Genomic DNA, 57,671 nt, shown 5'->3' on the forward strand with positions numbered 1-57,671 from the left:
ATTTATATTATAATATACCATAAAAAGAAAATAATTCCTTTTTGTACCTAAAAGCAACAATCTATACGAAAAGAGCCTTTATTTAAAATACCCGGATCTAAAAAAGTTTGTAAATTAGTATTGGAGAAATTAACTTTCCAGAGCATGGACATTTCATCGGGAAGTAAGGGAAGATTAAATTGCATAATTTATGAATATTATCAAAAAAACCGCCCACAATAATGGGCGGTTTTTTTGATAATAGACCACAAATTAAAAATGTTTTTTTCCTGTTAAATCCTGTTCAGTTCTGTACCAAATCCATAAATCATTTATGATTGAGGCATGTTCAGCAATTTCGTAATTTAGAGTACATGAAACCTCAAAATCATCTTCATCATTTAACTGATTTAATTTATGATTAATAATCCGTTCAATATCCTGTATACGCTCTGGGATCTCCCCTCTAATTTGTTCCCAACGGTTTAGGATGGCTTTTTGTACAATAGGAGGGTAGACAGCAAAGTCCAATTTCAGGTGAGGAATCGGTATACCCAGACGTTCATCGTATATGAAAAAATCCTCCATTTTAATTCACTCCCAATGTTCATTCATACAAATAGTTTACACAATCTGGCTAATATATACGAATTTCTTTTGTAATTTATAATAGCGGAAAGTTACAATGATTCGGCATAAAATAAATTTTCAGGAAATACTTGAAAAAGTCACATAATGTTGGTAAAGTGAATAACATATTCTAATTGCATAAAAACATTTTTATTTGAATAAATATACATCGGAGGGGAACGTTCATGAATAAAAATAAAGTAGTACTTGCCTACTCAGGAGGATTAGATACATCAGTTGCTATTTCCTGGTTAAAACAAAAGGGGTATGACGTGGTAGCATGCTGCCTGGATGTAGGCGAAGGCAAAGATTTAGATTTTATAAAAGAGAAGGCTATTAAGGTTGGTGCCTGTTCTTCCTATGTTATAGATGCCAGAGAAGAATTTGCTAATGATTATGCGTTAGTAGCTCTTCAGGCGCATGCAATGTATGAGGGGAAATATCCATTGATTTCTGCTTTATCCCGACCATTGATTGCAAAAAAACTTGTTGAAGTAGCGGAAAAAGAAAATGCTGTTGCTGTGGCACATGGCTGTACAGGAAAAGGGAATGATCAAGTACGTTTTGAAGTATCAATTCAAGCTTTGAACCCTAACTTGAAGGTACTTGCACCGGTTAGAGACTGGAGCTGGTCTCGCGAGGAAGAGATTGAATATGCAAAACAAAATAATATTCCTGTACCGATTAATTTAGATAGCCCATACTCAATTGACCAAAATTTATGGGGACGCAGTAATGAATGCGGAGTTCTTGAGGATCCCTGGGCAGCCCCTCCGGAGGGAGCGTATGATTTAACAACAGCTCTTGAACATACTCCTGATACACCAGATATTATTGAGATTACGTTTAAAGAAGGAGTACCTGTTGCATTAAATGGAGTTGAATCTCCTTTAGCCGCATTAATCCAGAATCTTAATAATCTTGCTGGTAAACATGGTGTTGGCAGAATTGATCATGTGGAGAACCGTTTGGTTGGAATTAAGTCAAGGGAAGTATACGAGTGTCCTGGTGCATTAACTTTAATTAAAGCGCACAAAGAACTGGAAGACCTAACAATGGTTAAAGAATTGGCACATTTTAAGCCTGTAATTGAGAAGAAATTAACTGAACTCATTTATGAGGGCCTATGGTTTTCACCGCTGAAAGATGCTTTGATTGCCTTTTTGAAACAATCTCAAAGCTTCGTGACTGGCGTAGTACGTGTGAAATTATTTAAAGGTCATGCTATTGTGGAAGGTAGAAAGTCTGAATACTCTCTTTATAATGAAAACCTGGCAACCTATACTTCAGCTGACGAATTTGACCATGCGAGTGCGGTTGGATTTATCAATCTATGGGGACTGCCTACAAAAGTAAACAGTCAGGTTCACAATCAAAAGAAGGTGACAGTGTGAAAAAACTGTGGGGAGGCAGATTTACGAAAACTGCCGAAGAATGGATTGATTCCTTTGGCGCCTCCATCGCGTTTGATCAAGAATTAGTGATGGAAGACCTCGAAGGAAGCCTTGCTCATGTGACAATGCTTGGAGCCTGTGAGATTCTCTCGAAAGAGGAAGTCGAGTTAATTAAGAATGGATTGTACTCTTTAAAAGAAAAGGCGGAAAAAGGAGAGCTCTCTTTTTCTGTAGATTTTGAAGATATCCATTTAAATTTGGAAAAATTACTTATTGATGAAATTGGGCCGGTTGGAGGTAAATTGCATACTGCCAGAAGCCGTAATGACCAGGTGGCAACGGACATGCATTTATATTTACGTTCCCAGGTCAATGAAATCATCGGCGGAATTACAGAATTCCAAAACACGCTGATTCAGGTGGCCGAAAGGCATATCGAGACAGTTGTTCCGGGATATACTCATTTACAAAGAGCCCAGCCTATTTCATTAGGGCATCACTTTATGGCCTATTTTTGGATGCTTCAGCGAGATAAAGAACGTTTACAGGACAGCCTGAAAAGGATTAATCTCTCGCCTCTTGGAGCAGGCGCGTTGGCTGGTACAACATTCCCAATTAATCGGGAATTGACTGCTCAGCTGATGGGGTTTGATGGAATCTATGAAAATAGCTTAGATGCTGTAAGTGATCGTGACTTCATCGCAGAGTTTTTGAATAATGCATCATTGATCATGATGCATCTATCCAGATTCAGTGAAGAAATTATTTTGTGGTCCAGCCAAGAGTATCGGTTTATCGAATTGGATGATACGTTTTCAACAGGATCAAGTATTATGCCACAAAAGAAAAATCCGGATATGGCAGAGTTGATTCGCGGTAAAACCGGACGTGTGTATGGAAATGCCTTTGGGTTATTAACTCTCTTAAAGGGCTTGCCACTGGCTTACAATAAAGACATGCAAGAGGACAAAGAAGGCATGTTTGACACGGTTATCACACTAAAAGGATCTTTGAAAATTTTTAATGGAATGATAGAGACTATGAAGGTTCATACAAATGTGATGAAGGAAGCAGTTTATAACGATTTTTCAAATGCGACCGAGTTGGCTGATTACTTGGCAGCTAAGGGAATCCCTTTTCGTGAAGCGCATGAAATTGTCGGTAAATTAGTTCTATATTGTATACAAAAGGGGTACTATCTACTCGATCTTCCATTAGAAAAATTAAAAGAAGCATCCAATCTAATTGAGGAAGATATCTATGAAGCTTTGAAACCGGAAGAGGCTGTGAGAAGAAGAAACAGCTCTGGTGGTACTGGCTTTAATCAGGTAAGACTGGCTATTGATAAAGCAAAGAGTTTAGTGGAATAAGAGCCTCATACAATAAAAATCCCATGCGCGGCGCATGGGATTTTTATTGTTAATTACGTGTATACTTACTTTGCTGCAGCTTGATCCACAGGTTTATCATCGGAACGAATAACCATTACGTCGCATTTTGCATAACGAATAATATGTTCAGATACGCTTCCGATAAAGAAACGCTCAACAGCATTTAAACCGGTTGCGCCACAAATAATTAAGTCAACATTAAAAGATTTAGCGATATCTTTAGGAATTTTTACTTTTGGAGATCCAAACTCAATAGATAGAGCTACATCTCTAACACCAGCATCAAGAGCAATTTGTTTATATTCCTCTAAAAGGTCTTTTGCATATTGCTCAGCGCTCTCAGAAATAGAAATGCTGTATGCCTCAACTGCAGCAAATGTACGGTTGTCGACAACATGAGCTAAAACTAACCTAGCGTCATTTCTTTTTGCTACGTCAATAGCTTTTTTGAAAGCCCATTCTGCCTCCTGTGAACCGTCAACTGCCACAAGGATATTATTATAGGTTAATGCCATATTAATCTCCTCCTTTAAGTATATTTATATTATACTATAAATTACACGAAAAGTCGGAATATTATATGAACATATTTTGAAATGAATTATAAATATTATAAATAATACAATAACGAATATCTTAATTTATTGAATATTATTTTGAAATACTTAATGATTCAAGAAAGATAATGTCTCTCAATCCGATTAGTATTCTTTTTTAATACATAAAAAACACCCCTTAAAAGTTAGATTGGTGTCTAACTTTTAAGGGGCAGTTCATCCCCGCTGTCTGTTGGTTTATTATATAGTGCTCTTAAATAGTTACTAGTTCTTTCGGGAATTTAGTAAGAATTTCTACCCCGTTTTCAGTCACATATAGATCATCCTCTATGCGAACGCCGGCTTTGCCAGGAACATAAATACCCGGCTCAATCGTAAAGACCATTCCTTCCTGAAGAGACAGTGTATTGATTTCGGTCAAGGAAGGATATTCGTGAACGCTAATTCCAAGGCCATGACCAAGACGATGAGGGAAATAGTCACCATATCCCTTATTTCTAATAATATTACGTGCTGTTAAATCTATTTCGGCACAAGTTTTTCCAGGTCGGCATGCTTCAACTGCAGCAATTTGAGCCTCAAGAACAGTGTTGTAAATTTCCCTTTGTTCTTCATTAATTTGTCCGAAAGCAACTGTACGTGTAATATCAGAACAATATCCATCTACCACAACACCTAAGTCGAATAGAACCAGGTCACCTTTTTTGACTTTCGTTTGTCCAGGAACTCCATGAGGGGAAGCGGCGTTTTCACCAGTTAGCACCATTGTTGCAAAGGACATTTCGGATACGCCTTCTCTTTTCAATTGATACTCCAAAGCAGCCAGGATTTCCATTTCTGTTTTACCCTCTGCAATTTCTTCAGTTCCGATTTTTATGGCATAGTCAGCAAGACGGCAAGCTTCTTTAATGATTTTTAATTCAGATGGACTTTTAATCATACGCAGTTGACGCATTTTTTCTTCCGCCGATATATATGTCGGCTGGTTTAAAATTGAATTAAGTCCTTCAAGTCGTTCCATAGTTAAATGTTCTTTTTCCACTGCCAGAGTTTGAATAGAAATGTTTCTTTTTTTCAGTGTTTCTTTAATAACTTCCCATGGATTTTGGGTATCAGAAATGCCAAGCACTTCATACCCCCAGCCAGCCTGTTTTGCGTCTGAAACCTCCATTTGCGGGCAAATTAAAATAGGTTCTTCAGTAGGGAAAGTAATTACTGCCAATAAGCGTTCATGAGGATCGCTATAGAACCCACTTAGGTAAAAAACATTTTCTGTAGACGTGATAAAAGCAGCATCAGCCTGTTTTTCGGTAAGCCAATTTGCCAAGTGATTTAAGTTACTCATATTGGACCTCCATAATATTTTATGTAAATGTTACTATGAAAGTAGAGTATCAATTATGCAGGATAATGTAAATTGTTAGAAAACTTAATTTAACGGGTATTTATTGAAAAAACAATGAAAGGACTGAAGGAGATGAAAGTATCTTTTCATGGCCATTCCGTAGTGAAAATCGAAACAGAGGGGAAACAATTGCTGATTGATCCATTTATTACGGGAAATGAATTGACAGATTTAACAGTGGAGGATGTAAATCCGGATTATATTTTAATTACACATGGACATGATGATCATTTGGGTGATACGGTTCAGTTGGCCAAAAAACATGATGCGTTGGTAATCTGTAATTTTGAATTAAGTACATACTTGGGATGGAAAGGTGTAAAAACACATGGCATGTCCATCGGTGGAGCTTATGAGTTTGATTTTGGAAAAGTGAAATTAACCCAAGCTTTTCACGGAACGGGGTTTGAGGATAATGGCCAATTAATATATGGAGGGATGCCTGCAGGGTTGTTGATTACAGCGGAAGGTAAAACGATTTACCATGCCGGAGATACAGGCTTATTCTCAGATATGAAGTTGATTGGTGACCGTCATCCGATTGATTTAGCATTCCTGCCGATTGGAGATAATTTCACGATGGGGCCAGAAGATGCTGCGCTGGCTGCAGAATTCCTGCACCCTAAACAAGTTGTTCCAATTCACTATAATACGTTCCCACCGATTAAGCAGGATCCATATTATTTTGCTTCCTTATGTGATTCAGAACTCGTTCGGGTTCTGAATCCGGGAGAATCTATTGAATTATAAAAATAGAGTTTTATGTGAACGGATTGTTTTTTAAGTAGAAAATGCTAAATATCAGAATAATTAATACTAGAATTAGCATTAAAATCTAACCATTTTTCATAGTGTAACCAAGAAAAGCATCGGTACTATGCCGATGCTTTTTAACTTGATTTATTTTAACTAGCGGATTTCTATTACAAAAGCATAACTTGAGTCGCCCTTTTCCCATCTTGCCGATACATCGTAACCATATACGCCTTTTTCTTTTGGCAATACGATCTTATTATCCCTAATATGTACATTCGCTGTTTTTTCATTGGTAAGCCATTGATTTACATTTAATGTATTTTCTTGCGGTGTGTTTTTGAATTCTATGTTCAATTCAGATTCAGGTGATGCAACCACAGGTTTAAATTCGTGATCTTTAATAATTTCTGGAGGAGAAGTCATATCAACACAACCAGCATTTATGAGTCCATTCCAGCAATACGAGCCTTGTGCGACCTCTACATTTTTATCTTCAACAGTTATGGTTGGTGAAGGTGGTGTTACGTTTAATAGTCCAATAACAAAATAGCCACCCATACTTAAAGTAATCAATACAATCAATGTAACCAAGTACTTTTTCATACGCTTCCCTCTTAATGGAATAATTTACTAATCAATCACTAAAATAGTTTAACATAAATTTCTAAAACACTTAGAATTCAACTGAAAAAATCCTTTATTGCACGCAAAAATGAGCAAATTCAATGTGAATTGAATTAACTTCTGCATGTATCCATAATTAATTTTGTTCTTAAAACCGAACCTGTTAGTTTTATGTGTACTTCTTTTTTTTTCGTTTATTCATATATTTATCTTATAGGAGGGATAAATCTATGAAAATTCGTTGTGGTATCAGTTTGGTAATTGGCCTGGCGATGTTATTATGGGCACTTCCATATCTATCATTTGAAGGTAATATGGAAGAAACCATTTTTTCATTCGCATGGCTTGCGCTCGCATTTAGTGTTTTGGGAGGGAACCTTTCAGCTATTTTGTACAGTGTGGGTAATAAACGAACAATTGCGCAGTCAAAAGGTACAAAAAATCCCCATATTTCCAGACAATATAAAAGGTCACATTGATTGATTGGAACGTTTCCCATTATAATAGTAATAATGGATAACGAAAAAGGGTGAATAGTTTGGCTACTAAGCATGAACAAATATTGGCATATATTGATGAACTACCGATTGGCCAAAAAATCTCTGTACGGCAAATTGCAAAAGCACTGACCGTCAGTGAGGGAACCGCCTATCGAGCAATTAAAGAAGCTGAAAATAAAGGGTATGTCAGTACGATTGAAAGAGTTGGAACCATTCGTATTGAACGGAAGAAAAAAGAAAACATAGAAAAACTGACATTTGCTGAGGTTGTTAATATCGTTGATGGACAGGTCCTCGGTGGTAGATCAGGGCTTCATAAAACTCTGAATAAATTTGTCATAGGGGCTATGGAGCTTGAGGCGATGATGCGTTACACAGAGGCAGGCAATCTTTTGATTGTCGGGAACCGTGTGAAAGCACATGAACTTGCATTAACCACAGGGGCAGCTGTGCTCATCACCGGTGGATTTGATACAGCGGATTCAGTTAAAAAACTTGCGGATGAATTGCAAATGCCTGTGATCTCTACGTCTTACGATACCTTTACTGTTGCAACAATGATTAATAGAGCAATCTATGATCAGCTGATTAAAAAAGAGATTTTACTTGTCGAAGATATTCTTATTCCAATTGAGAAAACAGAAGTACTGAAAGCAGGAAATACAGTTGAACGTTGGACTGAACTGAATAAAGCGACAAAGCATAGCCGTTTTCCGGTGGTAGATGATAATTTGCGCCTGCAGGGAATGGTTACATCTAGGGATATTCTTGGGGTTGATGCTTCCGTACAGATTGATAAAGTTATGACTAAAAATCCTATCTTTGTAGGTGAAAAGACGAGTGTAGCATCTGCCGCTCATATGATGGTTTGGGAGGGTATTGAGCTCTTGCCAGTCATTGATAACCGCAATCTTTTAATCGGAATTATAAGCAGACAAGATGTTTTAAAGGCATTGCAAATGAGCCAGCGGCAACCACAGGTCGGTGAGACGATTGATGATGTCATCGCCAATCAAATGACGGCTGTTCAGGGTAATGATAGTTATCAGTGTGAGGTGACACCTCAGATGACTAATTACTTGGGAACGATCTCGTATGGTGTATTTACAGCTATGGTAATTGAAGCAACGAATAGAGTGCTGCGAGGATATAAACGCGGTGATTTAGTTGTAGAGAATATGACGATCTATTTCTTAAAGCCTGTTCAGCTTGAGAGCAAACTCGAAATTGTACCAAAGGTACTGGAAATTGGACGGAAGTTTGGAAAAGTAGATATAGAAGTCTTCAATGAAGGAAAATTGGTCGGTAAGGCCATGATGACCTGCCAGTTATTGGAGCGTAGTTAACGATAAAAAATTGCCTTTATAGGAGCTATAAAGGCAATTTTGCATATTCACGTAATGATTATGATACGATTATTTTAGTGCCGCCTGATATTCTTCCTCAGCAAGGGGAGCATAATATTTATACATTCTTACACCGCCATATATACTCCATCCGCCAACTATGATAAAAATAGCAGCGACGATATAGGTGACAGTTGTATGAAAAAGGAATAGCTGATTAAGACCGAAAAGAGCAACAAATACACCTAAAGAGATGGATGATTTACCGGACAGATATGCTCTTTGCATAGGTAACTTGGTTCTGAAGTATTTTGTCTTATAGTAAATAAAAAACGAAAAAGACATTACAATTAAAAATACAAATATTATCATGCACTGTGCCTCCAATTGGGTTGTATGCCTATATTGTACAAGATATTGAAATATTGTACCAATTTGGAATTCGATTCCTTATCCTTGGTTGCGGGTATCATATGCATGACCATACATAAAAAATACAAAAGATAAAGGGAGAAAAGTGATGAAGGAACAGATTATAGATGCAATCAAAAAATACAATACGATTATTCTGCACAGACATGTTCGGCCAGACCCTGATGCATATGGATCACAATGTGGATTGGGAGAAATCATTAAATATTCCTTTCCAGAAAAACAAGTATTCATGGTTGGTCAAGAAGAGGAATCTTTACATTTTCTAAAGCGACTTGATGTGATTCCGGATGAAGCATATGAAGGAGCATTAGTGATTGTTTGTGATACAGCCAATCAGGAAAGGGTCTGTGATCAACGGTATACGAGGGGGGATCTTTTGATTAAAATAGATCATCATCCAAATGAGGATCCTTACGGAGATTTTTTGTGGGTTGATACATCAGCAAGCTCTTGCAGTGAAATGATTTATGAATTATATGAGTACGGTAAGGATAAAGGATTACGAATGAATCAGGAGGCAGCGCGATTATTATATGCAGGAATCGTAGGTGATACGGGTAGATTTTTATATCCAAGTACTACCGATAAAACATTTCTGTATGCCGGCGAGCTTATTCAGTACGGATTTAATCGCACGGATATATACGATGGTATGTATGATGTTGATGAAGCGGTCGTTCGTTTGAATGGTTATGTTTTTGAAAACTTTAAAATAATTGATTCAGGAGTTGGGGTAGTCGTAATTACGAAGGAAGTCATGGAACGATTTGGTGTAAAATCCTCCGGAGCATCTTCACTTGTCAGTACTTTGGGATCTGTAAAGGGAATCAAGGCATGGGTATTTTTCATTGAAGAAAATGATGAAATTCGAGTTCGTCTCAGATCAAAAGGCCCTGTTATTAATGGTGTAGCTATGAAATATAATGGAGGCGGGCATCCCTTAGCATCTGGCGCAACCATTTACAATTGGGAGGACATGAATAATGTCCTTGCAGATCTCGTACAGGTTTGTTCCAACTATGGATCCAAATAATTAAGTGGAACAGCCAGGTACCCAGAGGAGTACCCGGCTGTTCTTAAATTTGTTTGAGCGACAATGAAATTTCGATATGCGTGTATAGAATTAATTCCTGGACTTCCAATTGATAGTGCCTGCCGTTTAATTTGATATTCTTATTAATAATTGCTCTTTTAAGGAGTTCTTTTCCATGACTCACACTTTCCAAATCCTTACCTAATAAGCTTTCGAAATCTTTCTTAATACTTTGCTCTACCTCAAAAATACTGAGTGGATCCAATCTGTATTTTTTATAGTTTGTAATATGAACGGTTACTTCCTGTACGAGTAATTTACTCTCATTTTTTTTATTTAAAATTTCGTATTCATTTTGCCATATTTCAAGCTCATCGTGTAAATCTTTAATAGCATCCTGCTGTGTTTCTATTAACTGAATTTGCTTTTCCTGCAGATCACCGAACATATACAAAAAAAGCCCCCAGCTTATGATCGCCCCTATAATAACTCCTGCGAAAAAGCGTTGCCATAAGGGATTTCGATAATATGGAGGGATTCTCATGGATTTAACTGCTCCTGTGTCAGCCATTGGATAATGAGAGCACCGGCTTGAGCTCCTCCAAGGGCTGAAATAATAATCAGGATTTGTTTGAATAAATCTTTTGTCGCACCATGAAAGATTCCTCGTTCAAATGAATAGACCGCATCGAAAGTTCCGCCAATAGCTGCCACAATAGCCCAAATTCTTAAACCCTCGGATAGGCGAAACACTTGAGTTAATGGGGGTTGACCTGTTATGAAAGCAGCCAGTCCACCGATCAAAGATCCGCCAAGCAGTACGCCAAATGAAATGAAGAAACTGTTTATAAATGCTGGTAAGAAAGCCTGGTTCATTTACCTCGTCCTTTTTGTTTTTTACATATATATGAGGGAGGGATGAGTAATATGTAATTAGGCTAAAAAGTTTTTCAACTTGCATCGAACATATTTTCTTTTTGAGCATTGGACTTCTATAATAGAGAATAAGAGAGAATTTCTCCTAAATACAAAAATGATAACAAGGATGTGACGAAAGAATGTCATTAATCCATCTTCATGTATATAGCGCGTATAGTCTTCTGGAGAGTACGTTATCAATCAGGGATATCGTTACCTCGGCAAAGAATAATGGTTTCAGCAGTATCGCATTAACAGATCGAAATGTTATGTATGGGGCTGTGTCTTTTTACAAGGAATGCATGGAACAGGGAATCAAGCCAATCATAGGTTTGACTGCAGATATATTTGATGATGAAGAGCATAAAAGTTATCCTCTTATTTTGCTGGCTAAAAATAATGAAGGATATCATAACCTAATGAAGATATCGAGTGCAATTCAAACGAAGTCTCCTGATGGTTTGCCATTCAGATGGTTGAAAGGATATGCAAGAGGCCTCATTGCCATTACACCGGGAATAGAAGGTGAAATTGAAAGTACACTTTTCCACAATGAGCAAGCTGCAGAAAAAGTCCTCTTGAAATATAAAACCTTGTTTGGTAATCAATCTTTTTATCTTTCATTGCCTAAACCGTCTACGGAAGGAATGGAGAGGGCGAAGATCAAACAACTGGCTGACAAAACGAACACCCAGCTTGTTGCAGCTCACCATATTTGTTATTTGAAGCCAGAAGATTCACTGGCTTATCAAGCATTGACTTGTTTAAAAGATAATATAAAGATAGAAGAATTGGATAAAATCGAGTTGTCTGAGAATGAAAGGAAGCATTTTGCGAGCCGTTCTGAAATGATGGAGTGGTACTCATCCGATGTGGCTGCTCTTGAAAATACGATTCAAATAGCCAAAGAATGCTGTGTAAACTTAGAGTTTAATCAAAAATTACTTCCAAAGTATCCCGTTCCTAATGATTTGTCCGCACATCAATATTTGATAGAGATTTGCAAAAAAGGATTTGCCAAGCGTTATCCAACTCCCGATAAAAAGCACTTTGAACGATTGGAATATGAATTAACTGTAATTGCTGATATGGGGTTCAGTGACTATTTCCTGATTGTCTGGGACTTTATGAATCATGCTAATAAACAAGGGATATTAACAGGTCCTGGACGTGGATCTGCTGCAGGTTCGATGGTTGCTTATGTGCTTGGAATTACCAATGTCGATCCTATTGAATACAATCTATTGTTTGAAAGGTTTCTGAATCCGGAAAGGATTACGATGCCTGATATAGATATCGACTTTCCAGACAATCGCAGAGAAGAAATGATACGGTACGTAGCAAAGAAATATGGACCCATTCATGTGGCACAAATTATAACCTTTGGTACATTTGGAGCAAAGGCCGCTTTGCGGGATGCGGGCAGAGTTTGTGGATTGAACACGAAGGAGTTGGACCAGCTATCTCGTTCGCTTCCTCCTATTAACGGACTGACCATACAATTGGCGCATTCTGAATCCAGCCGTTTCCGTACATGGATTGCAGAATCTGCACTTCATAAGCGGATTTTTGAAATCGCCAAGAAGTGGGAAGGGCTTCCAAGACATACATCCATACATGCCGCAGGGGTAATTATTACCGATCAACCGCTGACCGATTTAATTCCGATTCAGGAAGGGCATGAGGGTGTTTATTTGACCCAGTTCCCGATGGAAATTTTAGAAGAAATTGGTCTTTTGAAAATGGATTTTCTCGGACTCCGAAATTTAACTTTGCTTGATCAGATTGTGAGACAGGTAAATCGTTCATCGGGTAAGAAGATTCAGTTAAGTCAGATTCCATTGGATGACACGGCCACATTTGAGTTATTAAGTAAGGGACTAACATCAGGGATTTTTCAGTTTGAATCAGCTGGCATGCAAAATGTCCTTAAAAAGCTAAAACCCACTGTTTTTGAGGATTTGGTAGCGGTCAATGCCCTGTATAGGCCGGGCCCTATGGATAATATCCCGACATTCATAAATCGTAAACATGGAATTGAACCTATTACTTTTCCTATTACTGAATTGGAAACAATTCTGAAGCCTACCTACGGGATCATTGTGTATCAGGAACAAATAATCCAGATTGCTTCGACAATGGCCGGTTTCAGCTTAGGAGAAGCTGATTTGCTGAGAAGAGCTGTAAGTAAGAAGAAAAAAGACGTTCTCGATGAACAAAGAGCTCATTTTGTAAAAGGGGCTATGGCTAGAGGGCACGAACAGCATACGGCAAATGAAGTATATGACTTAATCGTCCGGTTCGCAAATTATGGGTTTAATAGGAGTCATGCAGTCGCTTACAGCCTAATTGCATATCAGTTAGCCTATTTAAAGGCAAATTATTTGCGCAGCTTTATGGCAGGGTTGATGACATCTGTAATTGGAAACGATGATAAAATAGCTCAATACGTTCAGGAATTAAAGTCAAAAGATTATATAGTCTATCCGCCATCAATCAATAAAAGTCATTTCCCGTTTATTCTTGAAGGAGATAAAGGGGTGCGTTACAGTCTGGCAGCTGTGAAGGGCATTGGAGCTTCCGTCTTAAAAGAACTGGTTGCAGCTCGTAAAAATGGCCCATTTGAAGATCTATTTGATGTTTGTATACGTATTCCTTCCCGTATCATAAACAGAAAAGTATTGGAAAATTTATGTTACGCGGGTGCATTTGACGAGTTTAAAATGGATCGTGCAAGTATTTTGGCAAGCATAGATGTGGCACTGGAGCATGCTGAATTGGTTCGTCCTGATTCAGGAGAAGTTGGTTTTTTTGATGCTGATGATATGTTCATTAAACCGAAATATGTAGTAGTCGACCCGATGCCAACGGACAAAAAGTTACAAAAAGAAAAAGAAGTTCTCGGCTTATATTTATCCGACCACCCAATCAGCGGTTCAAGACCTTTATTAAAACATGCAGGAGCACTTCCTCTGTCCAATTTTCCACTGAATTCAACAGGATTTGTTGGTGCTTATATTCAATCTGTTAAACTGATCCGTACAAAGAAAGGCGAAAATATGGCTTTTCTGCTTCTAAGTGATGAAACGGGTGATATGGAAGGGGTTACTTTTCCAAATGTGTACAAGCAATATTCATCCATTTTAAAAGAAGGAAATTTAGTTTTAATAGAAGGAAAGCTGGAGGAGCGCAATGGGAAGAAACAATTTATCACACAAAATCTTTATGATTTAGAGAATGATATACCGAAAATAAAGGAACTTTTTAAATCCGTCTATATTAAGGTTGCTCCAAATGTTCAAACCAATAAAACCTTAACAGCTATTCGTAATGTTTTGATTCAATATCGTGGGAACACAAAGGTGTATATATATTACGAAAAAGATACAAAAACTATTCAATTATCCAAGGAAAACTGGGTGAACCCTACTCCCGCCCTACTGAAAGATTTAGAAAGAATTATAGGAGAAGGAAATGTCCTGATTAAAGAAGATTAACTATGTACAAGACAGAATATTGTGATATATTTACAGTATAATTTTGGTCATACCAGAAGTGGGATAAAATGTATCGTATGATAAAAAGTGGGGTGTGGGTAATTGACTTTAAGAGAAGAAGCGTTGCATATGCACCGTTTAAATAAGGGGAAATTGGAAACAGTGGCCAAGGTACCTCTGCGGAATGCACACGATTTAAGCCTGGCATATTCTCCAGGTGTAGCTGAACCGTGTAAAGCTATACATGATAAACCGGAAACAGTATATGAATATACTTTCAAGGGCAATATGGTAGCCGTAGTATCAGATGGTACAGCAGTGCTTGGACTCGGCAATATTGGTCCGGAAGCTGCCCTCCCTGTGATGGAAGGAAAAGCATTATTATTTAAGGGGTTTGCAGGAGTCGATGCTTTTCCAATCTGTCTAAATACGAACGACGTAGATAAAATTGTGGAGACAGTAAAATTACTTGAACCAACTTTTGGCGGAATTAATTTAGAAGATATTGCGGCTCCAAATTGTTTTGTCATTGAAGAAAGATTGAAAAAAGAAACGAATATCCCTGTTTTCCATGACGATCAGCACGGTACAGCAATTGTAACGGTTGCAGGTCTTGTTAATGCCTTGAAGCTTTCCAATAAGAAAATGTCTGAGATTAAAGTGGTTGCAAATGGCGCTGGTGCTGCCGGTATTGCCATTATTAAGCTACTATATCACTTTGGTGTACGCGATTTAATTATGTGTGATAGCAAGGGTGCGATTTATGAAGAACGCCCATATGGTATGAATGCTGTAAAAGCAGAGGTGGCTAAATATACAAATCGTGATCATTTGGAAGGCAGTCTTGAGGACGTCATTAAAGATGCAGATGTTTTTATCGGTGTTTCGGTTGCAGGCGCGCTAACTCCTGAAATGATTAAATCAATGGCCTCAGATCCAGTCATTTTTGCGATGGCCAATCCAGTTCCCGAAATTATGCCAGAATTGGCTAAAGAAGCAGGTGCGGCAGTCGTAGGAACTGGTAGATCCGATTTCCCCAACCAGGTAAACAATGTTTTAGCCTTTCCGGGAATTTTTCGAGGGGCTCTGGATGTAAGAGCAACTCATATTAATGAGAAAATGAAAGTTGCAGCCGTTGAGGCGATTGCAAATCTAATTACAGATGAAGAGCTGCAAACGGATTATGTAATCCCTGCTCCTTTTGACCCGCGAGTTGCTCCGGCAGTAGCTGCTGCAGTAGCAAAAGCGGCGATGGAAACAGGGGTTGCAAGATTAAAAGTTGATCCGGAAGAAATCAGAAAGAAGACAGAATTACTATCATCCATTGGAAAAAGTGAGTGATGACAGATGGAATTACAAACTGAAGGACAGCCAAAAGTATATTTAGAAATAGTTCGCAAGCTGCAAAGAATGATTGAAGAGGATCATCTTGTTCCAGGTGATAAAATCCCCTCTGAACGGGAGCTGTCTGACCGCTTAAATGTTGGCCGTTCCTCAGTCAGAGAAGCTTTAAGAGCGTTGGAGCTTTTGGGATTGATTGAAACAAGAAGAGGAGAAGGAACATTCATTCATGATTTTCAAGAGCATAAGCTTGTTGAATTACTTGGCTCATTTTTCATTTTAGAAGGTAAAACAAAAGAAGATTTGATTGAAGTGAAATTGTTGTTAGAAAAAGATTGTATACGTATAATGTCCGAATACAACCGTAAAAATCCTGAGACTATTAAAGATCTCTATAATTGGGCTAGAACCAACTCATTTACGGACGAGGCTTACTTCTCTCAATTAGCCAGTTTGACTGACAATCGATTGATGGAAAGAATTTGGAAAACGGTAAACAGTTACTGTAAAGCATCTGGCTATGAATTCTCCATTCAAGACCGAAAGCAATATATTATTTTAGCTGCTTTAATGGAAAACGGGGAAAAAGATCAAGCACTTGAAATATATGATACAAAAATCAGAGCTACTGCGAAAAGTGAATAATAGATATCTGTAGTATATTGGCCTTATATAGGTACGTTTTGTAAACTATATAAGGCCAATTTTATAAACTTTCCATTGCTTGCAATTAAGGTTTATAGATTTACTAAGACATAAGGGTTAATGAAGATGCATATGATTTGTCCTATTGGTCGGTAAGGATATGATTTTTCAAAGATGTGTTTCTTGTATGTAGATAAGATAGGACTTCAATAATGTGCAAGTAGTTTGTCCTATTACCATAGTCTGTATATATCTGATGGGATGGCAGGTATAATGGACAAGGTGGTTTCAGTAATCACTGGCTGATGAGAAAATCAGTAAGGTTTATTTATGAACCATTGATGTACTGTATTACGAAAGGGGATCGAGAGTTTTGTTGAAAGACATGTTTTCTCGTACAAAAAAGAAAAAGTATGCAACCATTCCTTCTGATAAAGCAAATCAAGATGTGCCTGAAGGAATTATGATGAAATGTCCGTCTTGTAAAACTATTAAATACTCTAAAGAAATATTAAAAAATGATAAAGTTTGTCCTAAATGTGGTTATCACCACCCGATGAGTGCAGTTGAACGTTTAAGCAATTTAATGGATAAAGGGTCTTTTGAGGAGTACGATCGGGGGATGATATCGGAAAATCCACTGAACTTTCCCGATTATACAGAAAAGCTCGATAGAGATCGAAATAAGACAAAACAAAATGAAGCTGTAGTAACAGGAATAGGTCGAATTAGTGGTCATACCACTGTGATTGCTGTAATGGACTCTACATTTCGTATGGGCAGTATGGGCTCTGTAGTTGGTGAAAAGATAACCCGGGCCATTGAAAAAGCTGATGAATTAAAGGTACCTTTTATTATATTTACCGCATCCGGAGGAGCCAGAATGCAAGAGGGAGTTATAAGTCTCATGCAAATGGCAAAAACAAGTGCAGCCTTAAAACGTTTCAGTGAGCATAGCGGTTTGATTATATCGGTTATGACTCATCCAACTACCGGTGGGGTATCAGCGAGTTTTGCTTCTCTCGGAGATTATAACCTTGCAGAACCTAAAGCTTTAATTGGATTTGCCGGCCGTCGAATAATCGAGCAAACAATCCATGAAAAGTTACCGGAAGATTTTCAAACTGCTGAATTCCTTCTAAAACATGGTCAACTGGATGCAGTAGTGCCGAGAAATAAAATGAAAGATACACTGGCTGCAATTATCGATATTCATACATCAGGGGGGAGTAAATAATGCCGGGTGAATTGTCATTTGAAAAACCAATACAGGATTTACAAAAAAAAATAGATGAATTAAAGAAAATGACTTCACACTCTGATGGAGAGTTTACAGAGGAAATTAATAAGCTGGAGGAACGCTTGGGCCAATTGGAAAAAGAGCTGTATCTAGATATTAAGCCTTGGGATCGAGTTGAAATAGCCCGGCACTCATTACGCCCTACAACCTGCGATTACATAGAACACTTATTTACATCGTTCTTTGAATGTCATGGGGATCGACTTTTTGGTGATGATGAAGCAATAGTGGGCGGCATAGCTAAGTATCATGGGATGCCGGTGACTGTTATTGGTCATCAGCGAGGTAAGGATACAAAGGATAATATACGACGGAATTTTGGCATGCCTCATCCAGAAGGATATAGAAAAGCTTTACGACTCATGAAGCAAGCGGAAAAATTCAGGAGGCCAATTATTTGTTTTATTGATACAAAGGGAGCCTATCCTGGTAAAGCGGCAGAAGAAAGAGGTCAAAGTGAAGCTATTGCTAGAAATTTATTCGAAATGGCCGGTTTAAAGGTGCCAATCGTTTGTATAGTAATTGGAGAAGGAGGAAGTGGCGGAGCTTTAGCACTTGGTGTGGGAGACCATATTCATATGCTTGAAAATTCAACTTACTCAGTTATTTCTCCTGAAGGAGCTGCATCCATCCTCTGGAAAGATGCATCCATGGCAAAGAAGGCAGCGGAATCCATGAAAATTACGGCACCAGATTTAAAAGAGTTAGGCATTATAGATCAAATTATTCCTGAAGTACTTGGCGGTGCTCATCGCTCGGTTAAAGATCAGGCTGAAGAGATTGATAAAATATTAAAAAATTCGCTTGATACATTAAAAAATATGAGTGAGGAAGAGCTAGTCAATAAAAGATATGAAAAATATAAAAATATTGGCAAGTACGGATTTTCGACTCAATTTGTAAAGAATCATTAAACGTACATGAAAATGTACGTTTCTTTTTTGTTCAATAGGGAAAAATACACACGATGTACAATTTTTTTTAATCCCTTGATAATAATGAGAATCTCTCAATGTGATAGCGTTTTCATATAAAATTCCTTGGTACAAAGGGCTTTACGAAAGGATTTTGTTATCATAGAATAAGGATGCGATTATGAATAAACGGAAACAACTATATTTCGTGATTGTGTTTCTGTCTGTCTATATACAGATGCTATAAACAGATGTGTACTCAATGAAGATAATACTAAACTTGGGGTGATATCATGAAAAGAATAGGTGTATTAACAAGTGGGGGAGATTCACCAGGCATGAATGCCGCAGTACGTGCCGTTGTAAGAAAAGCGATTTACCATAATATTGAGGTTTATGGGATTTACAACGGATACCAAGGTCTTTTAAATGGGAACATAAAAAAGCTTGAGATCGGATCTGTAGGAGATATTATACATAGAGGCGGAACGATGCTGTATACGGCTCGTTGTCCGGAATTCAAGGAAAGAGATGTTCAATTGCAAGGTATAGAACAATTGAAGAAATTTGGAATTGAAGGACTTGTTGTTATAGGTGGAGATGGTTCTTATCGTGGAGCCAAAGCTTTAACAGAACATGGATTTCCATGTATAGGTGTACCGGGCACGATTGATAATGATATTCCAGGAACCGAATTCACAATTGGATTCGATACTGCCTTGAATACCGTTATTGATTCTATTGATAAAATCAGAGATACAGCTACTTCACACGAAAGAACATACGTTATTGAGGTAATGGGAAGAAATGCCGGAGATCTTGCACTATGGGCAGGACTTGCAGGCGGAGCGGAATCTATTCTTATCCCCGAAGAAAACTATGATATGAATGATATCATTAATAAGCTGAAGCGTGGGCATGATAGAGGAAAGAAACATAGTATTATTATTGTTGCTGAAGGTGTTGGCAGTGGTATGGAAATCGGTGAAGATATCCAGAAACGCACTGGCTTCGAAACGCGTGTGACAGTTCTAGGACATGTTCAGCGCGGTGGATCACCAACAGCGACAGATCGCGTATTAGCCAGTCGATTGGCTGCTAATGCAGTTGAATTGCTCCTTGATGGAAAAGGCGGCCGCGCAGTAGGGATCGTTAACAATAAATTGGTTGATTATGACATTATTGAGGCATTAAAGATACCTCATGTGGTTGACAAAAAAATGTATGAATTATCTCAGGAGCTTTCAATTTAATTAAGAAATAGTAAATAGGAGGATACAACGTGCGTAAAACAAAAATCGTATGTACAATTGGACCAGCCAGTGAATCATTAGAAAAGTTAAAAGCATTAATGGAAGCAGGAATGAATGTTGCCCGTCTAAACTTTTCTCATGGTAGCCATGAAGAGCACCGTGCAAGAATTCAAACTATTCGCCAGGCTGCAGAAGAAACTGGTAAAACAGTTGGGATTTTACTTGATACAAAAGGACCGGAAATTCGCACTCACAACATGGAAAATGGTGGGTTCGAATTAGTAGCAGGTCAAGATGTTACCATTTCTATGACTGAAGTACTTGGTACTCCGGAGAAATTCTCAATCACTTATGAAGGCTTAATTGATGATGTTCATGAAGGATCCAGAATCCTTGTTGATGATGGTTTAATTGGTCTTGAAGTAACTGGTTTAGATAAAGATAAAAAAGAAATCTATACAAAAGTTCTTAACACAGGAATGATTAAGAATAAAAAAGGTGTTAACGTACCAGGAGTTTCTGTCAAATTACCAGGAATTACACAAAAAGATGCGGAAGATATCGTATTCGGTATTCAAGAAGATGTTGATTTCATTGCAGCTTCCTTTGTAAGAAGAGGAGCGGACGTTCTTGAAATCAGAGAATTGCTTGAAAATCATAATGCAGGTCATATCCAAATCATCCCGAAAATCGAAAACCACGAAGGTGTAGAAAATATTGAAGAGATCTTAGCGGTTTCTGATGGTTTAATGGTTGCGCGTGGGGACCTTGGCGTTGAAATTCCTGCCGAAGATGTACCTCTTGTTCAAAAAGATTTAATTAAACGCTGCAATACAGTGGGTAAACCGGTTATTACAGCAACGCAAATGTTAGATTCAATGCAACGTAATCCTCGTCCAACTCGTGCGGAAGCAAGTGACGTAGCGAATGCAATTTTTGATGGAACAGATGCAATCATGCTTTCAGGTGAAACAGCAGCTGGCCAATATCCAGTTGAAGCTGTTCAAACTATGCACAACATTGCTAGTAAAGCAGAAACAGCTTTAAATTATAAAGCAATTCTTTCTGCCCGCAGTAAAGATCATGATTATAATGTAACTGATGCAATTGGGCAATCTGTAGCACATACAGCATTAAACTTAAATGTTTCAGCTATTATTACACCGACACAAAGTGGATCAACAGCACGTGTAATTTCCCGTTACCGTCCTAAAACACCTATCATCGCAATCACATCTGATGAAAGAGTGATGAGAAGATTAGCGTTGGTATCTGGTGTATATCCAATTCTAGGAACTAGTACTACTACTACAGATGATATGCTTGAAAATGCAGTTCAAGCAGCAACTGAGAAAAACTTAGTAAAACCTGGTGAATTGGTTATTATCACAGCGGGTGTACCAGTGAATGAATCAGGCACAACTAATATTATGAAAATCCACTTGATCGGTTCTGTTTTAGCAAGTGCTCAAGGAATTGGAAGAAAGTCTGCTTCAGGCCGTGTAGTTATTGCTAACAACGCTGAAGAAGCGATTGCTAAAGCAAAAGAAGGTTGTATTTTAGTTACAAATGCAACGGACAAAGATATGATGCCAGCGATTGAAAAATGCGCAGCATTGGTAACTGTAGAAGGCGGTTTAACAAGCCATGCTGCAGTAGTTGGTTTAAGCCAGGGTATTCCGGTTATTGTTGGATTTGAAAATGCTACAACAGTGTTACAGGACAACCAGGTTATTACTGTAGATAGCCGAAGCGGCCGTATTTACGAAGGTAATACAGGAATTCTGTAATAAACATGATGGAGCTGTTTGCTTAGCTGTTTGCTAATTTAAACAGCTCTTTTTTCTATCCACTTCTATCAATTATGCTAAACTAAAGGAAAATGCCAGACACTTTGCAATAAGGAGGTTCCTAATGAAGCTCTCAACCATATTTTTCATTCTGATACCAATTATTGAAATTATTGTTTTGTTGGTGTCGGGTTCTTATTTGGGTATTGGCTGGACGGTTTTCCTCATCTTTTTTACTGGGATCATCGGAGTATTCTTGGCCAAGAAACAAGGCTTGCAGGTCATCCAGCGCGCAAAGGACCAGATGAGTAAAGGATTTATGCCCGGTGAAGAAGTATACAGCGGGATCTGTATTCTAATTGGAGGCTTCCTGTTATTACTGCCTGGTTTTATCAGTGATATAGTGGGGTTCCTGCTGCTAATGCCATTTACAAGGAAAGCCTTTAAGCCAATCCTCTATGCACTGCTTACAAAGTATATGAGTAAATCACGCAAAACGATTACGATTATTCGATAAATGAGGGGCTGCTTCTGACGATGGAAAAATCGTTGGATGCAGCCTCCTCCTTTTATTTAGGAGGAGGGGGCTGAACTCCCATAATATAATCTTTTAAATCATGAAGGATATGCAATTTATATAATGTACTCAATATCACTAAGATAATGGGACCTAAAATAAAACCTAAAAACCCAATTAGCTTAAATCCGACAAAGATAGCAACTAAAGTAGCCAATGGATCCAGACCGATGCTTGAGGAAAGGATTTTCGGTTCCATGAATTGCCTTTGAACAATCACTACCGTATATAAAATACCAAGACCAAGTGCAAATCCGAAGTTGCCGATAATCAACTCGTATATAATCCATGGAACGAAAACTAAACCTGTACCCAGATAGGGCAATAAATCAACAAATCCAATTATAAGGGCGATTGTAATGGCATAATCAACCCGCAGAATTAATAAACCAACCAGAACAATTAAGGCTGTTATTGATATTAACGTCAGCTGTGCTCTTATAAAACCGAATAATGCTTTCTCCAACTCTTTCATGACGTTCTTAAGATTGTACATGGTTTTATTCGGTAGCATTTTTTTACTGTAATTAATAAATCTATCCCATTCCTTCGCAATAAAAAATGTGGCCAGTAAAGTAAAGATAGCCCCTGTTCCTACACTTGGAAGCCAGCCAATAACAACAGGCAAAAAAGCTAAAAACGATTGTAGAATCGACACAATGGTATTACCAGCTTCTTTCCCTAGCTGTTCTATATTTGACAAAATGGTATCCTGTTGCCCTGTATCAAGAGTATTAAAGAAGGATATGATTTTCTCGTAGAATGGGATGAAGTGATTTGTAATGTAATTTTGTGTATATACTACCATCGTATTTAAATGTTCAGGCAATGCTTCTGACAGATAGGTTATCCCGGCAACCATTTCAGCTACAAGAAAGGTAATCAAACCAGCAATAAGCGCAACCGTAACAAGCATAGAGAGAATAACAGATAAACTTTTTGGTATTTTAAGTTTATTCGTTAAGAACGTAACAAAAGGTTTAAGCAAGTAGGCAAACGAAAAACCTATGATAAATGGGTATGTATATTTAGCTATGATAAGCAGTAAATAAACGGATAGATAAATCCCGATAATAACGACTAAGAAGCGTAAAACTCTATAAAGGTGTTCAAGGTTCATATAAGCCTCCTTTATTTGCCTTTCTGAATTTAATTATATTCTTTAAGATCATTAAAAGAAAGTTCATATATTAACCACAAGTGGTATTTTTTGAAATTATCAGTCTTTTTATACTTGATATACATTTTCAACAGGAAGGATGAAACATCATGTATGGTCCATACATATTTTTAGTTATTCTTTTGGCGATAGGGATATTTGCGAAAAACAGTTCCCTTACATTTGCAGTTCTTTTTTTGCTTGTATTTAAAATTGTCGGTTTAGATGGAAAAATGTTCAGTTATATTCAGTCTAAGGGGATTAATTGGGGTGTTACGATTATTACCATTGCTGTATTAGTGCCGATTGCCACAGGCCATATAGGGTTTAAGCAACTGACGGAAGCAATGAAATCGCCGTATGCCTGGATTGCTATGTTATCTGGAATAGCCGTTGCATTAATTGCGAAGAATGGTGTGCAGCTTTTGGTAAGTGATCCTCATATTACGGTGGCACTCGTTTTTGGAACGATCCTAGCTGTCGGTCTTTTTAATGGGGTAGCAGTAGGTCCATTAATCGGAGCTGGGATTGCATATCTTGCCATGCAGCTTATTGATTTTTTCAGATAATTATTAAGATAAAATACTTTTGGATTTTTATAAGGTGTTTTTGTTTCACAAATTTTAAATAATTGTTTATAATTGAAAACAGGGCATAGATTTCACAGATTTGTAAAAAATTTCTTGTGAAATCTATTGTTATTCTGAGCAATCGTTCAACGAGGGAGATGCTGGGTGAAATTTACGCTCTTATGATAACGCTTACTTACAAGTAAGAGATATAAATGTGATGAAAGCATATAGGCAATACATACATTACAGTGAAGCGGTAACCCAATTCGTCAACCAAAATCAGGAACATAGGGGAGATTTCTAGCAAAGGAGAGAAAAACCATGTCTGTTACAAAGGGTCTTGAAGGAGTAGTGGCTACATCATCTTCAATCAGTTCTATTATCGATGACACATTGACATATGTCGGTTATGATATCGATGATTTGGCTGAAAACGCAAGTTTCGAAGAGGTTATTTATTTGTTATGGCATCGCAGATTACCCAACAAGCTAGAATTGGAAGATTTGAAGAATCAACTTGCTGCAAATGCAGGACTTCCTAATGAAATGATTGAACATTTCAAAATGTATCCGATTGATACGATTCATCCAATGGGAGCATTAAGAACAGCTGTATCTTTATTGGGGTTATATGATGAGGAAGCCGATATTATGGATGAAGAAGCAAATTTCAGAAAAGCAATACGTTTGCAAGCTAAAATCCTATCCATTGTGACGGCTTTTTCACGCATTCGTAAAGGCGAAGAACCTATTGCGCCACGTAAAGATTTTGGCTATGCACAGAATTTTCTTTATATGCTGAATGGCAAAGAACCTGAACAGATTGAAATTGAGGCATTTAACAAAGCATTAGTTTTACATGCGGACCATGAATTAAATGCATCTACATTTACTGCGCGTGTATGTGTAGCTACATTGTCGGATATTTATTCGGGTGTCACAGCAGCAATTGGTGCCTTAAAGGGACCATTGCATGGCGGGGCTAATGAAGCAGTTATGAAAATGCTATCTGAAATAGGCTCTGTTGAAAATGTTGATAGCTATATAAGTAATAAATTAGCAAATAAAGAAAAGATAATGGGCTTTGGACATCGTGTCTACAGAAAAGGAGATCCACGTGCAAAGCATCTTCGTGAAATGTCCCAAAGACTCACGAACTTAACGGGTGAACCGAAGTGGTATGAAATATCTTCCAAAATTGAAGAGCTAGTTACTTCAAAAAAACCGCTTCCTCCAAATGTAGATTTTTATTCTGCTTCTGTATACCACAGTCTGGGGATTGATCATGATTTATTTACACCTATCTTTGCGGTTAGCCGTATGTCAGGATGGATTGCCCATATTCTGGAGCAATATGAAAACAACCGATTGATTCGCCCGCGTGCTGAATATGTGGGACCAGGAATGCAAAAATATATACCAGTTAATAATCGTTAATAAGAGGCCAAATTATCTGAAAATTAATAGTAGGATGATTTGTTAATTAACTTCTGGATAGTTATACTTAAATTTATAGATTTAGAGAAAAGGTTAGCTGAAACGGACTGTTTCACTAACCTTGTATATTGATGTTGGAGGGGATTTGAATGAGTATGGGAGAAAAAATCACAGTTGTCGATGGAGTACTGCAAGTGCCAAACCAGGCGATTATACCATTTATTGAAGGGGATGGAACAGGTCCTGATATTTGGGCAGCTGCATCAAGAGTGTTGGAAGCGGCAGTAAACAAAGCATACAATGGGGAAAAAGAAATAGTTTGGAAAGAAGTACTTGCTGGTGAGAAAGCATTTAATCAAACAGGAGAATGGCTTCCTAAAGAAACGCTTGACGTTATTAAAGAATATTTAATCGCGATTAAAGGACCGCTTACAACACCGGTTGGCGGAGGTATTCGTTCTTTAAATGTAGCTTTGCGCCAAGAACTTGATTTATATACTTGCTTGCGCCCGGTTCGTTATTTTAATGGAGTTCCATCACCGGTTAAAAGACCACAGGACACGGATATGGTTATCTTCCGTGAAAATACAGAAGACATTTATGCAGGAATTGAATATGCAAAAGGATCTGATGACGTTAAAAAATTATTAACCTTCCTGCGTGAAGAAATGGGTGTTTCCAAAATCCGTTTCCCTGAGACTTCCGGACTTGGAATCAAGCCGATTTCTGAAGAAGGCACAAAACGTCTTGTCAGAGCTGCACTTAATTATATAATTAAAGAAGGACGTAAATCCCTCACGCTTGTTCATAAAGGAAATATCATGAAGTTTACAGAGGGAGCCTTCAAAAACTGGGGTTATGAAGTTGCTGAAGAAGAATTCGGTGATCAAGTATTCACTTGGGCACAGTATGACCGCATTAAAGAAGCAGAAGGTACAGAGGCTGCAAACAAAGCACAGGCAGATGCAGAGGCAGCTGGTAAAATTATTGTTAAAGATTCCATTGCAGATATCTTCCTGCAGCAAATCTTAACAAGACCAAGAGAATTTGATGTAGTTGCAACCATGAATCTAAATGGAGATTATATCTCTGACGCTCTTGCAGCACAGGTTGGTGGAATAGGTATTGCGCCTGGTGCCAATATCAACTATGTTACAGGCCATGCAATTTTTGAAGCAACACACGGAACAGCACCTAAATATGCTGGTCTTGATAAGGTGAATCCTTCATCAGTAATCCTATCAGGTGTATTGATGCTTGAGCATCTGGGCTGGACTGAAGCTGCTAATTTGATTACACAATCAATGGAAAAAACGATAGAAACAAAAGTGGTTACATATGACTTCGCCCGTTTAATGGATGGAGCGAGTGAAGTGAAATGTTCTGAATTTGCTGATGAGCTCATAAAAAATATGGATTAATAATTCACGAAAGGGGTAATCTCGAAAAAGGTTACCCCTTTTAAAAACTGGGGGTAAATTCGAATGGTATTTAACCGAAAAAAAATATCTGTCATTGGCAGTGGTTTTACAGGAGCAACGACCGCGTTTCTTTTAGCTCAAAAAGAACTTGGGGATGTAGTGTTGGTTGATATTCCGCAATTGGAAAATCCCACAAAGGGCAAAGCTTTAGATATGGCAGAAGCAGGCCCAGTAATGGGATTTGATGCATCCATTACTGGAACATCAAATTACGAGGATACAAAGGATTCTGATCTGGTTATTATTACTGCAGGAATTGCGCGTAAGCCAGGGATGAGCCGGGATGATCTAGTTCAAACGAACCAAAACATTATGCGCTCAGTAGCTAAAGAGATTGTAAAATATTCTCCTGACAGTTATATTATTGTTCTTACTAATCCAGTTGATGCAATGACCTATACGGTATTTAAGGAAACCGGATTCCCCAAAAATCGTGTGATCGGTCAATCGGGTGTATTGGATACGGCTAGATTCCGTACATTTATCGCTCAGGAATTAAATTTGTCAGTTAAGGATATAACAGGTTTTGTGTTGGGTGGACACGGCGATGATATGGTACCACTTGTTCGATATTCATATGCTGGCGGCATTCCTTTAGAAGCTCTTCTGCCAAAGGAACGTCTAGAGCAAATAGTCGAACGGACGAGAAAAGGCGGCGGAGAAATTGTTAGTCTTCTTGGTAATGGAAGTGCATATTATGCCCCTGCTGCTTCACTTGTAGAAATGGCAGAAGCTGTATTAAAGGATCAGCGGAGAGTGATTCCTGCAATAGCCTATTTGGAAGGTGAATATGGATATAGCGGAATATACTTAGGTGTTCCAACTATTTTGGGGGCAAATGGCATAGAGAAAGTAATTGAGCTTGAATTACTTGATGAAGAAAAAGCAGCATTGGATCAATCTGCTGAAGCAGTTCGAAACGTTATGTCTGTACTTGCTTAATAGTCTTATTATATAAATCGGAGAGTATTACTTTCCGATTTTTTTTTGCATTTTCCAGGAGAGACTATATGGGGGTATCCCAAATAATGCAATCGGTTAGTGACGTATCCTAGACTACCCAAAAGCGTATGTTCATATATAATGGTTAGTATAGTGAAAAAATAGCAGGAGGGGCCAATGAGTAAAAAAGTCCTTGTAGTGGAAGATGAACAATCAATTATTACCTTACTAACCTATAATCTGGAACAAGCCGGCTATCAGGTTATTAAAGCAATGGATGGTGAGACAGGTAAAAGAATGGCTATAGCTGAGTCACCAGATATCATTATTCTAGATTTGATGCTGCCTAAACTGGATGGCATTGAGGTATGTAAAATCTTGAGACAAAATAAAATTATGACTCCAATTCTTATGTTAACAGCAAAGGATGAGGAATTTGATAAAGTGCTTGGGCTAGAATTGGGAGCAGATGATTATATGACAAAGCCATTTAGCCCGAGAGAAGTTGTGGCCAGAGTGAAGGCTCTTCTTAGGAGAGCTGGGATGGGAAATTCCGGGCAGGATACTTCTTTAGAAAAACAAGAAACAAGCAATTTGAGAATTGGAGAGTTACAAATATATCCGGACAGATATGAAGCATATATGAGAGAGGAGTTACTTGAGCTAACTCCGAAGGAATTTGAGCTGTTAGAGTATCTTGCGAGGAATAAATCCAGAGTTCTGACAAGAGATCAGCTCCTTAATGTGATATGGAACTATGATTTTGCCGGAGATACTCGAATTGTCGATGTCCATATTAGTCACTTGCGTGAAAAAATTGAACAAGATACGAAAAAGCCTGATTATATTAAAACCGTACGCGGGTTGGGATATAAACTTGAGGAACCAAGGCAATGAAAAAGTTCAAGCTTAAATTAACTGCAGAGATAGCAGCCATCACTATTATTATACTTCTATGCTTTGGTTTGTTAATTGGGAAATTACTTCTTTATTATTATGATAAGTCTGTAATGAATCACCTTAAGGAAGAAGGGCAATTGGTAACTCTATACCTGGGTGATGCTGATAACGGCAATGATTTAGAGATGAAGTCTAATAAGTTGAACAATCATTTGCGCTCATCCTTTCTAATCATGAATAAGGAAGGGCGTATCCTGTATAAAACAGACAAGCCTTCGGGCTGGAAAAACTGGGATGATTCAGCATCCCTTACAGAATATATGGGAGATATAAGAACGGACAAGAAAATAGGAAAGAAATCCGATATCAGAACAGGGCCATCCTATTACTATATGGACGATTATTCGTTGGATACTGGGGAAACAGGCCATTTCATATTGGTTTCAAATGAAGGTTCCTCTCTATATACAAAAGTATGGTTTATACTCTTGGGCTGTTTGGGATTCGCCTGTGTGATGATCGTCCTGTTTGTATTTCAGTTAATCAAGAAGTTTGCGATTCCTATAGAAAGTGCTACAAAAGCTGCTCTGGAATTAACGAGAGGTAACTATCGGGCCCGTTCTTATGTCGGTAGAAATAATGAAAATGGAATTCTTAATCATTCTATTAATACTGTTGCCCGAAATTTGCAGGAAATGAAAATTGCTCATGAAATCCAAAAAGACAGATTGAGTACACTGATTGAAAATATGGGTAGCGCCCTGTTATTAATCGATGATAAAGGGTTTATCAGTATGATCAACCATGCCTATATTGATCTTTTCAAGGTAGAGGAAGAAGAATATTTATCTGAACTCTATTATAAAGTGATCAAACATGAAGAAATTAATGCGATTATTGAAGAAATCTTTATGGCTGAACAAAAATTAAAGAAACAAATCGTATTGACGATTGGAATTGAGCGGAAGAATTTTGAGGTATACGGTGCACCAATTATGGGACCTAAGGGAGAATGGAAGGGTATTCTACTTGTTTTCCATGATATCACTGAGCTAAAGAAATTAGAGTCAGTAAGGAAACAATTTGTTGCCAATGTGTCTCACGAACTGAATACACCGGTTACATCTATTAAGGGATTTTCGGAAACGCTCCTTGATGGAGCCATGCATGATCCGCAGGCATTAGAGCACTTCTTATCTATTATTTTAAAGGAAAGCGACAGGCTGCAGGCTTTAATAAAGGAATTACTGGAGCTTTCAAAAGTGGAGCAACAAGGCTTCCGGCTCGATATACAGGAAATTGATATTGTTCCTGTTTTATCCGATACGTATGCCATGCTTGAGAAAAAAGCATCGAAGAAACATATTCAGTTCAAGATCCAGGATTTTAAAAAGCCTATTATGTGTGAAGCAGATACATTCAGGCTTAAACAAGTATGCCTTAATCTTGTTAGTAACGCGATTTCCTATACCCCGTCATATGGGAAAGTACAAATAACTGCCAAAGAAGAATCTGATAAAATTTATATTGTTATCGAGGATACCGGAATTGGCATAGAGGAAAAGGAGTTTCCTCGTATATTTGAAAGATTTTATCGAGTGGATAAAGACCGTAGCCGGGAATCAGGAGGAACGGGATTGGGACTTGCAATAGCTAAGCATATTATGGAGGCACATGAGGGAGAAATAACGGTAGAAAGCCAAAAGAATGTAGGAACCACTTTTACAATCATACTTCCTAAATACCAGGCCAAGCATACATAGGCCTGATGACTTCCAGCTTAAAAGAGTCCTATGACAAATCCAAACCGGTGTAATTGAATAAATAGAACTGAACCGTCATTTTTCTTTCAAACTCTAGTCATGATAAAATAGAGTGGATAAGTGAAGTGACGGTTTTTATCAGGCCTGAATCAGTAAAATGTCTCAAATCCTGATAAAAGCATTTATAAGGCACACCTGTTATGATGAATGATTCGGTGGCCGTATTTAAATTATGCTATATGTTAATGAAAATATATATATGGATACTGGAGGTAACCATGAAGAAAAAATTGATTTTAATCGATGGAAACAGCATTGCCTATCGGGCGTTTTTTGCATTGCCATTACTGAATAACGAGAAGGGTGTACACACAAATGCCATCTATGGTTTTGCGATGATGCTCAACAAAATCATTTCAGAGGAAAATCCTACTCATATATTAGTTGCTTTTGATGCCGGGAAAACAACGTTCAGACACAGTACATATAAAGAATACAAAGGCGGACGTCAAAAGACGCCACCTGAATTATCAGAGCAATTTCCTTTTATTCGAGAATTACTGGATGCATACGGAATCTCTCGCTATGAGTTAACGAATTATGAAGCCGACGATATTATCGGAACACTTGCTCTTGAAGCTGAAAAAGGGGATTATGAAGTACAAATTATCTCCGGCGATAAAGATTTAACCCAGCTTGCTACGGATAAAACGACTGTACGTATTACCCGTAAAGGGATTACGGATATGGAGGATTATACACCGGAGCATATTCGTGAAAAGTATAACTTAACGCCGAATCAAATCATTGATTTAAAAGGATTAATGGGGGATGCTTCAGATAATATTCCTGGAATCCCGGGTGTAGGTGAGAAAACTGCCTTAAAATTGTTGAATCAATTTGGAACAGTTGAGAAGGTAGTGGCTTCCCCTGATGAAATCAGCGGAAAAAAACTAAAAGAAAAAGTGGAAGAATTCAAGGACCAAGCTATTTTAAGTAAGCAGTTGGCAACAATTGAAACAAATGCTCCAATTGAGGTAGAGCTTGAATCAATTGATTATGCGGGTGCAGACCAGGAAAAGCTGCTGTCTATCTATAGGGAGCTTGGATTTGCAACCTTAATTGAAAAAATGGAACCAGCTGCAAAAGAAGAGATGGCCGTCCTTGAAGAGATTGACTATAAGGCAGTGGAAGAAGTGACGGAAGATATGCTGACAGCAGAGTCCTCACTCTATCTAGAACTGCTTGATCCGAATTATCATACTGCAAAAGTAATTGGCATAGCTATTTCAAATGAAAATGGAACATTCTTTATCGATAAGGACAAGGCTGCAGGATCCCCTCTTTTCAAAGAGTGGGCAGAGAATCCTGAATATAAAAAAACAGTGTATGATGCCAAACAAAGTATTGTGGCATTAAGCCATGATGGGATTGCTTTAAAAGGAATTGAATTTGATGTTTATCTGGCATCCTATGTTTTAAATCCAGCTGAACCGGATGTTGATATGGCGGATCTTGCTAAAAAACATAATGCCGGACATATTCAAACAGATGAGAGTTTTTATGGAAAAGGAGCGAAACGTTCAATTCCGCCGGTTGCTGAATTGGGTGAGCATATTGCCCGGAAAGCTTTATCGTTAACACTGATTAAGGAAAGCCTGGAAAGACAGCTGGAGGAATTCAATCAAATAGGATTGCTGCAGGATCTAGAACTGCCGCTTGCTCTTATCCTGGCTGAAATGGAAATTACGGGTGTGAAGGTCGATGAGAACCGTTTGAAAGAAATGGGAGCTGAACTTGCAGGCAGATTAAAGGACATCGAAGCTAAAATTTATGAAATGGCCGGTGAATCCTTTAATATTAATTCACCGAAGCAGCTTGGAGTTATCCTGTTTGAAAAATTAAATTTACCTATTATTAAAAAGACGAAGACAGGCTATTCCACATCAGCAGATATACTTGAAAAATTAGAGAGCAAGCATAGTATTGTCCGGGAAATTCTTCATTATAGACAGCTGGGGAAATTGCAATCAACCTATATTGAGGGACTTTTAAAAGTTATACATGATGATCAGAAGGTTCATACGAGGTTCAATCAGGCATTAACTCAAACTGGACGACTTAGTTCAACAGACCCTAACCTGCAAAATATTCCGATCAGACTTGAAGAAGGCAAAAAAATCAGACAGGCTTTCGTTCCATCTGAAGAAGGCTGGGTCATTTTTGCGGCTGATTATTCTCAAATTGAACTGCGTGTTCTGGCCCATATAGCGGGAGATGAAAACCTGATAGATGCCTTTAACTCAGATATGGACATCCACACAAGAACGGCTATGGATGTATTTCATGTGGATGCTGATCAGGTGACATCAAATATGAGAAGACAGGCTAAAGCGGTGAACTTTGGAATTGTGTATGGTATCAGTGATTATGGACTATCGCAAAGTCTTGGAATTACCAGAAAAGAAGCTGGAATCTTTATTGATCGCTATTTAGAGAGCTTCCCTGGTGTTCAGCAATACATGAAGGATATTGTAGAAGAGGCGAAGGAAAATGGATATGTAAGTACTTTATTGCAGCGCCGAAGATATATACCTGAAATTAATAATCGGAACTTCAATGTTCGTGGTTTTGCAGAAAGAACAGCTATGAATACACCAATTCAGGGCAGTGCTGCAGATATTATCAAATTGGCGATGATTCGAATGAATGCCAGATTAAAGAAAGAAAATTTACAGACTAGAATGCTGCTTCAGGTGCACGATGAATTGATTTTTGAGGCGCCACCTGAAGAGTTGGATATATTAAAGAGAATTGTTCCGGAAGAAATGGAAAATGCAATTGAATTAGCGGTTCCATTAAAAGTGGACTATTCTTTTGGCAACACCTGGTATGATGCTAAATAGGAATAAAAGGGGTGAAAAGGTATGCCTGAATTACCTGAGGTCGAAACAATCAGAAGGACCCTCGAAGTTTTGGTACTTGGAAAAACAATTGATGATGTGGATATACGCTGGGCAAAAATTATAAAAGAGCCGGATGATGCTGAACTGTTTCGTATGCTTTTAAAAGGGCAAACCATTCATGAGATTGGGAGGCGAGGTAAATTCCTGATTTTCCATTTAGATGATTACAGTCTTGTTTCCCATTTACGGATGGAAGGGAAATACGGTCTTTATGATGAAACGGAACCGGCAGATAAGCATACGCATGTTATATTCAAATTTACGGATCAAACGGAATTGAGATACAGAGATGTCCGTAAGTTTGGCACGATGCATCTGCATACAAAGGGGACAGAATTGGAAGTATTGCCACTTTCAAAAGTAGGACCTGAGCCTTTTTCAGATGAATTTACACCAGATTACTTAAGCACAGCACTCAGTAAGACAAATCGTTTTATAAAAACGGTATTATTGGATCAAAGAGTAGTTGCAGGTCTTGGTAATATCTATGTGGATGAAGCATTGTTCCATTCCGGTATCCATCCTGAACGGCCGGCATCCACATTGACAAAAGAGGAAATAGAAAAACTATATACATCCATTAAGGAAACTCTTGCTACCGCCATTGAAAAAGGTGGAAGTACAGTACGATCCTATGTGAATTCACAGGGCCAAATCGGCATGTTTCAGCTCGAGCTGTTTGCATATTCGAGAAAAGGACAGCCTTGTAAAATTTGCGGAACAAACATGGAAAGAATTATTGTTGGAGGCAGAGGGACCATCTACTGTCCTGAATGTCAGCCATTAGCCTAACTGAATATGAACATAAGATGGGCTCCTTTCATATAGTAGGGTATTGATTATGGAAAGGAGTCCCTATGAAATGGAGCACATAGCATCAATAGTATTATTGGCATTGGCAGTGAGTCTGGATAGTTGCGGTGTGGGAATAACCTATGGAATGCGAAAAGTAAGTATACCGATTCGCTCCATCATCATCATTGCCGGTTGCTCTGCATTAAGCCTAGCATTCGGTATGTTAATGGGATCGTTAAGCGAGCATTTGATGGCACATTCCTGGACCGGTAAGCTAGGAGGATTTATCTTGCTGGTGCTTGGAATTTGGACACTTTCAAGTTACTTCAAGCGAAATGAAGATAATTGTCCCTATGTGGATGAAAGAACCTTATTCCAATTAGAAATAAAGTCTATTGGGCTGGTTATTCATATACTTAAAAAGCCATTAAGTGCAGACTTTGACCGTTCCGGGACCATTACTGGGTTAGAGGCTTTCTTTCTAGGATTAGCCTTATCATTAGATGGATTTGGAGCTGGAATAGGTGCTGGTATACTTCATTATCCCCTGTTTATTCAGGTGACTCTCTGTTTTGGTATGAGTGCTTTATTAATGACTGTGGGTATAAAAGCGGGAAAATTTCTGCAGGATTCCATTATGGCAAAGGTCTTTTCATTTATTCCGGGTTTAGTACTTATTTTTCTTGGGTTAACCAAAATAATTTAATAGGGAATGGAATGCTATGGGGAAAATATTCGGAGTTACAGGAGGGATTGCCAGTGGAAAGAGCAGCGTCAGCAAATGGCTCATTTCCAAGGGTTACCCTGTTATTGATGCAGATATCGCAGCAAGAAAAGTTGTCGAGCCTGGTATGCCAGCATTAGAGGAAATTAAAAATGTATTTGGTCAGGATATTTGTTTACCTGATGGGACATTAGACCGAAAAAAATTAGGTTCCATCGTATTTTCAAACTCTGAAAAACGGCAAATGTTAAATGGAATTGTTCATCCGGCAGTCAGGAAATGGATGATGGAAGAAACGGAGAAAGCGTTACACCAGGGGAAAGAACTCGTTTTCATGGACATTCCCCTATTGTTTGAAAGTAATTTGACGCATATGGTAGAGGGTATTATTCTTGTGTATGTAAAGCCCGAGGTCCAGTTAAAGAGATTAATGGCGCGGGATCATTTTACTGAGGAAGAAGCACTTGCGAGAATACGAGCACAAATGCCAATTGATGATAAGAAAAAATTGGCCAATTATATTGTTGACAATAACGGAGAATTTTTTGAGACGGAAGAGCAACTCATTGATCTAATTAAACAATTGAATGTATAATCAATAGAAAGGCTATCTGAGGGATAACGACCCTGGGATAGTCTTTTTTTGTATAAAATTCCATTTAATTTGGATAATTTGGGTATTTAAACCATGCAGCATTTTATTCAATGTGTTATACTAATTACATCATTTTTACAATAAGTATAACTTATATATAGGAGGAAGTTAAATGAGTGCAAGAGTTGCTATCAATGGGTTTGGCCGAATTGGCAGAATGGTTTTCCGAAAAGCAATATTGGATGAGCATCTTGAAATCGTAGCCATTAATGCTAGCTATCCGCCTGAAACATTAGCACATTTAATTAAATATGATACGAATCATGGTCCGTTTAATGGTGATGTACATGCTATGGATGATCATTTATTGATAAATGGTAAAAAAGTTCTTTTGCTTAATAATCGCAATCCTGAATTCCTGCCTTGGAAAAATCTTGGGATTGATATCGTAATCGAAGCAACTGGGAAATTTAATCATCGTGATCAAGCAGCTCTTCATTTAAATGCCGGTGCAAAACGAGTCGTTTTAACAGCTCCCGGGAAGAATGAGGACGTCACGATTGTAATGGGTGTTAACGAGGATACATTGGATATCAATAAACACCTTGTTATTTCTAATGCATCCTGCACAACTAACTGTCTCGCTCCTGTTGTAAAAGTACTCGATGAACAATTTGGAATTGACAATGGTCTTATGACAACCGTTCATGCATATACAAATGATCAAAATAATATCGATAACCCGCACAAAGATTTACGCAGAGCTCGTGCCTGTGCACAAAGTATCATACCTACCACAACTGGAGCAGCCAAAGCACTCTCACTGGTGCTTCCTCATTTAAAAGGAAAACTCCATGGTATTGCGTTGAGAGTACCAACTCCAAACGTCTCTTTAGTTGATTTGGTAGTAGATTTAAAAAGAGAAGTTACTGTTAATGAAATCAATCAAGCGTTTAAAACAGCAGCTGAAGGATCATTGGCCGGTATTATCCAATACAGCACAGAGCCGCTTGTTTCGATTGATTTTAATACGAATCCACATTCGGCTATTGTAGATGCACTCTCAACAATGGTGATTGGTGCAAATAAAGTGAAAGTGCTTGCCTGGTATGACAATGAGTGGGGATACTCATGCAGAGTGGTAGAATTAGTAAACCATGTGGCACGCCTTCTTCAGGAGGATAAGGTGAAAGTAAGTTAATAATAATAAACAATATCTATTACGGTCTGGCTGTCTTTCTAAAAAAAGGCGGTTCAGGCCGTTCTTTGATTCATATTCTAGAATAAACTAAGAAAAACAATTAATGTACATTTAGTGGTAATTATTAACTAATATTGAATTGTATGATTGCTTTTGAAATATAAACCATATATACTAAATGTCGTAAACTTCATCATCCTGGCAGTACTACTTAAAGGGTTAGGACCTCTCAGGACTAACTTTCCCCCGTGGTAGTAAAGGCCAGAAACGAAGATAATTATAATTCGTTTAAATGCTAAAGGGGGAATTGAACATGCATACAATAGGTCGTCATGTCATTTCTGAATTATGGGGCTGTGATTTATCTAAATTGAACGATGTTAATCAGATTGAACAAATATTCGTGGACGCTGCTTTACGATCTGGAGCTGAAGTTAGAGAAGTAGCCTTCCATAAGTTTGCGCCACAGGGAGTAAGCGGAGTAGTCATTATATCTGAATCACATTTAACCATTCATAGTTTTCCGGAACATGGTTATGCGAGTATTGATGTATATACATGCGGTGACTTAGATCCTAATGTGGCTGCTGATTTTATAGCTGAAGCCTTAAACGCTCAGGTTAGGGAACACATTGAAATCCCGCGAGGCATGGGTCCGGTTGCTGTCAGCCATGTTCTTGCTAAAGCATTATAAATAAAAAATATTAAAGAGATGTCCTTTTGTGTTGACTCAAAAAAGCTAGATTCAAACTCTAACTTTTAGGGGTGCAGTACATATGCATCTCTTTTTTTTGTGGCAAACGTCTTTTACTTGCCCATTATTTACTTTTCTCCGATAGTATTGGCCGTATCATAGATAAAAAATAGCATTTTATGCAAACAGACTTGTCCTATTCGATTTGTTTTAATAAGATAGAACTATAGAAAAGGACGGTGCTAATCTATGATATGTCCAACGTGCCAACATAATGGGACAAGAGTGCTGGATTCCCGCCCTGCGGATGAAGGACGTTCAATACGTAGAAGAAGAGAATGCGAATCCTGTAGTTATCGTTTTACTACATTTGAAAAGGTAGAAGAAATTCCGCTAATTGTGGTAAAAAAAGATGGCGCACGGGAAGAATATAGCAGAGAAAAAATCCTAAGAGGTTTAATCCGAGCTTGTGAAAAGCGTCATGTTGCTCTTAAAGAACTGGAAGAGATTGCAACTGATGTTGAAAAAGAAATAAGAAATCAAGGATTTTCTGAAATAAAAAGTGATTTAATAGGTGAAATGGTTATGGATAGGCTGGCTGAGTTGGATGAAGTGGCCTATGTCCGTTTCGCTTCTGTGTATCGTCAATTTAAGGATATAAATGTCTTTATTGACGAATTGAAAGAATTAATGAAAAAAGAGGATTAAGTAGAGCTGAAGACAGTTTCTTTAGCTCTTTTTTCAACTATAAAAACCCGAAGTACGAAAGGTTTGTAGACAATGCAATTTTCATGGAAGTTTGTAAATCCTAAAGACAGATATGTTGTACTATATAAAGAAAAGCTATCAGAAATGGACCATAAATCGATTCAATATTTATATCAGCCACTTGTAGGAGGATTGGCTGTTTCTTTGTATATGACCTTATTAAACGAAGTCAATACAGGTAACATGTATTCCAGACAAACGACACATCGTTGGTTAATGGATGTACTTGGTTTACCTTTGGATGAGATATTTCAATACCGAAAAAGGCTTGAAGGAATTGGGTTATTAAAAACATATAAAAAAGCAACTCCGGAAGGTAATGTTTTTATATATGAGATTCTTTGTCCTTTAAGTCCGGATAAATTTTTCCATGATGATTTGCTGCCTATTTATCTGAAGCAAAAACTAGAAGAGAGACATTACGAACGGCTGCTCACGATGTTTGCGGATAAACGTATACCGGATGATTATGAGGAAATAACACAATCGTTCAATGAGGTGTTTGCATCTGAATTTCGCAATCCAAAAGAAATCATCAGCTCGGAAACTGATCAAAACATGCAATTCTTCTCAAAGGACCCACAGGGATATAGCCATAATTTAATGGAGCAATTTGATTTCGAGTTATTATTTGCGACGGCTAAAAACAGCTTTATATCGAGAAAAGCGTTTACTCCAAATGTGATGGAATCCATCGCGATGCTATCGTATTTATATAAAATTAATGTAATGGATATGAGCAAGTTGATTTTACGCTGTCAAAATCAACATAATGAAATTGATATAGACGAACTTAGAAAATGTGCAAGGGAGTTTTTCCACATCAATCATGGTGAAGAAATGCCGACACTGATTGAACAGAAACAGCCTGAGTATGAACGTACGATCATAGAACCTAAAACACCCGAGGAGCATTTGCTGTATACTTTTGAAACAACCTCTCCGTTGGAATTTCTAGTTAGCCTTTCGCAAGGCGCAATGCCTTCCGACAATGATCTGGCACTTGTAGAAAAGGTCATGGTCAATCAAAAGCTTCCTCCTGGAGTCGTTAATGTCCTTCTGCACTATGTCATGTTAAAATCAGATATGAAATTGCAATCAAACTATGTGGAGACAATTGCTTCGCACTGGGCGAGGAAAAATATCACCACCGTACGTGAAGCCTATGAAATGGCTTTGAGTGAGCATAAGAAATACCAAACCTGGGCTAATGAGAAAAAGACGAAAACAAATAAATCAACACGCCGCACATCGGGTAATGCGAGGAAGGAAATCGTTCCTGACTGGCTGGATGAAACAAAGAAGAAAGAGCCAGTTGCTCAATCCACCGAAATTGCTGAGCGGGTAAGAAAACTCAAGGAAAAATTGCAAAATGAAAATTCTAAATAAACAGGAGGTGTATAAGGATGAAAAATATACAGGATGCACTGAATCAGCTCGGGAAGCGTGAAAACTTTCAACAAAGATTGGATGAAATGAGAAATATTGTTTTAAAAGATCCTGATGTCCGTTTATTTATAAATGAACATAGCAGTCAGCTGACAAGCGACATGATTGAAAAAAGCATGAATAAGCTCTACGAGTTCTCCACTCAAACGAAGACATGTGACGAATGTCCTTCTTTATCTGAATGTAAAAATCTTCTTCAGGGTCATCATCCGCACCTGTTTATTCAGGGGAAACGGATTGATGTTCGGTATGAACCCTGTCATAAAAAACGCAGGCAGGAAGAGAAGAATCGATTACGTAAGCTGATCCGTGCCAGCCATGTACCAAAAGAAATTGTGGAGGCTTCTTTTTCTAATTTGATTTGGGATGAGTATACGACCGAAGCACGTGTGGAGGCAGTCGAAAAGGCAAAGAATTTTGTTGACTCATATATAAATGGTGCTGGTCATAAAGGGCTCTATTTATACGGTGAATTTGGGGTAGGTAAAACCTATTTGCTTGGTGCGATTGCAAATGCACTGTCTGAAGAGGGCGTTTCATCACATATTGTGTACTGGCCTGAATATTTAAGAGAATTAAAAGGGTCCTTCGCGGAAAATTCCTATAACCAAAAGGTGGATGCCTTAAAGGAAGTTCCTATTTTGATGATTGATGATATTGGAGCAGAAACGATGAGTGCCTGGTCGCGTGATGATGTACTGGGACCGATCCTTCAATATCGAATGCATGAAAATCTTCCAACCTTTTTCACCTCCAATTTTAACATGAAACAATTGGAACACCATTTCACGTATTCTCAGCGTGGAGATGAAGAACTGGTTAAAGGTAAAAGGATCATGGAGAGAGTCCGTAATTTAACGGAGCCAATTGAAATGGACGGAAAAAATCGTAGAGATTAAAGAGAATAAAAGGTTTGGCAAAGAGGCAGCTCGCAAAAAAGGGGCTGTCTCTTTTTAGATATTACTATTCCTTAATAAGCTAACAGACCTGGCATGAAATAAATTGACTGGAATTCATATGATATGTAGGCAATAGTACAGCGGCTCTGTACAGTCTGCCATGATGCTTTTATTTTACATCTAATTTTATCCATCCATTCTAAAGGGTTGCCATGTCCCATATACATAAAACTAGGAGTTCCGATAGTCTGGAGGGATAGGGTTGCTTACGATGTATTTTGATTCACAGGAAGAACAGGCTAATTGGCATGTTCGATTTAAGAACAGCGATTTTTTTATCCGACAGGCAATTCATTCTGTTCATAAGGATGGCCAAAAGTCTGTCTCCTTTCTTTGGGACCCGGATCAGGAGGAAATTTTTTGTCACGCACTCATTGATGCTTTATATACATTTTTCTCTACCTATCATCTGGAATGCAAAATTCGGGATGTGATTCGGGAACGCTTTTTATATGAGGATGAAGATGAAATTAGCCAGATTGCAGAAATCGCATTGCTCATGTGGGATGGTGAAGCTGCCTACTGCGGTAGCCATCACCTTTCAGAACAATTAAAAAAACAAGTCAAGTATCTCCTGCAGGAAGTAGTTAAACAAAGAATTGATTTTTCGTTTCGATCCTTATGGAATTTCCGTTTAAGGGATATCCATGAATCGCTTGTTACATTAGTTGGATTTGCGATTGATGAGTATAAGCTTGAGCAGGATTATCAGGAATTTATCTCTGTGCTAAGACGATTGATAGAGGAGCGGAATCCACAGATTGATGAAATTCATTTAGTTTATCATGAAGAATTTCAATTTTATAATCGATATTTTGAGCCAATTTCTAAACAAGATATTCTTAAAGTGATTGACCGTAAATTGATGGCTGAGAATCCTATGTTTATTGATTCAAACACCATTGCACCGCTGGTTTCCTTAGCACCGAAACGAATTCATATTTATGCGGATGATGAGGATAATCGTGTAATCACTACATTGAGGAAAATTTTCGAGGAAAGAATCCTTTTATTCCGAATCAGTTACTTCCATGAACAGGTTAAAAAGGTAGAAGAGCGTTCATAATGATAAAAGAATAGAAAGTGACTTGCTTTTGTCCTCATAAGCTTTTATAATAACCTACATACAAGTTTATAATTCGATAGGTTACGATAAGGACATGAGTGTTTTAAAAAGCTGTGAACAGAGAGGGAAGCCAGTGGCTGCAAGCTTCCTCATAGACTTGAAATGCTTACCGCCTTTGAACTTCAGCCAGGAAAACATATTTGGGTGATTATTGGCTGACGGGAACTCCGTTAAAAGATACAAGTGCCGGAAAAGCTGAACCATCAGCACCGGAATTTGGGTGGAACCGCGGGTTTGTTTAGTATACAATAGCTCGTCCCTTAATTTATCAGGGACGGGCTTTTTATTATGTAGAAAAAGGAGTGGCTCACATGGCTGAAATGATCAAAATTACATTTCCAGATGGCGCGGTAAAGGAATTTGAATCTGGAATTACAACTGAGCAAATTGCTTCTTCCATTAGTTCTGGATTAAAGAAAAAAGCAATTGCAGGAAAGGTAAACGGAGCATTATATGATTTGCGCCGACCAATTACAGAGGATGCGTCAGTAGAGATTGTGACTCCGGATCAACCGGAAGCCCTGGAGGTATTGCGCCACAGTACAGCGCATTTATTAGCACAGGCAGTTAAACGTATTTATAAAGATGTTAAATTCGGTGTAGGCCCAGTAATTGAAGGCGGCTTCTATTATGATATGGATTTAGAGAAATCCATTACACCGGAAGACCTTCCTTTAATCGAAAAAGAAATGAAGAAAATCATTAATGCGAATATTGATATTGTCCGTAAAGAAGTCAGCCGTGCTGAAGCGAAGCGTCTATTTGAAGAAATTGGCGATGAGTATAAGCTGGAATTGATTGATGCGATTCCTGAAGAGGAAACTGTAACGATTTATGAACAAGGTGAATTTTTTGACCTTTGCCGAGGTGTTCATGTACCTTCAACTGGCAAAATTAAAGAATTTAAGCTATTGAATATTGCGGGGGCCTACTGGCGTGGAGACAGCGATAATAAAATGCTTCAACGTGTGTATGGAACTGCATTTTTCAAGAAAGAAGATTTGGACGAGCATTTACGTCTGTTAGAAGAAGCGAAAGAACGTGATCACCGTAAAATTGGGAAAGAGCTTGATTTATTCATGAACTCTCAATTAATTGGACAAGGCCTTCCGTTATGGCTTCCAAAAGGTGCAACGATTCGCCGCGTCATTGAACGCTATATTGTGGATAAGGAACAAAAGCTTGGCTATGACCATGTGTATACACCAATCATGGGAAGTGTTGACCTCTATAAAACTTCCGGCCACTGGGATCACTATCAGGAAAATATGTTCCCAGTAATGGATATGGATAATGAACAGCTGGTTCTTCGTCCAATGAACTGCCCGCATCACATGATGATTTATAAAAACGATATTCACAGCTATCGTGAGCTTCCGATTCGGATTGCTGAATTGGGTATGATGCATAGATATGAAATGTCCGGTGCATTGGCAGGCCTGCAACGGGTACGTGGAATGACATTAAATGATGCTCACGTATTTGTACGTCCTGACCAAATTAAAGATGAATTCAAACGTGTTGTTACTTTGATTCTGGAAGTATATAAAGACTTCGGCATGGAGAACTATTCCTTCCGTCTTTCTTACCGTGATCCGGCGGATAAAGAAAAATACTTTGATGATGATGCAATGTGGGAAAGAGCTCAATCCATGCTGAAAGAAGCAATGGATGAGATGGGTCTTGACTATTTCGAAGCAGAAGGCGAAGCTGCTTTCTACGGACCTAAATTGGATGTTCAAGTTAAAACAGCGCTTGGAAAAGATGAGACTCTTTCCACAGTACAGCTTGACTTCTTGCTTCCTGAACGTTTTGACCTTACGTACGTTGGAGAAGACGGCAAACAGCATCGCCCAGTTGTTATTCACCGTGGGGTTGTTTCAACTATGGAACGTTTCGTTGCGTTCTTAATTGAGGAATACAAAGGAGCTTTCCCTACTTGGTTAGCACCAGTTCAGGTTCAGGTTATTCCAGTATCTCCGGATGTTCATCTTGATTATGCAAAAGAAATTGAAGCGAGCCTTCAACGTGCAGGTTTACGTGTAGAAGTAGACCTACGCGATGAAAAAATGGGCTATAAGATTCGTGAAGCTCAAATGCTAAAAATCCCTTACATGCTTGTGGTGGGAGATCAGGAACAAGAAAATGGTAATGTTAACGTTCGTAAGTATGGAGAACAGAAATCAGAGACTATGCCATTTGATGAGTTCTTGACTTTGATTAAAGGTGAATTGAAATAAAACTCTAGATGATAAGGGGCCTATCCGAATTTGGATAGGCCCTTTTTATTAAGAAACCAGCTTTTGTGGTGGATTATATTATAATTTGCTATAAAGAAGAGCGCCTATGCTCTTCGTTTTTATACTTAAATTTCAAGGTACCTTCATGATTTACCGGCAAACTTGAAAGAGGGTTAAAAGCTGGTTTTCCCCATTATCCTTATCCCCATGATGAACATCTATCTAATAATAATAAGATTACTGCAAACTCAGCCTCTAGGCATTTTTCGCCATTCTGTACTATATGTGAAATTTTTTACGATAATTAACAAACAATAATCTAATTTTGTCCTGATTTTTTCTTTAATTCACAGGGTGTTCACTCCTGATTTCCCTCTGTAAAATGGAAGAGAGCTAGTTGATACAAAAAAATGTAAGCGCATTAATTTTGTTCGACAGATGAAAGTTCTAATAATTTAGTAACAGGTATATGCAATGAGCTTATTCTAATCAGATTACTCAAATTCGATTTTTCGATCTACTTTTTTAAAGAGGTATGCTGCAACTCAATTTTTGAAAAGGGTGATTATATATGAAATTTAGCAATGGGAATTGGCTGGATAAGGAAGGCTATCAGCTTCATTATCCAATGGAAGTATACGATCTGGAAAAAGATGGTAATAAACTATCGATTTTTGCTCCGTTTACAAAAATTCTACATAGAGGAAAAACATTGGACGGAGGGTTAATGACCATTGAGTTATCTTCACCTCTTGAGGATGTTATTTCTGTCAAACTGCTTCATCATATTGGAGCACCGATGAGAGGGCCGGAATTTGAACTGGCAAAACAGAATCCAGACGTTTATATAGAGGAAGCGGATGAAGAGATATCGTATCAGAGCGGAAATCTGCGGGCTTCTATTAGAAAAAAAGGGGATTGGAATATTGATTTCTTTTCTGGGGATGAACGAATTGTATCCAGTCAAAGTATGGGGATGAGCTATATTTTGACTGATAAAAAAGAGCCCTATATGCGAGAACAATTAACATTAGATGTTGGGGAATTAATTTATGGATTAGGAGAAAGGTTTACACCGTTTGTGAAAAATGGACAAACGGTTGATATATGGAATGAAGATGGCGGTACAAGCAGTGAACAAGCTTATAAAAATATACCGCTTTATCTAAGTAATAAAGGCTATGGAGTTTTTGTGAACCATCCAGAGAAAGTATCATTTGAGATTGGATCAGAAAAAGTCTCTAAAGCACAATTTAGTGTACCAGGTGAAAGTCTGGAGTATTTTATTATAAATGGATCGACAATGAAGGATGTACTAGAAAAGTATACAACTTTAACAGGGAAGCCAAGCCTACCACCGGCATGGACATTTGGTCTATGGTTAAGTACGTCATTTACAACAGATTATGACGAAGAGACTGTAAATCATTTTATCGATGGAATGCTGGAAAGAGATATTCCATTGGATGTTTTTCATTTTGATTGCTTTTGGATGAAGGAATTTGAATGGTGTAATTTTGAGTGGGATAAGCGCGTTTTTCCTGAACCGGAAAGCATGTTGAAAAGGCTGAAGGATAAAGGGTTAAAAATCTGTTTGTGGATTAATCCATATATCGGACAGAAATCTCCATTATTTAAAGAGGGACTGGAAAATGGTTATTTCATTAAGCGTAAGGATGGACATGTTTGGCAATGGGATAAGTGGCAGCCGGGGTTGGCGGTTGTAGATTTCACTAATCCTGAAGCATGCAAATGGTTTGAGGAAAAGCTTGAAGCTTTAATTGATATGGGGGTAGATAGCTTTAAAACAGATTTCGGTGAGCGGATTCCTACGGATGTTGTCTATCATGATGGTTCTGACCCGCAGAAAATGCATAATTACTATACGTATTTATATAACAAAATCGTCTATGAGTTATTAGAAAGAAAGCTTGGAAAGGGAGAGGCAGCTGTCTTTGCCCGATCAGCTTCTGTTGGAAGCCAGAAATTCCCTGTCCATTGGGGAGGAGATTGCTGGTCCACTTATCCTTCGATGGCTGAATCATTACGAGGGGGCTTGTCTTTTGGCTTATCAGGATTTAGTTACTGGAGCCATGATATTGCGGGCTTTGAACATGGAGCTACACCTGATTTGTATAAGCGTTGGACTCAATTTGGCTTGTTATCCTCTCACAGCCGTTATCATGGTAATGCTGAATATAAGGTTCCTTGGATCTATGATGAAGAAGCGGTGGATGTCACACGAACTTTTACAAAATTAAAAAATTCATTAATGCCTTATTTATACAGAATGGCATGTGAGTCAGCGGAAACTGGTGTTCCTATGATGAGGCCTATGATCCTTGAATATATGGAGGATGAATCGTGCCACTATTTAGATCGCCAATATATGTTAGGAGATTCTCTATTAGTTGCTCCAATCTTTAATGAAGATGGAAAAGTAACATACTATTTGCCAAAGGGTAAATGGACAAACTTCCTGACAAATGAGGTCGTCGACGGAGGAACATGGCAGGCGGAGGAACATGGGTATATGACATTACCATTAATGGCAAAACCAAACTCTCTTATTGCGGTAGGCTCTGTTGATTCTACAGCAGTTTATGATTATGCAGAGGAAGTAACTTTTCATTTATTTGAACTGGAAGAAGGTAAAACCGTAAACTCACATATCTATAACCAAAATGGTGAGAATGTGTGCAGGATTACGATTTCCCGCTCAGGTAATGCGTTAATCGTAGAAGGGGAGAGAGTTTCCAAACCATATTCACTCGTCATTCGAAATAGAAAAAGCGTCTTAGCTGTTAAGGGCGGGGAAAGTATAGAAACAGAACAGGGTGTATGTATCCATGCAAATGAAAATAGGGTAGTGATTGAACTATGATTCACCAACAAATTAAAAAAATTGTTTATGGTGGAGATTATAATCCTGAACAATGGCCTGAAGAGATTTGGCAGGAGGATATGCGGATTTCAAGACTCGCAGATATAGACATCATGACAATTAATGTATTTGCCTGGGCTATGCTGCAGCCTAAAGAGGATGAATACGATTTCTCATTGCTTGATAGAGTGATGGATTTGTTGGCAGAAAATAAGATTTATGCATGTTTAGCAACAAGTACGGCTGTTCACCCAGCTTGGATGGCCAGGAAGTATAATGATTTGTTACGTGTGGATTTTGATGGCAGAAAACGAAAATTTGGATTACGCCATAATTCTTGTCCGAACAGTTCTTCCTACCGCCACTTTTCAGCAAGACTAGTAGAGGAAATTGCTAAGCGTTATCAAAACCATCCTGCTCTCACACTATGGCATGTCTCTAATGAATATGGAGGGGATTGTTATTGTGAAAACTGTGAAAAGGCATTTCGAGTTTGGCTGAGAAGAAAATATAACACGTTGGATGAATTAAATCGGGTCTGGAATACACGATTTTGGGGACATACATTCTATGACTGGGATGAAATTGTCCTGCCAAATAATTTAAGTGAGCATTTAGGAAACTCAGATTACACAGGCTTTCAGGGGATTTCACTCGATTATCGCCGTTTTAACTCTGATAGTATGCTGGAATGCTATAAATTGGAATATGACATTATCAAAAAATACACTCCTGATATAAAGGTAACCACTAATTTAATGGGAACATACAAGCTGTTAGATTATCAAAAGTGGGCGAACTATATGGATATTATCTCGTGGGATAATTATCCTGAGGTGGGATCTCCGGTAAGTAAGGAAGCAATGCGGCATGATTTAATGCGAGGATTGAAGCAAGGAGAACCATTTATATTAATGGAACAAACACCGAGTGTAACAAATTGGCAGCCATATAATGCCCTAAAGCGGCCTGGTGTCATGCGCCTACAAAGTCTTCAGGCTGTCGCTCATGGAGCAGATAGTGTGATGTTTTTCCAAATTCGTCGCTCTATTGGCGCCTGTGAAAAATTCCATGGAGCCGTAATTGATCATGCCGGACACGAACATACACGTGTATTTAAAGAGTGCGCTGAGCTGGGGAAAGAATTGACTGCACTTGGGGATACAATTATCGATTCAAGAGTGAAAGCGAAAGTCGCGATTGTTTTTGACTGGGATAACTGGTGGGCCGTGGAACTTTCAAGTGGTCCAAGCAGAGATTTGAATTATGAACAAGAGGTATGGAAATTTTATCATGCGTTATTTGAGCAAAATATTCAGGTTGATATCATAGCTGAGAATGATGATTTTAACTCGTATGAGGTTGTCATTGCGCCCGTTCTCTATATGACCAAGGCTGGTTTTAAAGAGAAAGCGGAAGCGTTTACTGAAAATGAGGGTTCCTTTATCACTACTTTTTTCAGCGGCATAGTCGATGAACATGATTTAGTCATAGGAGGAGGATATCCAGGCCATTTGCGTCATTTACTTGGGATTTGGGTGGAAGAAATTGATGCTCTGCCGCCTGGAAAAACGAATCATATTTTAATGGCTTCCTCTCAAAAAGATAGATACCAGCCATCCTATTCATGTTCATTGCTTTGTGATCTTCTCCACCTTGAAGGGGCTGAGGCATTAGCTTTCTATGGTGAAGATTTTTATAAAGGAATGCCAGCAGTTACTCGGAATCAATATGGTAATGGGTATGCCTACTATATTGCATCCAGTGTGGATCCTGAGTTTCTTCGTGATTTCCTGGAAAATGTATGCAGAGAGCGAAATGTGAAGCCGGTGCTTACTGCTCCAAAAGGAGTTGAAGTATCAAGACGCGAAAAGAATGGTGAAGAGATCATTTTTATATTGAACCATAATGAAAATGAGGAAATGATTCAGGTGGATGACTCCTATTTTGATTTGATTCATCAACGGGAATACTCCGGTTCAATAGCAATCTCAGGCAGAGATGTTGTTATTTTATCTAAGATTTAATGGAGAGAGGACAGGAAGCTGTCCTCTTCTTAGTAAGAATGGGGTGAAGGAAAGTGGGAAGTGAACCATTGAGAGGCTTCAGCAGGCATTGGACATATAGCGATAAGCCTGCTGATAAATGGGAATTTGCGAATGTATGTGGAAATGGAGAGCTGGGAGCCATACATTATGGGCAGCCACACAAGGAAACGATTATTGTGAACCATGCGGAATTATTTCTTCCAACCGGCTCGCCACAGACCATGCCAGATATGTCCTTTTATTTAGAAGATGTGAGAAGAATCAGCAAGAGTGATGGTTATAGAGCATCCCATCAATTCTTTATTGAAAAAGGGGAAGAACTGGGACATACAATCGTGGACACAGACCCATTCCATCCTGGATTCTTTCTAAATATTGAACAAAGCCAAACGGAAGGATTGCGTGAATACTGCCGTTATACAGATTTTGAAAAGGGAGAGATTGGTTCTTCATGGGAGAATGATGGAAATAGGTTTCAGCGCCGCCTTTTTTCCTCAAGAACCGATCAGCTTATAGCATTAAGTATTAAAATGGATGAACATCTGCCGTTAACTTGTTTAACCATAGATGAAAACAATCATCCTTTAATAAAGTCTAGATATGAATGCCTCCCTAATGACGTGTTAGTTGGAACTCATGATTACGTACATGGAAAAGGCGGATACTATACCTTTGTGCACATAAAAAATTGTGATGGAACGATACAGTGCACGCCTACTTCAATTGAAGCAAGGAATGCCAGTAAGTTACTGATATTAATGAAAATTATTCCATTCGCCGAACACAATGAAGATATGGTGAGAGAGGTATCGTCCTTATTTTCCGGTTTTTCCGATACATATGAAGCATTATTCGATTCCCATCAAGTAAAACACTCAGAAGTCTTTAACCGTGTCTCCTTAAATTTAAATGGCGGAGAAAAAAGAGGCTGGAGTACCGATCAACTACTGGCGGATGTTGAGGAAACTTCCAGTGTACCACCGGCATTATTAGAGAGATTATTTGATGCAGGAAGATATATGTTTATCTGCAGTGCCGGTGTACGTCCGCCAAATCTTCAGGGGATATGGACGGGAACATGGGAGCCTTCCTGGTCATCTGATTATACGTTAGATACTAATTTGCAATTGGCCATGGCTTCTGTTTTTAGCTGTAATATGCTTGAAGGCATTCACCCATATACAGCCCTGCTCGATTCTTATATGGAAGATTTTCGTTATAATGCCAGGATGCTCTTTGGATGTAGAGGCATTCTCTCAGGTGTTCGGGCTTCAAGCCATGGAAGGCATTTGCACTGGGGAGAATCTTCCTGGGGAGATCGAGAATGCGATACGTTTTTTGGCGCTTTTTGGACGTGCGGGGGAGGATGGCTTGCTCATTGGCTGTATGACTATTATTTGTATACTGGAAATCAGCAGTTCCTACGAGAACATGCATTACCGTTTATGTTAGAAATCATAGCCTTTTATGAGGACTTTTTATATGAGGAAGAAGGAATATATGTCTTTAATCCCTCTTATTCCGCTGAAAATGGAATCGCGTTTAATAGTACTCAGGATATTGCCGTAGCGAAAGAGGTTTTAAATCATACAATCGAGGCTTGCAGGGAGCTTGGAATTTATCAAGAATCTATACCGCATTGGCAGCAAATGATAGAAAAAATGCCGCCGTACCTGATTAATGAGGATGGGGCATTGAAGGAGTGGGCTGTATGGGATCATGATGATAACTATAACCATCGGCATTTTTCTCACCTATATCCGCTTTTTCAAAGCTATGAATTTTCCGATACCGAGACTCCTGAACTTTGGGAGGCATCCAAACGGGCATTGGAGCTAAAAATGGAACATTGGCTATATAACCCTGACACCGATACCTCGTCTCATGGCCGTATGCATGCAGGATTATCGGCTGCCAGATTAGGAATGGGAGATGTTGTAATTGATATTATCCGGATGATGGCAGCTGGCGGAGCTATCTATCCTAGTTTAATGACAGCTCATTATGACCATTTTAATGTGTTTAATGTTGATGCAAATGGATGTATTCCTGAGCTTCTGGTAAATCTCCTGGTTTTTTCATTGCCGGGGAAACTTGAATTGCTGCCAGCTATCCCTAAGAACTTAACAAAGGGAGCAGTCGAGGGCATTTTATGTCGTAAACGAATGAAGATATCGACTATGGAGTGGAATTTGGAAGAAGGAATTCTTTCCTGTACCTTACTTTCAGATATAAATCAGGAAATCTCTCTTTCAATTGAAGAAGAAAAAGGAAATTGGTTTTTAAACAATAATCAAAGAGATACATGGAAAATAAATTTAAAAGCAGGAGAAAATACTACACTTACATTTAAACAAAAGGAATAAGGAGGCAGGGGTAATGAATTCAGGAGTTTTGGGTGGGACATATCGAGTATGCTTATGGGTTGTCAGACTGGCTTGGTCAAATATCATATGGATTTTCTTAAATCTTCCTGTTTTATATTTTTGTTTAAGCTTATTGAATGCTGAATATTTAAATATCACGTATATTCTTCTTTTAATCATGGGGTTAGTGCCAATTTTCTCTTTCCCTTCCACTGTCGCTTTGTTTGGAGTTGTACGGAAATGGGTGATGGGAGAAAGCGATATTCCGATTGCCACTTCCTTTCTTCGTTATTATAAGGAAAACTATTTCAGGAGTTTTATAGGGGGAATCGTGTTTACCCTTATGTGGGCTGGCTGGATTATGAATTATATTAGTTTTGTCAGTCAACAGTCCGTTATATTTCTTGTTCTCTATGCTTTTTTTACGATGATTCTCCTAACATGGACTTTATATTTTTGCTGCTATACCGTTCATATTCACGATCGGCTCTTACAATCTATCAAAAATTCTTTCATCATGTCCGTTGGACGACCGATTTCAACCCTTGGGGTAGTCATGGTCACTGCGATATTAATTTATATTAGCATTGGTTTTACGTTTTTATGGCCATTCTTTACCGGAACGATATTGGCGTTTTTATCCTTTAGCTTTTTCTATCGGATTATTGAGAAAACCATACACTATCAAAATCAAACTAGAGATAGTGGCTTAAACGCAAGAGAAGAAAAAACAACCTAAATGAAAGGCTATTATTTGTTTTTGCGTAGAAAAAGAATCTGTTGATGGGAGTTGGAGTTGAAGATGAAGACGGAATATACATATCTCTTTCAGAATACAAAAGCTTTACTAGAGGACAGGGTGAAAGATCTGGTGTCTCAGCTGACATTGGAAGAAAAAATTAATCAAATGTGTCAGTACCAAGATGCTGTTCCGAGATTGGGAATAAAAAAATATAAGCATGGAACAGAAGGAGCTCATGGTATTGCTTGGCTGGGGGAAGCTACCGTGTTCCCGCAAAATATCGGCTTGGCCTGTACATGGAATGTAAATCTAATGAAGGAAATTGGCTCTGTCATTGGAGATGAGGCGAGAATTTTTTATCAAAAGGATCCAGAACATAATGGATTAACAATTTGGTCTCCAACGGTTGATATGGAAAGGGATCCAAGATGGGGTAGAACCGAAGAGGCCTATGGGGAAGATCCTTGCTTAACTGGTAAACTGACAACAGAATTAATCAAGGGTATGCAGGGGGAACATCCATTTTATTTGAAGACAGCCGCTACATTAAAGCATTTTCTGGGAAATAATAACGAGGTTAACCGTGGAGAGTGCTCAGTCAGTCTCGATCCCCGTAATTTAAATGAATATTATCTGAAAGCGTTTGAAAGGCAAATTAAAGAAGGAAAAGCACAATCGATCATGACTGCCTATAATGCTGTTAATGGAACTTTATGTAATATGAATCCTGATGTTAACGAGATTATAAAAAAGGAATGGGGAATGGATGGCTTTGTTGTAAGTGATGCTGGAGATGTACTTGGTTCAGTTAATGAGCATCACTATGTTGAATCCTATGCAAAGGCGGTTGCATACTCCATTAAAAATGGAATTGACAATATCACAGATGATAAGGACATAACGGTACGAGCCATCCGTGATGCTTTGGAACAGGAATATCTATTGGAAGAAGATTTGGATAAGGCTCTTTGCAACACCTTTAGGGTGAGATTTCGTCTTGGTGAGTTTGATTCTGATGGGGAGAATCCTTATTCATATGTTTCTGCAGAAAAATTAGCCAGTAAGGAGCATTATGAGCTATCTTTGAAGGCTGCCCGGGAATCTATTGTATTGCTTAAAAATAATGGAATCCTTCCATTGAAAAATAAAAAGGTTGCCGTAATCGGTCCTTTGGCAGATGAAGTGTTAACCGATTGGTACAGCGGTACACCACCTTATTCAATCACACCGCTTGAAGGTATCAAGGGAAAAATCGGTGAAACAATTCCCTACGCTGATGGAAGCAATCGCATAAGGCTCAGTATTACGGAAAGCGGAAAATCGATAGGGGTTAACCCTGATACCGGCTTCTTGCTTGCACGTGAGAATGAAGGAGATGTATTGATTCATACGGACTGGGGATGGGGGAGTGAGACGCTTCGCTCTGAGAAAAATGGCAAATTCATTACCGTAGATGACGATCTTCATTTAAAGGCTACCGCTGATGAAGCAAAAGGGTGGTTTGTAAAAGAAGTATTTACTTTTTCTCAAAAGGAAGAAAGCATGGAGATTCTTTCCTGGGATAACCAGCCTATCCAATTGTCTGATGATGGATCCATTATTCAGGCCGAAGGTATGCCTGCCGCATTGTTCTCCTATAACATAACCGAGGATGGTATCCAAAAAGCTGTGGAAGAGACAAGCAAAGCAGATACAGCTATCATTTTTGCTGGTAATAATCCTTTTATAAATGGAAAGGAATGCATTGATCGTCCGGATTTGACATTGCCGCCTGCTCAGGAAAGGCTCATCCAAGAAGTACTTAAGGTTAATTCCAATACTGTCGTTGTTATTGTTGGAAGCTATCCTTATGCTGTTAACTGGGTTAATGAACATGTACCTGCCATTATATATACATCTCATGCAGGACCGGAACTAGGCCGCGCAATAGCTGATGTGTTGTTTGGGGATTACAATCCAGCGGGACGTTTACCAATGACATGGTATCAATCTGTCAACCAGCTGCCTGAAATTATGGATTATGACATTATAAAAGGAAAGCGTACCTATCAGTATTTTGATGGGGAAGTATTGTACCCTTTTGGACATGGATTATCTTATTCACAGTTCGAATATAAAAATTTGGAACTATCGAAAGAAAGTGTAACGAAAGAAGAAGTTTTACATGTGACGGCAGAGATCAGCAATAGAAGTGATCTGGATGGTGATGAAGTGGTCCAGTTGTATGTGCGGTGTAATCAGTCTAAAGTAATTCGGCCTATTAAAACGTTAAGGGACTTTGAACGGGTGCATATTAAAGGCGGAGAGACTAAAAAAATAATCTTATCAATAGAGGTAAAGGATCTGGCATACTGGGATGTGGCAGAAGAACGTTTTCTATTGGAGGATGGAACATATACAGTCATGCTGGGCAGTTCATCCAAAGCTATTCAGTTGGAAAAAACAGTTGAAATAACAGGAGAAACCCGTACAGAAAGAACATTGAAGGGCAAAGTAAACTCTGTTCATTATGATGATTATTACTCAGTCAAAATGGTTGAGTGCTTAGAAGGACGGCATGCAATTCAAAGTATTGGCTCTAGTGGTTGGATTATGTATAAAGACGTTAAAATAAAAGCAAATAACAGAATGATGAAAATACGTTTGGCCAATAGCGGAAAGCAAACCGATATTGAAGTGAGGACATGTAAGCCGAATGGAAAGCTTTTATGTACCCTTCAAGCTCCAAGTACAGGTGGGTATCAAGCTTGGACTACAGTGGAAAAATCATTCATGGACATCGAAGAGGACAAGGTAGAAGATATCTATCTCTTATTTAAAGATGAAGTGGCTATTCATTGGCTAACAATAGAGTAATAAGAGACAAAAAACACTATAGTCAAATATAGTGTTTTTTTACGTTTATCGATAATTGGTATAGAGTGAGCATGTGGATAAATATAAAATAAATGGGAGTTATTACCATGAGGTTTTGCGTAATCACTAATTATGACATGAAAAATCATAAAAAATATACCACTTTATTTGGAAAATTCTTTAAAAAATCTCATGTATAATATATTTATATATGTAAGCGCTTACTATTTGTTGGAGGTTCGTTGATGATAGCGTATATTACTCGCAAATTAAATAATATGAAATTAAGAGATAAGTTGATTATATCCCTGGTTATTCTGGTAGCGATTCCGATTAGTATAGTTGGTCTATATTTAACTCAGCAATTGCGAAATGGAGCTATTGAAGACGCCATCAGTGAATCGAAAATGAATATGGAACGAATGAAAAAGAGAACGGCTGAGGTTTTAAAAGTACCAATCTATATATCTGACAACCTTCAGTTTGATCAGCAGCTGGATACGGTCGCAAATACCTCTTATGATTCGCGTTATCAGGTTGTAGAAGCCTATGAAAATTATAAGCTATTTACATATTACCTTGAATACTATAATGAAATCTCGACAATTCGATTTTTCATGGATAATCCAACGATGTTAAATAATTGGGAATTTATACCTATTGATGAAGAGGTAAAAAAAGAAGAATGGTATCAGGAAACAACGAAAAATCCTGATTTAATGAGATGGTATTACGTCAATGATTCAACTAAGGATAATGGGCCCTATTTATCACTTGTGAGACGTATTAATTTTCTTAAGACTAATACATACGGGGCGCTTGTTATAACAGTGAATACTTCAGAGTTGGAATGGATATTGAATCAGGAGACCCTGAGGGCAATGATTGTTGATGAGGAGAATAATATTGTAGCCTCCAATCAGAAAAAGCATATGGGACAAAAGCTTTCCAGTGTCATCCCTTCATTAGAAAAGGTAAGTGAAGAGGATGGATTCAAAGTTTATGAAGGTAAATTAAATGGCAAAAAATCTGTGGTTATGGAGGATTCCTTACTGGAACAAAGTCAAGATCATTTACGGATTATATCAGTTATGACAGAAGACCAAATGATGAAAGATGCCAATAACATCAGTATGATGGGTTTTTTTGTTACCCTGCTTGGATTTACATTAGCTGGCGTATTAATTTCCATTGTATCAATCCTTTATTCTAAGCGGGTTTCTAAATTGAGCAAGCAAATAGATTTGGTTTCAGCCGGTGATTTATCAAGCATGATTGAAGTGGATGGGGAAGATGAAATTGGTACATTATCCAAGCAATTTAATCGAATGGTGGCAAATCTGCGAGAGCTCATTGCCAAGGTGGAGGAAACGAATAGGCAGAAAAGTCTGTTGGAAATTAGGCAAAATGAAATCAAAATTAAAATGATGGCCAGCCAGATAAACCCGCATTTTTTATTTAACACATTAGAGTCTATTCGGATGAAAGCCCATATGGAGGGAGCGAAGGATGTGGCGAATGTTGTAAAAATGCTTGGCAGAATGATGCGCCACAGCTTGGAGATTCAGGGTCAAAAAATTCCTCTGTCAAAAGAATTGGAAATGGTGAATCTCTATTTGCAAATACAGAAATTCCGCTATCAGGACAGGTTGGAATATGAGCTGGATATAGAAGAAGAAGCTTTGACCGTGCTGATTCAGCCATTAATCATTCAGCCCTTGGTTGAAAATGCTGTTATTCATGGATTCGATTTATTAGATAACGGTGGAAAAGTGTGGGTGACAATCGAGAAAAAAGAGTGTGATTTAGAAATCATCGTTTCTGATAATGGGATTGGTATTTCGGAACAGAGGTTAATGGATATTCTTCAATCCATTAACCATCAAGAAGAGGGGAAACATATAGGGCTGAGGAATGTCCATCAAAGGATGGTGCTCATTTATGGAGAAGAATATGGTCTTTCTATTCAAAGTGAGCTTAATAAAGGAACCGTTATACAATTTAGAATTCCAATAGGGAGAGATAGCCATGTTTAATGTATTGATTGTTGACGATGAACCTATGATTCGTGAAGGCTTAAAAACTCTGATCAATTGGGAGGAATACGGTTTTCGAATCATTGCATTGGCTAGAAATGGAAAGGAAGGCTATGAGGAATACTGCCGGTGTAAACCCGATTTAATGATTGTAGATATTCGTATGCCAGAGATGGATGGTATTTCCCTTATTGAGTTAATACGTGCAGAGGATAATGATATTTCTTTTATTGTTCTGAGTGGCTATTCAGATTTTGCTTATGCCAAAAGGGCAATCAAAGCAAAAACAGCGGGTTATTTGCTTAAGCCAATTGACGAGGAGGAGTTGATTCAGTACCTGATTGACTTGCGTCAAAATATTGAGAAAAGGAAACAATGGTCCAGTTTGATTCAGGCTGAGTACTGTCACGAAAGGGATGAATTTCTCGCTTCCTTATGTCTGAATGATTTTAAAGAAATGGCTAATGTTCAAGAAAATCTTCATAAGTTTGAATTGGAGGATAGCGGATGTCAAATTTTATTAATTCAGTGCTATGAGAATGGGCAGAAAAAAATAAAATCAGAGTTAGTATCCTTCTTCGAGGATTGTAAAAAGGGCGTTGTTTTTACGATAAATGGGTATGCAGCTGTTTATTTGAGATCAGATTATTCATTTATTTCTCGGACTGACATGATCAAGCAAA

Annotated in this window: 46 protein-coding genes (1 of these 46 running past the window's edge); 38 read left to right on the forward strand and 8 right to left on the reverse strand. The window is 38.2% G+C overall.

The annotated features are described in order from the left end of the window. Positions 1–252: 252 nt before the first annotated feature. Complete coding sequence (locus tag AC4BHP_RS00005) at positions 253–567, reverse strand: hypothetical protein (RefSeq protein ID WP_490551050.1); 315 nt, start codon at positions 565–567, stop codon at positions 253–255. 227 nt (positions 568–794) lie between these two features. Between AC4BHP_RS00005 and AC4BHP_RS00010 the strand changes: the two genes are divergently transcribed. Then, positions 795–2,003 carry an argininosuccinate synthase gene (locus tag AC4BHP_RS00010; protein WP_066108966.1) on the forward strand — a complete coding sequence of 403 codons (1,209 nt, stop codon included), beginning with the start codon at positions 795–797 and terminating at the stop codon, positions 2,001–2,003. Beyond that, positions 2,000–3,373, forward strand: a complete 1,374-nt coding sequence (gene argH / locus AC4BHP_RS00015; protein ID WP_139892799.1) for an argininosuccinate lyase — start codon at positions 2,000–2,002, stop codon at positions 3,371–3,373. The genes AC4BHP_RS00010 and argH overlap by 4 nt, the downstream gene beginning before the upstream one ends. 65 nt (positions 3,374–3,438) lie before the next feature. Here argH and AC4BHP_RS00020 read toward each other — a convergent pair whose 3' ends face one another. Then, positions 3,439–3,909, reverse strand: a complete 471-nt coding sequence (locus AC4BHP_RS00020; RefSeq protein ID WP_066108961.1) for a universal stress protein — start codon at positions 3,907–3,909, stop codon at positions 3,439–3,441. A 295-nt stretch (positions 3,910–4,204) separates the two neighbouring features. Continuing rightward, a complete protein-coding gene (locus tag AC4BHP_RS00025) occupies positions 4,205–5,296 on the reverse strand; it encodes a M24 family metallopeptidase (RefSeq protein WP_066108958.1) in 1,092 nt (363 codons plus the stop codon). A 132-nt stretch (positions 5,297–5,428) separates the two neighbouring features. Between AC4BHP_RS00025 and AC4BHP_RS00030 the strand changes: the two genes are divergently transcribed. Next, on the forward strand, positions 5,429–6,106 hold the full coding sequence (locus tag AC4BHP_RS00030) for a metal-dependent hydrolase (RefSeq protein ID WP_490551051.1): 678 nt from the start codon (positions 5,429–5,431) through the stop codon (positions 6,104–6,106). Between the two features lie 159 nt (positions 6,107–6,265). Here AC4BHP_RS00030 and AC4BHP_RS00035 read toward each other — a convergent pair whose 3' ends face one another. Beyond that, positions 6,266–6,715: a hypothetical protein gene (locus tag AC4BHP_RS00035; protein ID WP_140462224.1), complete on the reverse strand. Its 450-nt coding sequence runs from the start codon at positions 6,713–6,715 to the stop codon at positions 6,266–6,268. A gap of 251 nt (positions 6,716–6,966) precedes the next feature. On the opposite strand from AC4BHP_RS00035, the gene AC4BHP_RS00040 reads away from it, so the two are divergent. Together AC4BHP_RS00040 and AC4BHP_RS00045 are read left to right on the forward strand one after the other, a co-directional pair. Continuing rightward, positions 6,967–7,215 (forward strand): hypothetical protein, encoded by a 249-nt coding sequence (locus AC4BHP_RS00040; RefSeq protein WP_066108949.1) that lies wholly within the window; start codon positions 6,967–6,969, stop codon positions 7,213–7,215. A 59-nt stretch (positions 7,216–7,274) separates the two neighbouring features. Then, positions 7,275–8,582: a CBS domain-containing protein gene (locus AC4BHP_RS00045; protein WP_066108946.1), complete on the forward strand. Its 1,308-nt coding sequence runs from the start codon at positions 7,275–7,277 to the stop codon at positions 8,580–8,582. A gap of 69 nt (positions 8,583–8,651) precedes the next feature. Here the strand turns inward: AC4BHP_RS00045 and AC4BHP_RS00050 are convergent, their stop codons facing one another. Then, complete coding sequence (locus tag AC4BHP_RS00050) at positions 8,652–8,954, reverse strand: YtpI family protein (RefSeq protein WP_066108943.1); 303 nt, start codon at positions 8,952–8,954, stop codon at positions 8,652–8,654. Between the two features lie 148 nt (positions 8,955–9,102). Here AC4BHP_RS00050 and AC4BHP_RS00055 point away from each other — a divergent pair, with 148 nt between their 5' ends. After that, a complete protein-coding gene (locus tag AC4BHP_RS00055; RefSeq protein WP_066108940.1) occupies positions 9,103–10,050 on the forward strand; it encodes a DHH family phosphoesterase in 948 nt (315 codons plus the stop codon). Between the two features lie 43 nt (positions 10,051–10,093). On the opposite strand, the gene ytrI is transcribed toward AC4BHP_RS00055, so the two are convergent. After that, complete coding sequence (ytrI, locus tag AC4BHP_RS00060; RefSeq protein WP_373925506.1) at positions 10,094–10,621, reverse strand: sporulation membrane protein YtrI; 528 nt, start codon at positions 10,619–10,621, stop codon at positions 10,094–10,096. Continuing rightward, positions 10,591–10,926, reverse strand: coding sequence for a sporulation membrane protein YtrH (ytrH, locus tag AC4BHP_RS00065; RefSeq protein WP_066108934.1), 336 nt, complete (start codon positions 10,924–10,926; stop codon positions 10,591–10,593). Before ytrH ends, ytrI begins: the two co-directional genes overlap by 31 nt. 182 nt (positions 10,927–11,108) lie before the next feature. On the opposite strand from ytrH, the gene dnaE reads away from it, so the two are divergent. From dnaE to AC4BHP_RS00105, 8 genes are all read left to right on the forward strand, one after another. After that, positions 11,109–14,465, forward strand: a complete 3,357-nt coding sequence (dnaE, locus tag AC4BHP_RS00070; protein ID WP_066108931.1) for a DNA polymerase III subunit alpha — start codon at positions 11,109–11,111, stop codon at positions 14,463–14,465. 102 nt (positions 14,466–14,567) lie between these two features. Beyond that, positions 14,568–15,806, forward strand: a complete 1,239-nt coding sequence (ystJ, locus tag AC4BHP_RS00075; RefSeq protein ID WP_066108928.1) for an NADP-dependent malic enzyme — start codon at positions 14,568–14,570, stop codon at positions 15,804–15,806. 6 nt (positions 15,807–15,812) lie between these two features. Beyond that, positions 15,813–16,451, forward strand: coding sequence for a FadR/GntR family transcriptional regulator (locus AC4BHP_RS00080; protein ID WP_066108923.1), 639 nt, complete (start codon positions 15,813–15,815; stop codon positions 16,449–16,451). Between the two features lie 373 nt (positions 16,452–16,824). Beyond that, positions 16,825–17,688, forward strand: a complete 864-nt coding sequence (gene accD, locus AC4BHP_RS00085; protein WP_066108920.1) for an acetyl-CoA carboxylase, carboxyltransferase subunit beta — start codon at positions 16,825–16,827, stop codon at positions 17,686–17,688. After that, positions 17,688–18,665: an acetyl-CoA carboxylase carboxyl transferase subunit alpha gene (gene accA, locus AC4BHP_RS00090; RefSeq protein WP_066108919.1), complete on the forward strand. Its 978-nt coding sequence runs from the start codon at positions 17,688–17,690 to the stop codon at positions 18,663–18,665. Before accD ends, accA begins: the two co-directional genes overlap by 1 nt. A gap of 293 nt (positions 18,666–18,958) precedes the next feature. Beyond that, positions 18,959–19,918, forward strand: coding sequence for a 6-phosphofructokinase (gene pfkA, locus AC4BHP_RS00095; RefSeq protein WP_066108917.1), 960 nt, complete (start codon positions 18,959–18,961; stop codon positions 19,916–19,918). A gap of 29 nt (positions 19,919–19,947) precedes the next feature. Then, positions 19,948–21,708 (forward strand): pyruvate kinase, encoded by a 1,761-nt coding sequence (gene pyk / locus AC4BHP_RS00100; RefSeq protein WP_066108914.1) that lies wholly within the window; start codon positions 19,948–19,950, stop codon positions 21,706–21,708. Between the two features lie 124 nt (positions 21,709–21,832). Next, a complete protein-coding gene (locus AC4BHP_RS00105) occupies positions 21,833–22,225 on the forward strand; it encodes an FxsA family protein (protein ID WP_139892802.1) in 393 nt (130 codons plus the stop codon). 52 nt (positions 22,226–22,277) lie between these two features. Here AC4BHP_RS00105 and ytvI read toward each other — a convergent pair whose 3' ends face one another. Next, positions 22,278–23,405 (reverse strand): sporulation integral membrane protein YtvI, encoded by a 1,128-nt coding sequence (gene ytvI, locus AC4BHP_RS00110; RefSeq protein WP_140462226.1) that lies wholly within the window; start codon positions 23,403–23,405, stop codon positions 22,278–22,280. A gap of 149 nt (positions 23,406–23,554) precedes the next feature. Here ytvI and AC4BHP_RS00115 point away from each other — a divergent pair, with 149 nt between their 5' ends. The 24 genes from AC4BHP_RS00115 to AC4BHP_RS00230 all read left to right on the forward strand — a co-directional run. After that, positions 23,555–24,013: a DUF441 domain-containing protein gene (locus AC4BHP_RS00115; protein WP_066108905.1), complete on the forward strand. Its 459-nt coding sequence runs from the start codon at positions 23,555–23,557 to the stop codon at positions 24,011–24,013. A 324-nt stretch (positions 24,014–24,337) separates the two neighbouring features. After that, a complete protein-coding gene (gene citZ / locus AC4BHP_RS00120) occupies positions 24,338–25,453 on the forward strand; it encodes a citrate synthase (RefSeq protein ID WP_066108903.1) in 1,116 nt (371 codons plus the stop codon). 149 nt (positions 25,454–25,602) lie between these two features. Continuing rightward, positions 25,603–26,874, forward strand: coding sequence for an NADP-dependent isocitrate dehydrogenase (gene icd, locus AC4BHP_RS00125; protein WP_066108900.1), 1,272 nt, complete (start codon positions 25,603–25,605; stop codon positions 26,872–26,874). 63 nt (positions 26,875–26,937) lie between these two features. After that, positions 26,938–27,876 carry a malate dehydrogenase gene (gene mdh / locus AC4BHP_RS00130; RefSeq protein WP_066108897.1) on the forward strand — a complete coding sequence of 313 codons (939 nt, stop codon included), beginning with the start codon at positions 26,938–26,940 and terminating at the stop codon, positions 27,874–27,876. 177 nt (positions 27,877–28,053) lie between these two features. After that, the gene (locus AC4BHP_RS00135; RefSeq protein WP_066108894.1) at positions 28,054–28,773 is read left to right on the forward strand and encodes a response regulator transcription factor; all 720 of its coding nucleotides are present in this window, start codon (positions 28,054–28,056) and stop codon (positions 28,771–28,773) included. Then, complete coding sequence (gene pnpS / locus AC4BHP_RS00140; RefSeq protein ID WP_490551052.1) at positions 28,770–30,539, forward strand: two-component system histidine kinase PnpS; 1,770 nt, start codon at positions 28,770–28,772, stop codon at positions 30,537–30,539. Before AC4BHP_RS00135 ends, pnpS begins: the two co-directional genes overlap by 4 nt. Before the next feature lie 278 nt (positions 30,540–30,817). After that, positions 30,818–33,445, forward strand: a complete 2,628-nt coding sequence (polA, locus tag AC4BHP_RS00145; protein WP_490551053.1) for a DNA polymerase I — start codon at positions 30,818–30,820, stop codon at positions 33,443–33,445. 21 nt (positions 33,446–33,466) lie between these two features. Beyond that, positions 33,467–34,297 carry a DNA-formamidopyrimidine glycosylase gene (mutM, locus tag AC4BHP_RS00150; RefSeq protein WP_066108883.1) on the forward strand — a complete coding sequence of 277 codons (831 nt, stop codon included), beginning with the start codon at positions 33,467–33,469 and terminating at the stop codon, positions 34,295–34,297. 70 nt (positions 34,298–34,367) lie between these two features. Further along, positions 34,368–35,006: a sporulation membrane protein YtaF gene (gene ytaF, locus AC4BHP_RS00155; RefSeq protein ID WP_490551054.1), complete on the forward strand. Its 639-nt coding sequence runs from the start codon at positions 34,368–34,370 to the stop codon at positions 35,004–35,006. A gap of 16 nt (positions 35,007–35,022) precedes the next feature. Beyond that, positions 35,023–35,619, forward strand: a complete 597-nt coding sequence (gene coaE / locus AC4BHP_RS00160) for a dephospho-CoA kinase (protein WP_490551055.1) — start codon at positions 35,023–35,025, stop codon at positions 35,617–35,619. A 172-nt stretch (positions 35,620–35,791) separates the two neighbouring features. Then, a complete protein-coding gene (locus AC4BHP_RS00165; RefSeq protein WP_066108875.1) occupies positions 35,792–36,820 on the forward strand; it encodes a glyceraldehyde-3-phosphate dehydrogenase in 1,029 nt (342 codons plus the stop codon). Between the two features lie 313 nt (positions 36,821–37,133). Further along, the gene (gene speD, locus AC4BHP_RS00170) at positions 37,134–37,514 is read left to right on the forward strand and encodes an adenosylmethionine decarboxylase (RefSeq protein ID WP_066108871.1); all 381 of its coding nucleotides are present in this window, start codon (positions 37,134–37,136) and stop codon (positions 37,512–37,514) included. A 249-nt stretch (positions 37,515–37,763) separates the two neighbouring features. Then, on the forward strand, positions 37,764–38,222 hold the full coding sequence (gene nrdR, locus AC4BHP_RS00175) for a transcriptional regulator NrdR (protein WP_066108869.1): 459 nt from the start codon (positions 37,764–37,766) through the stop codon (positions 38,220–38,222). Positions 38,223–38,294: 72 nt separating this feature from the next. Beyond that, positions 38,295–39,671, forward strand: a complete 1,377-nt coding sequence (locus tag AC4BHP_RS00180; RefSeq protein WP_066108866.1) for a replication initiation and membrane attachment family protein — start codon at positions 38,295–38,297, stop codon at positions 39,669–39,671. Positions 39,672–39,688: 17 nt separating this feature from the next. Next, positions 39,689–40,630, forward strand: coding sequence for a primosomal protein DnaI (gene dnaI, locus AC4BHP_RS00185; protein ID WP_066108861.1), 942 nt, complete (start codon positions 39,689–39,691; stop codon positions 40,628–40,630). Between the two features lie 271 nt (positions 40,631–40,901). Further along, a complete protein-coding gene (locus tag AC4BHP_RS00190; RefSeq protein WP_254654738.1) occupies positions 40,902–41,756 on the forward strand; it encodes a putative sporulation protein YtxC in 855 nt (284 codons plus the stop codon). A 371-nt stretch (positions 41,757–42,127) separates the two neighbouring features. Beyond that, complete coding sequence (gene thrS, locus AC4BHP_RS00195) at positions 42,128–44,056, forward strand: threonine--tRNA ligase (RefSeq protein ID WP_066108853.1); 1,929 nt, start codon at positions 42,128–42,130, stop codon at positions 44,054–44,056. 571 nt (positions 44,057–44,627) lie between these two features. Then, positions 44,628–46,940 carry an alpha-xylosidase gene (gene yicI, locus AC4BHP_RS00200; protein ID WP_490551056.1) on the forward strand — a complete coding sequence of 771 codons (2,313 nt, stop codon included), beginning with the start codon at positions 44,628–44,630 and terminating at the stop codon, positions 46,938–46,940. Further along, positions 46,937–48,967 carry a beta-galactosidase gene (locus AC4BHP_RS00205; RefSeq protein WP_490551057.1) on the forward strand — a complete coding sequence of 677 codons (2,031 nt, stop codon included), beginning with the start codon at positions 46,937–46,939 and terminating at the stop codon, positions 48,965–48,967. The genes yicI and AC4BHP_RS00205 overlap by 4 nt, the downstream gene beginning before the upstream one ends. A gap of 53 nt (positions 48,968–49,020) precedes the next feature. Next, a complete protein-coding gene (locus tag AC4BHP_RS00210) occupies positions 49,021–51,354 on the forward strand; it encodes a glycosyl hydrolase family 95 catalytic domain-containing protein (protein WP_490551058.1) in 2,334 nt (777 codons plus the stop codon). A gap of 13 nt (positions 51,355–51,367) precedes the next feature. Further along, on the forward strand, positions 51,368–52,093 hold the full coding sequence (locus AC4BHP_RS00215) for a YesL family protein (protein WP_490551059.1): 726 nt from the start codon (positions 51,368–51,370) through the stop codon (positions 52,091–52,093). A 63-nt stretch (positions 52,094–52,156) separates the two neighbouring features. Next, positions 52,157–54,952, forward strand: a complete 2,796-nt coding sequence (locus AC4BHP_RS00220; protein WP_490551060.1) for a glycoside hydrolase family 3 C-terminal domain-containing protein — start codon at positions 52,157–52,159, stop codon at positions 54,950–54,952. 245 nt (positions 54,953–55,197) lie between these two features. Next, positions 55,198–56,988, forward strand: a complete 1,791-nt coding sequence (locus tag AC4BHP_RS00225) for a sensor histidine kinase (RefSeq protein ID WP_066108840.1) — start codon at positions 55,198–55,200, stop codon at positions 56,986–56,988. Further along, positions 56,981–57,671 carry the 5' portion of a response regulator transcription factor gene (locus AC4BHP_RS00230; protein ID WP_490551061.1) on the forward strand. Its footprint extends 836 nt past the window's final position, so the window shows 691 of its 1,527 coding nt (coding positions 1–691); its start codon is at positions 56,981–56,983; the stop codon falls past the right edge of the window. The genes AC4BHP_RS00225 and AC4BHP_RS00230 overlap by 8 nt, the downstream gene beginning before the upstream one ends.

It is taken from the genome of Pradoshia sp. Z4_20 (assembly GCF_058216035.1).

Coding starts and splice junctions, on each gene's coding strand:
- AC4BHP_RS00005 (WP_490551050.1), bottom strand. CDS start 567: ATGGAGGATTTTTTCATATACGATGAACGTCTGGGTATACCGATTCCT.
- AC4BHP_RS00010 (WP_066108966.1), top strand. CDS start 795: ATGAATAAAAATAAAGTAGTACTTGCCTACTCAGGAGGATTAGATACA.
- AC4BHP_RS00020 (WP_066108961.1), bottom strand. CDS start 3,909: ATGGCATTAACCTATAATAATATCCTTGTGGCAGTTGACGGTTCACAG.
- AC4BHP_RS00025 (WP_066108958.1), bottom strand. CDS start 5,296: ATGAGTAACTTAAATCACTTGGCAAATTGGCTTACCGAAAAACAGGCT.
- AC4BHP_RS00030 (WP_490551051.1), top strand. CDS start 5,429: ATGAAAGTATCTTTTCATGGCCATTCCGTAGTGAAAATCGAAACAGAG.
- AC4BHP_RS00035 (WP_140462224.1), bottom strand. CDS start 6,715: ATGAAAAAGTACTTGGTTACATTGATTGTATTGATTACTTTAAGTATG.
- AC4BHP_RS00040 (WP_066108949.1), top strand. CDS start 6,967: ATGAAAATTCGTTGTGGTATCAGTTTGGTAATTGGCCTGGCGATGTTA.
- AC4BHP_RS00050 (WP_066108943.1), bottom strand. CDS start 8,954: ATGATAATATTTGTATTTTTAATTGTAATGTCTTTTTCGTTTTTTATT.
- AC4BHP_RS00055 (WP_066108940.1), top strand. CDS start 9,103: ATGAAGGAACAGATTATAGATGCAATCAAAAAATACAATACGATTATT.
- ytrI (WP_373925506.1), bottom strand. CDS start 10,621: ATGGCTGACACAGGAGCAGTTAAATCCATGAGAATCCCTCCATATTAT.
- ytrH (WP_066108934.1), bottom strand. CDS start 10,926: ATGAACCAGGCTTTCTTACCAGCATTTATAAACAGTTTCTTCATTTCA.
- dnaE (WP_066108931.1), top strand. CDS start 11,109: ATGTCATTAATCCATCTTCATGTATATAGCGCGTATAGTCTTCTGGAG.
- AC4BHP_RS00080 (WP_066108923.1), top strand. CDS start 15,813: ATGGAATTACAAACTGAAGGACAGCCAAAAGTATATTTAGAAATAGTT.
- accA (WP_066108919.1), top strand. CDS start 17,688: ATGCCGGGTGAATTGTCATTTGAAAAACCAATACAGGATTTACAAAAA.
- pfkA (WP_066108917.1), top strand. CDS start 18,959: ATGAAAAGAATAGGTGTATTAACAAGTGGGGGAGATTCACCAGGCATG.
- AC4BHP_RS00105 (WP_139892802.1), top strand. CDS start 21,833: ATGAAGCTCTCAACCATATTTTTCATTCTGATACCAATTATTGAAATT.
- ytvI (WP_140462226.1), bottom strand. CDS start 23,405: ATGAACCTTGAACACCTTTATAGAGTTTTACGCTTCTTAGTCGTTATT.
- AC4BHP_RS00115 (WP_066108905.1), top strand. CDS start 23,555: ATGTATGGTCCATACATATTTTTAGTTATTCTTTTGGCGATAGGGATA.
- citZ (WP_066108903.1), top strand. CDS start 24,338: ATGTCTGTTACAAAGGGTCTTGAAGGAGTAGTGGCTACATCATCTTCA.
- icd (WP_066108900.1), top strand. CDS start 25,603: ATGAGTATGGGAGAAAAAATCACAGTTGTCGATGGAGTACTGCAAGTG.
- mdh (WP_066108897.1), top strand. CDS start 26,938: ATGGTATTTAACCGAAAAAAAATATCTGTCATTGGCAGTGGTTTTACA.
- AC4BHP_RS00135 (WP_066108894.1), top strand. CDS start 28,054: ATGAGTAAAAAAGTCCTTGTAGTGGAAGATGAACAATCAATTATTACC.
- pnpS (WP_490551052.1), top strand. CDS start 28,770: ATGAAAAAGTTCAAGCTTAAATTAACTGCAGAGATAGCAGCCATCACT.
- polA (WP_490551053.1), top strand. CDS start 30,818: ATGAAGAAAAAATTGATTTTAATCGATGGAAACAGCATTGCCTATCGG.
- mutM (WP_066108883.1), top strand. CDS start 33,467: ATGCCTGAATTACCTGAGGTCGAAACAATCAGAAGGACCCTCGAAGTT.
- ytaF (WP_490551054.1), top strand. CDS start 34,368: ATGGAGCACATAGCATCAATAGTATTATTGGCATTGGCAGTGAGTCTG.
- coaE (WP_490551055.1), top strand. CDS start 35,023: ATGGGGAAAATATTCGGAGTTACAGGAGGGATTGCCAGTGGAAAGAGC.
- AC4BHP_RS00165 (WP_066108875.1), top strand. CDS start 35,792: ATGAGTGCAAGAGTTGCTATCAATGGGTTTGGCCGAATTGGCAGAATG.
- speD (WP_066108871.1), top strand. CDS start 37,134: ATGCATACAATAGGTCGTCATGTCATTTCTGAATTATGGGGCTGTGAT.
- nrdR (WP_066108869.1), top strand. CDS start 37,764: ATGATATGTCCAACGTGCCAACATAATGGGACAAGAGTGCTGGATTCC.
- AC4BHP_RS00180 (WP_066108866.1), top strand. CDS start 38,295: ATGCAATTTTCATGGAAGTTTGTAAATCCTAAAGACAGATATGTTGTA.
- dnaI (WP_066108861.1), top strand. CDS start 39,689: ATGAAAAATATACAGGATGCACTGAATCAGCTCGGGAAGCGTGAAAAC.
- AC4BHP_RS00190 (WP_254654738.1), top strand. CDS start 40,902: ATGTATTTTGATTCACAGGAAGAACAGGCTAATTGGCATGTTCGATTT.
- thrS (WP_066108853.1), top strand. CDS start 42,128: ATGGCTGAAATGATCAAAATTACATTTCCAGATGGCGCGGTAAAGGAA.
- yicI (WP_490551056.1), top strand. CDS start 44,628: ATGAAATTTAGCAATGGGAATTGGCTGGATAAGGAAGGCTATCAGCTT.
- AC4BHP_RS00205 (WP_490551057.1), top strand. CDS start 46,937: ATGATTCACCAACAAATTAAAAAAATTGTTTATGGTGGAGATTATAAT.
- AC4BHP_RS00215 (WP_490551059.1), top strand. CDS start 51,368: ATGAATTCAGGAGTTTTGGGTGGGACATATCGAGTATGCTTATGGGTT.
- AC4BHP_RS00220 (WP_490551060.1), top strand. CDS start 52,157: ATGAAGACGGAATATACATATCTCTTTCAGAATACAAAAGCTTTACTA.
- AC4BHP_RS00225 (WP_066108840.1), top strand. CDS start 55,198: ATGATAGCGTATATTACTCGCAAATTAAATAATATGAAATTAAGAGAT.